Genomic DNA, 45,782 nt, shown 5'->3' with positions numbered 1-45,782 from the left:
TCGTGTCTCGTGGCACGCCCTCTGCTCCGCAGGACTGGCACCACGGATCCGCTTTAACGACACGGCACTTGATCACCGCCCGCTCAGGGCCCAGATGCTGCCCAACGGCTTCGAGGCCGAGCTCATCGAGACGGCAGAACGTGGTCAGATCAGGCGCAGCGAAGGTAGCGTGGAGCATCGTCGAGGTCTTTCAGATGGGCAGTGTAGGAACTTCCATCATCGGAAGGCCTCGACCTCTATCCAGCGACCGACGCGCCCACCCCAGCCGCTCCGATTACACCCTCAAATGCGAAGAGCCGGTATGTGCCGCTGAGACGGGTATCGATCCTTGGGCGGCAGTATGCGTTACGGGCCCCCAGGTCGATGGGTTCCAAGACAGCCTATTGTTGTGGCGAGATGCTTTGTCTCGTTCCCGGTTCTGCCATACATCGAGGTTTGTGCGATCAGCAGGTGAGTACTTTCCTGCTCTGCCGTGCCGCGGTAGCTCAGTCGGTGTTTGGGGTCGCGATTATCCGATGTCGAGTCCGTAGGTAGTCACCACCGGTTTGTGGTCTGACGGAGCGATGTCACCTTCGAAGAAATCGACTACTTCGGTGGTTAGAGCGCGGATTCGCCCTCGAAAGAAATGGAAGTCGATCACCCAAGGTGCGGTTGCCTGCGGCCAGGTGGGGATGGTCGGCCAGGTGGCCGCAGGAACCACCCCCAGGGCCGAGTATGAGTCTTGAAGGCCCGCTTCGTGGAGTACCCGCAGCACATGCCAGGACTCGTTAAGGTCACCCATGAACAGCACCGGCTCTTCGGGCCCGCCGAGTTCCGCCAACACGGCACCGGCGGCCGCCGACTGTGCGATACGCGGATTGACGTGCTCAGTAAGCTCCCGCTGGGTTCCGGGAAAGCAGAAGTGTGCGGTGCTGACCACCACTGTAGAACCGTCCTGAGCGGCCAGCCTTACCCAGAACAGTTTTCGGTCACGGTGGATCTCGTCTACCCCGATACCAATATCGATGGAACCGTGCTCCACTTCGGTGAACAGGGCTGAATCCCACCAGATTGAGCTCTCGTACGTCCATCCACGTTCGCTGTCCTCTACCCGCGAGTGCCCTGAAAGCACCTCGTCGATCACAGCTTTGGTGGCGGGGCGAAGCTCCTGCACGGCGTAGATATCGGGGCGCCGGGTGCGAAGGAGCGATCGCAGGGCGGGCTCGCGTTCAGGCCACCGTGTATCCGCCCAGATGTTGTGGGTCATGACAACGAAACGCATGGAATCAGGGTCCTTTCGGGGTCCGCTCCGCGTGCACCGCGTGCGAAGTCGGCGGGTTGGGAAATAGGGAAGGCCTGCCCGCGCTGAGGAAGCACGAGCGGAGCGGAGGTGCGCGGGAATAGGTGCGGATGGGCGCTATGGACCGCGACGACGGCGCCGGGGCGCACGGCCTCAGTCAGCCAGGCAAGATCGTCAGGGCTGGCATGTCCACCGGAATCAAGCCAGACGAAGTCCAGCCCCAGCGCCTGCACCCACGCCTGCAGTGAGGTCCACTCCGGTGCCCACGCGCCCAGCGGCTCACCGTTGGTGTGTATCAACAGGTCACCCTGCCGTGCTCCAACGGCCAGTGCTAGCCACCGATCAGGGACTTGCAGTTCCACGATGAAGTTGTTGCGGTTTTGGCGAAGGTCCTCCAGCGTCACACGTTCCACGTCTTCCGGAAGATGGACGCCTGTGTCACCGGTGGTGAGCACCGCCACGGTGTTGGTGCCGTCGGTGGGCAGGGGTTCCGTGATTCCGTGGCGGGCTGCCGCCTGCCACCCGGAGAGGGTTTCCGGACGCAGAACCAGGGTCCTGCCGGTTGCGGTGGCTGCATCGCGGAGGCCAGCCAGCCGGCGCAGATTGCGCGGGTAGGGCGTTACGAAAGCCAGCCCGTCCGTTGCGGCGAGAAGACGGTGCACCCGTTCCGTCAGTTCCGCTTCGGAGAGGGGGCGGACGGGGCTTGAGTCAGGACGCAGCGTGGTGCCTTCGGTAATCAGCAGATCCACCCCAGCTGCGCGCTCGGCGAACTCGGCCATGCGCTCGGGGGCATGGCCGTGGGCACGCCAGTCGCCGGTCCAGGCGACCCGGCGGCCGTCAGCTTCGAGAACAAATCCTGCTGCTCCGGGGATGTCGTGGTCCACCAGTATCACTTCAAGCTGAAGGTCGCCGATGCTGACGCGCTCTCCCTCCTGCACACTGCGCACCGTGGCGGGGGTTCCCGGCAGCGTCCCTGATTCCACCAGCCCGGCATGCAGGGCCGCGCCGTCAGCACTCATGAGAACCGGAATCTTGGGGTTGACGAACGGCAGCAGCCCACAGTGGTCGTTGTGGTTGTGACTGACGAAGATGCCCAGTTCCTCCAGCCCGTCCAGCACTGTGGCGTCATGGAGCAGGCGGCCTTCATGCGTCAGGGAACCGACTGCGGCGGCCACGCTTCCACCGGATGGTGCGAGCTGAGCCGGATCGTACAGTCCTTCCACCAGGGGTGCCATGCCCGCCCGCAGGTGGGCGGCTAGACGTTCGTCGACCGGTGCAGGAGAGGAACGTGAGAACAAGGAACCGGTCGGGTTCGGGGTGATACCGAAGTCGAAGAACAGCGCTGAGCCGCCCATCCGGACGGCGGCCTGTACACCGCCTATCGTGTTGGTTCCGTTGAAAAAAGTCAGTGTCGGTTCGGTATCAGGCTTCATCAGGAATCTCCCTCAGCGCAGCGGCGAAAGCGGCGAAATTGTCGTAGCGGGCGCTTGACCAGCGCCCATCGGAGTCGGTTCCCAGCGGATCAATGTGCACCGTCCTGCAGCCTTGACCGGCAGGGGGCAGCAGATCGTTCCACAGGTTGTCCCCCACGACCAGCACCTCCGCCGGATGAGTTCCCCATGCGCGCCGTGCCTGCACGATCAGCTGTGCACAGCCTTTGGGCTTGCGGGCATCGAAGCGAACTATCGCGAACGGTGGGCGTAGAGCCAAACGATCTACCAGCGGGCGCGCCAGTTGCTCAGGAGTGTTAGTGGCCAGGACAAGATGGCGGCCAGGCGCAAGCCTGTCGAGTACTTCGTCCAGGTGTTCCGACCGGATCAGCGACGTTGCGTGGTCATTGACAAACCGGCGGGCCGAGGCGAAGGCTTCGGCTTGTATCCGCTGGTCTGCTCCTCGGGAGGCCGCAAGGGTGCCGATGATCTGCCAACTGTCACCCAGGTATCGCAGTGGGCCATCGTGGCCCACTCGTCCCCGGAGATCGTCGGGGACGGGCACGGGATGTCCCTCCCAGTCCGTCGCGCTTTCCGACGTCCACTCCGGTGCGTGCACCACGATTCCGCGGTATGGTTCGGCGAAAAGCCCCGGTTTTAAAGCGGGGTGTTCACCAGCTGCGACCGCGGCGGCCTCAGTCCGCAATCCTTGGCCGCCGCCGTCGGGAATGATGTCTTCCAAAATTGACGCGTACCGGTCGGTGACCCGGGGGTCGTCGTGGAGTGTCCCATCAAGGTCGAACAAAACCATCTTGATGGCCCGGAGGTTCGCCAGAGGAGGCTGATTTCCTACGGATGGCAGCTGTATCTGTTCCTCGGTCTCTGTCGCCATCGGAGATCAGTTCTGCGGTGCAGATGCCAGGAGGGTGGTTGCCTCCGCGTCCATACGATCGGCGGCTTCCTGCGGAGTCAGGCGACCCAGGACCACTTCTTCAACCACGCCGGTGACCATGTCGTCGATTGCGTTGCCGGCCGCTGTGGGAGGCATGATCTGCGCGTTGACGAACACGTTCTCGAACGCGGCTGCTTTCTGTGGGTTCTCTTCGTAGTTCGTGGTGAGGAGTTCCGTTTCGAGCGCGCTTTCCACGGCGGGTGAGTACCCGGTGCGGGCTGCGTAGATGGCCTGGGCGTCGGTGCCTGCGAACCAGCGCATGAAGAGCCATGCGGCGAGTTCCTGCTCCGAATCGTCCGAGGCGAGGATTACGTGGTTTCCGCCGAAAAGCTGGGTCACAGGTTCTTCGCTTTCCTGCGGGGTGAGCGCCACTGTCCAGTCGAATCTGTCGCCGATTTGCTCGATCTTCGTGGAGGTACGCGCTGTGGTTCCGATCTCGCTGGCCGTTCGTTCGTTCGTGAATTCCTGCTCTGTGTCGGCTGCAGTGTATGCCAGCTCCTCCTCGTAGAGTCCTGCGAGCAGCTCTAGGGCTTCAATAGACACAGGTGACGCGAATTCTGTAGTTCCCGCTTCGGGATCATAGGGAGTGGTTCCCTTGGATCGCATGATGTTGTAGTAGATCCCATTTTTTCCGGTGCCTAGGGCGACGTAGGGCAGTCCCGTTTCTTCTTTCATTTGGCGCGCCTGCTCCATGAATTCGTCCCAGTCGGCCGGAGGCGCTTCGATTCCGGCTTTCTTGAACAGATCGGCGTTGTAGTACATACCCATGCTGGAGTTGCCGTGGGGCCAGGAGAGGGTGCTGCCGTTGTACGCATCGACCCGCTGGCGGGCCAGCACTCCATCGACCATGTCGTCAATTTCCTCCTCTGTAACCCCGTACTTCTCGCTTTCGAGGTACGGGTCGAGAGGGACGATCACGTCGTTGGCCAGATATTCCAGGGTGTCGTTCTCGTAGGCCATAGTGACGTCCGGGGATCCACCGCCGGCCAATGAGGCCCGGACTGCTTGGTTGAGCTCCTGGTAGGACCCCTTGAAAGATTCATTCACGACGATGCCCCATTCGTTGGTCGCGTTGAACTCCTCGACCATTTCCGTGATTGCTTCCCCGTAGATGGTGGCCTGAATATGCCAGAAGTCGATCTCGACGCCCTCAGGGAGGGTGGTCTCGTCGATACCAGCTGAAGTGGCCCCTGCGTTCTCAGAACCTGCTTGGGAACCTGAGCCAGCGGCACACGAGGTCACCAGTAGTGAGCTGATCAGAACGATGGATGGGAGGATGTTTCTCCGAGAGGAGTTTTTCGTTGTCATAGCGGCGGACCTCCGGTGCGGTTGATGGAGCAGTAGACGTGTGTTGCGATGGACGGTTGGAGCTTGGAGAGTGAAGTATTTAGCCCTTGACGCCGAAGGCGGTGAGGCCTTCAATGAATCGGCGCTGGACGAAGAGGAAGAAGATGATGCCGGGGATGGCCACGAGCGTGGTGGCGGCCATCAGCAGGTGATAGAGCGAACCTTCGTCCCCGGAAAAGCTCATGAGTCCAAGCTGAACGGGACGGATCGATTCCGATTGAGTGGCGATCAATGGCCACAGCAGTTCGTTCCAACGGGCGAGGAAGCCAAACAGCACCACCGTGAGCACCGCCGGCATCGTCATGGGAATGAGCACTCGCCAGAGGAAGGTCCAGTGCGATGCACCGTCCATCCGAACGGCATCCCAATAATCACGCGGAATGGCCATGAAGGCTTGACGCAGGAGGAAGATCGCGAATGCGCTTGCCACCCCGGGCAGGATCATACCGGCGTAGGTGTCATATAGGCCGGATCCTCCCGCCCCCAGGAGATCGTTGCCCCCGGTCAGCGGTATCTGCCGAATCAGCACATAATTCGGGACGATCTTTGCCTCGAAGGGGATCATCATGGTGGCTAGAACGATCACGAAGAGCAGGTTGTTGAACCGGAACTTCATCCGAGCGAACGCGTAGGCGGCGGTAAGTCCAGTGAAGAGCTGCAGAGAAGTACCAACCACCGCGACCAGAAGACTGTTGAGGAAATAGCGTGCGAAACCCGACGGCGGTGCGGTCCAGGCGTCAGCGTAATTTGACCATTGCGGGTCCGCAGGGAACAACGTTGGGGGTGAGAGGTTCACTTCCTGGAAGGTTTTTAGGGAACTCGACACCATCCAGAAGAACGGAAACAACATGATCGCCGCTCCAGCCGCGAGGAGGAGATAGAGGATCACCCGGCCCGCACGACGCCGCCACCTCCCAAGCTCATCGGACGATGGTGTGCTGGTCCTCGCGGCGGGCTTGGACGAATCTGTTGAATCGCGCTGGTCGCGTGCGATGGATTGAATTGCCACTGGGGCGCTCCGTCTTTTCGCTGAGGGGTGATCTGGTTCGTGGTACTTCCCGCTGGTTCAGTCGTTGTGCACGTCAGTCATAGTGCACGCGGCGCTCAGCGAACCGGAATTGCAGCAGCGTCACGCCCAGTAGCAGGACGAAAAGCAGCATGGAGAGCGCTGCTGCAAAGCCCACTGAACCGGGTCTCTCATAGAGGTGGCGGAAAATTAGCACCGGCAGGGTCAATGTCGTGTCCAGGGGCGACCCGGCGCCGGCTCCGTAGCCACCGCCACTGGTCAGCACAAAGATCTCGTTGAAGCTCTGGAAAGACCGGATCGTGGAAACGACGAGGAGGAAGAACAACGTGGGAGAAACCAAGGGAATTGTTATCCGGGTGGCCATCTGCCATGAATTCGCCCCATCCATTCGAGCCGCTTCCTTGACCTGCGTGTCGATGGTGGTCAGCCCGGCCAGTATGATGACGACAGCGAAGCCCAATGTGTTCCAGATACTGAAAACCATCACGCACGTCAATGCCACACTGGGCCCCGCGAGAAAGGCCGGCAACTGGTCGGACCATCCAATGCCTGCGATGCTGAATAATTTGGGCACTACCGGTTCCGGGTCGAGTAGCCATTGCTGCGCGGGTAATCCAAATGCCTTGAGAGTGGCGTTGGCGACGCCGACCTGCGGATTCAACAGCCATACAAAGGCCAGGCCAGCCGCGACAGTCGACGTGATATAGGGAATGAAGTATGCAGTACGTAGCGGCGCCAGGAACCTCACACGAGCGTTCAGCATGTTGGCGATCACAAATGCAATTGCGATGGTCGCCGGAACCGTTCCCAACACATAAAAAGCAGTTACAAGTAAGCTTTGGCCTACTTCACCGGGAGCGCCGCCGGGCTTGCTGCCCAACTCTTCGAAAATTCGTGTGTAGTTGTCAAAGCCGATGAACTCCTCGGCCTTGATCCCCCAACGCCAAAGACTTATCCAGGCGGAAAGGAAGATGGGATATATGTCGAAGAGTCCCAATAGAACCAGCGTCGGAGCCAGATAAAGTGCCGGAAGCCAGATGCGCTCCATCCGTCGGCGGCGAGCCCGAATTGAAAGGTCTACCGCCATGTCCGCTCCCTGCCTGTCTACTGGTGCCAGATCGACAATAGGGAGGCGCTCTAAACCGAAGAACAACGAAACATAGCTCTGCGGAGAACGAAGCATGAATCCCGGATACGAGAAACGAGTCGTATTCAGCTACTGCCACACAGGCACCGCCTTATAGCAAAATTTGTACGCCAGTCCGTTACTAGGTGTTTACGCACGAGGGTGAGAAGCCACTAGGCTGAGCGAGCACCCGAAGGCGCGAGAACCGGAGTGGCAGTATGTCCTGGTTCGAACGCCGGCAGCCGGGAAGGTCTCCCCAATACGGACCCCGGCTGTCGGCGGCCGTCTACCTCTAGGACGCGAGAGGGACAGCTGCTTCTTGCATCTGAAGTGTGCAGTTAGACAGCTGCGCAGTCGTCATCATTCCCTGGGAAGCGTGGAGATCCACTGCTGTGCGTAGAGGTTGGCGACCCCCTGCGCCGCCGTCGAACAGCTTGAGGGTGCGCCCGCGCTCTAAACCCCAGCGCCTAGGATGGACGGGTGAATGCCGCCGCGGAACTTGCCAGCTATTTCGACTCAGTGGGTATTACCGGAAAGGTGGCGACGCCGCGGCAGGACAACCTCCGGCACATGCAGTTGTTCCTGGATGGGAACGAACACCTCGAATTCGGAGTCCGGCTCACCCGGGAGTGGACCTTCGACGAGGTATTCGACCTGATGCATGAGCGCGTCGGCACCAGCGCGGACCGGACCCACCTCGAGGGCCAGGACACCATTTCCGCCGAGAAGTGCGTGGCCGCCCTCGACAGGTTCGCTGACCGGTTCGGGGAAGCCGTGCGCGTCGGCCACCGGATCCTCTTCGCCACCGGCCATCCCGCCGGCCTGCTGCCCATCCATGCTGCACTTGCCGCTGCCGCTGAACGTGGCGGCGCGACCGTCGTTTCCGTCACGGAAGGCCAGCCCTTCCGTGACGGGGATATCCGGCAGCTCTTCGGCGTCCTCGTCTGGCACCAGTATGGCGGCCTCGTCCACACCCACTACCCGGAACCGATGCGGCTGAGCCTCGAGCTCCTTGCCTCCCAGGGCGCCTTGCCGCCACAGCTGGTGGTGGCCGATCACGGTTGGGCAGGGCACGCGGCATCGGAGGGGATTCCCACCCTGGGTTTCGCCGACTGCAACGACCCTGGGCTGTTTGTCTCCGAGGCACAGGGTCAGCTGGAGGTGGCAGTGCCCCTTGATGACAACGTCTGTCCGGGCCTGTACGAGCCGATGACCCGCTACATTCTGGACCGCGCAGGATTGGCCTAGAACTTTTGCGCACCTCTGACTTTCCACGCTGGAAAGTCACCAGAGGTGCGCAAAAGTTCCCCTCTCCGCGGCGCTGGTAGATTGGATCTGAGCTTCCACCCGAGCCGCCCCAGTCCTGCCAGCACCCCGGAAGGATTAAGACGATGACGTCCATCCACGCCCCTGCGTCCGATCTCGACATTGCCCACGCCGCCCGGATCCGTCCCATTGAGGAGATCGCCGCATCCGCGGGCATCCCTGCGGATGCGCTGGAGCTGTACGGGCGGTACAAGGCGAAGATCGACACCTCGCGGCTGCCCCCCGTCCCCGGGAAGGCACCCGGAAAAGTGATCCTGGTCAGTGCCATGAGCCCCACTCCCGCAGGTGAGGGGAAATCCACCTGTACGGTGGGTCTGGCCGATTCCCTGGCGCGGGCCGGCCGGAACGTCATGGTTGCCCTGCGTGAACCCTCACTGGGACCGGTGATGGGCATGAAGGGCGGCGCCACCGGCGGCGGTTACTCGCAGGTGCTGCCGATGGAGGACATCAACCTCCACTTCACCGGCGACTTCCACGCGATCACCAGCGCCAACAACACCCTGATGGCCTTGGTGGACAACTCCATCTACCAGGGCAACCCCCTCAACATCGATCCCCGCAGGATCACATTCAAGCGGGTCCTCGACGTCAATGACCGCGCGCTGCGCGAAGTGGTGATCGGCCTTGGCGGGGCAACCCAGGGCGTGCCCCGCCAGGACGGGTTCGACATTACCGTGGCCTCCGAAGTAATGGCCGTCTTCTGCCTGGCAACCGACCTTGCCGACCTGCGCCGGCGGCTCGCCCTGATGACGGTTGGCTACACCTACGACCGGAAACCGGTCACCGTTGCGGACCTCGGCGTCGAAGGAGCACTGACGCTCCTGCTCAAGGACGCGGTCAAGCCCAACCTCGTCCAGACCATCGCGGGCACCCCGGCCCTGGTGCACGGTGGGCCGTTCGCGAACATTGCGCACGGCTGCAACTCGGTCATTGCCACGCAGACAGCGCGCAGTATCGCCGATCTTGTGGTGACGGAGGCCGGGTTCGGTGCGGACCTCGGCGCCGAAAAATTCATGAACATCAAGGCGAGGTCCGCGGATGTGGCACCCGACGCCGTCGTACTGGTTGCAACCATCCGCGCACTGAAGATGCACGGCGGGGTGGCCAAGGAGGACCTGCGCCGGCCCGACGTGGGGGCCCTGGAACGCGGAGCGGTCAACCTGCGGCGTCACGTTGCGAACGTCAAAAAGTTCGGCATCACCCCTGTGGTCGCGGTCAACAAATTCGCCACCGATACGGATGAGGAACTCGCCTGGCTGCTGCGCTGGTGCGCCGGTGAGGGCGTCAGCGCCGCGGTGGCCGACATCTGGGGCGAAGGAGGCGGCGGGCCCGGCGGTGATGAACTTGCCGCCACGGTGCTGGCCGCGCTGGATGAACCCCGGTCCTTCCGGCATCTCTACCCGCTGGAACTGTCTGTGGAGGAGAAGGTCCGAACCATTGCGCAGGAGATCTACGGAGCGTGTGACGTCGCGTTTTCCACTCCTGCACTTCGCCGGCTCGCCGAGATTCAGGCCAACGGGTGGGACGACCTGCCGGTATGCATGGCGAAGACCCAGTACTCCTTCTCGGACGATGCCACCCGGCTGGGAGCACCTGAGGGTTTCACCCTGCATGTGCGCGACCTGATTCCGAAGACCGGTGCGGGATTCATCGTCGCCCTCACCGGTGCGGTGATGACCATGCCGGGTCTGCCCAGGGAGCCCGGCGCCCTGCGCATGGACGTCGACGACGACGGCGGCGCGGTGGGGCTGTTTTGAACACCGTTGGTCAAGACCTGGGAAAGGACTGCTGAGTGAAAGCGCTCTACAAGCCCGGTGCGCAACCCGGTTTTGAATTGGTGGACCGGCCGGAGCCTGTGCCCGGCCTGGGCGAGGTGAAAATCCGGGTGCTCACCACCGGTATCTGCGGTACGGACCTGCATATTGAGTCGTGGGATGCGTGGGCGGCGGGAATCATCCAGGCGCCGCTGATTCCCGGACACGAGTTCTACGGCGAGGTGGTCGCGCTCGGTGACGGTGTGCATGAGGTCCGGGTGGGCGACCGGGTCTCCGGTGAGGGTCATATTGTGTGCGGGATCTGCCGGAACTGCCGGGCGGGGCGCCGCCAGATGTGCATTCGTACGGTCAGTGTCGGGGTGCAGCGGGACGGGGCGTTCGCCGAGTATGTGGTGATTCCGGAGATGAATGTGTGGGTCCACCATGATGGTGTGACACCGGAGCTGGGCGCGGTGTTTGATCCGTTCGGGAATGCGGTGCATACGGCGCTGAGCTTCCCGCTGGTGGGTGAGGATGTGCTGATCACCGGTGCGGGGCCGATCGGCTTGATGGCGATCGCGGTGGCCCGGCATGCGGGCGCCCGGAATATCGCAATCACGGATGTTTCGCAGCCCCGGCTCGAGCTGGCGCGTTCGATCGGGGTGGATCTGGCGGTGGATGTGAGCCGGATGCGGATCACGGAGGCGCAGCGGGAACTGCATATGGTGGAGGGCTTTGACATCGGGCTGGAGATGTCGGGGCATGCCCCGGCCTTGCCGGAAATGATCGACAACATGAACCATGGCGGGCGGATTGCGATGCTGGGCCTTCCGTCGTCGGACATCACGATCGACTGGGGGAAGGTGGTCACGCACATGCTCACCCTGAAGGGTGTGTATGGGCGGGAGATGTTTGAGACCTGGTACGCGATGAGCGCGATGCTGCAGTCCAACCACCGGCTGCGCGATGCGGTGGCGAGCGTGGTGACGGACGTGCTGCCGGCGTCGGAGTGGCAGGAAGGCTTCAACATTGCCCGGGACGGGCGCAGCGGCAAGGTAGTGCTGGACTGGTCGGCAATCTAGAGGAGGAACGGAATGTTTGTTGCAGTGCGGGACCAGCTTCAGTCGGAGTTGCAGGAGATACGGGATGCCGGTCTCTACAAGCACGAGCGCACGATCTCCTCGCCGCAGTCCAATTCCATCCGGGCGGCGCTGGGGGACGCAGAGGGCGCCCGGGTGCTGAATTTCTGTGCCAACAATTATCTGGGGTTGGCTGATCATCCGTCGATTATCGAGGCGGCGAAGGGTGCGTTGGATGAGCGCGGTTTCGGGATGGCGTCGGTGCGGTTCATCTGCGGCACCCAGGACCTGCACCTGGAGTTGGAGGAGCGGGTGTCGGAGTTTTTGGGGACGGAGGGCACGATCCTTTTTTCGTCGTGTTTCGACGCGAACGGCGGGGTGTTCGAATCGCTGTTGAATGCTGAGGACGCGGTCATTTCTGATGCGTTGAATCACGCCTCGATCATTGACGGGATCCGGTTGAGCAAGGCGCAGCGGTACCGTTACGCGAACCGGGACATGGCTGATCTTGAGGCGAAACTGCAGGAGGCCTCCGGTGCGCGCCGCCGTCTGGTGGTCACCGACGGGGTGTTCTCGATGGACGGGTATCTGGCGCCGCTGCGGGAGATCTGCGACCTGGCGGAGCGGTATGACGCGATGGTGATGGTCGATGATTCCCATGCGGTGGGGTTCATGGGGGGCACCGGCGCCGGTACCCCCGAGCACGCGGGGGTCTCGGACCGGGTCGATATTTATACGGGGACGTTCGGTAAGGCGTTGGGTGGCGCGTCGGGCGGGTATGTGTCGGGGCGGGCGGAGATTGTTGAGTTGCTGCGCCAGCGTGCCCGGCCGTACCTGTTCTCCAACTCACTCGCCCCCTCGATTGTGGCGGCGACGCTCACCGCGTTGGATTTGGTGCAGAACAGTGCCGATCTTCGTGCGCGGCTGGGGGAGAACGCGGCGTTGTTCCGGCGGCGGATGAGCGAGGAAGGCTTCGACCTCCTTGAGGGTGAGCATCCGATCATTCCGGTGATGTTCGGGGATGCGGCGCTGGCGGCGAGGGTGGCGGACCGCATGCTGGAACACGGTGTCTACGTGATCGCGTTCAGCTACCCCGTGGTCCCCAAGGGAGCGGCCAGGATCCGCGTGCAGCTCTCCGCCGCGCACAGCACGGACGACGTCGAAACCTGCGTGGCCGCCTTCATCGCCGCACGCGACGCGGAAGCCTAAAACGCTGCCCGTCCTGTCCCTTCTAACCGAGGGGCAGGACCAGTGTCCCGATGAGGGAAACAGCGAGAATCACCAGCGTGGAGAGAATGCCCAACAGAACGGGTCGCCTACCCACCCGGAGCAGGCTTCTCAGCTGCACACCCAGCCCCAGTGCGAACATCGCCGCGGACAGCAGCACGGTCTGCACCACTTGAGCTGCGGCCAGGGCATCCGCGGGAAGCACCTCCGCGGTACGCGCCAGCATCGCTCCCACGAACCCCACAATGAACAGCGGAACGACGGGCGGCATTGTGCCGCCGCTCCTCGGCCCGGTACGGCGCGCGTGCAGCGCGATTCCAGCGGCAATCGGAGCAAGAGTAAGCACGCGGGCGAGCTTCACCGTGACGGCTACGGCCAGAGCGGAGCTGCCCACCGCGTCACCGGCTGCCACCACCTGTGCCACTTCGTGAGTCGAGGCACCGATCCAGATACCGAGGGTGCGCTCGGGTAGTCCCAGGAGCCCCCCGAGGAACGGGACTGCCGGAATCATCAGGGTCCCGAAGAGGACCACCAACCCGATCGCGGTGGCAACCTCCGTCTTCCTGGCTCCGACGGCGCTCTCCACCGCTGCGACCGCCGCGGCCCCGCAGATGGAGAACCCGGAGGCAATGAGGAGGCGCTGGGCAAGGCCGATGCCGAGGAGTTTCCCGAGCCAGACAGTGGCACCGAACGTGACTCCAACCGACAGGAGGACAACAAGCAGCACGGCCGGCCCGAGATCAAGAACCGCCGAGAGCGAAAGTTGGAGGCCCAGCAGGACAATTCCTGCCCTGAGCAGGCGCCTTGAAGAGAAGGTGATACCGCCGACCAGGCCGGCCGATATGGGCCGGGTGTTTCCCCACACCGCGCCGAGCAGGATGGCAATCAGCAGCGGGCTGGTCCCCTGCAGCAGCCTGCTCAAACCCCAGGCGAGCCCCGCCCCGGCGAGGCAGACACCCAGCCCGGGAAGCGTAGCGCGAAGCGGGTGGGGAGGTGTGCCCGTCATCGGAGACCGGGACATCGTCGATTCGAAGCGCCATCCTCTGCGGACCGCCCACGCTTCTTCTTGCTCATGTCAACAATCTCTCATGCCCGCGACGCAGCGGCAGCCAACCGGCCCTGGAAACACGAAACGCTCCCGGTTGAACCGGAAGCGTTTCGTTTCTGCTGGAGCGTTTAGCGCTCAACCTCGCCGCGGATGAAGGCTTCCACCTTGTCGCGGGCGATGTCGTCGTTGTACTGCTCCGGCGGCGACTTCATGAAGTAGCTGGACGCGGAGAGGATTGGCCCACCGATGCCGCGGTCGGCAGCGATCTTGGCGGCGCGGATGGCGTCGATGATGACACCCGCGGAGTTCGGGGAGTCCCACACCTCAAGCTTGTACTCGAGTGAGACGGGGGCATCACCGAAGTTGCGGCCCTCGAGGCGGACAAAGGCCCACTTGCGGTCATCGAGCCAGGCCACGTAATCCGACGGGCCGATGTGGACGTCGTCAGCGTGCATCTCAGCCTCGACGTTGGAGGTGACGGCCTGGGTCTTGGAGATCTTCTTGGATTCAAGACGGTCACGCTCAAGCATGTTCTTGAAGTCCATGTTGCCGCCGACGTTCAACTGGTAGGTGCGGTCCAGCGTGACGCCGCGGTCTTCGAACAGCTTGGCCATGACGCGGTGCGTGATCGTTGCGCCGATCTGGCTCTTGATGTCATCTCCCACAATGGGGACGCCGGCTTCGGTGAACTTGTCAGCCCACTCCTTGGTGCCGGCAATGAAGACGGGAAGGGCGTTGACGAAGGCTACGCCCGCATCGATGGCGCACTGGGCGTAGAACTTTGCTGCCGCTTCGGAGCCGACGGGCAGGTAGCACACCATGACGTCGACCTGCGAGGCCTTGAGCTCGGCGACAACGTCAACGGGCTCGGCGTCGGACTCCACGATGGTCTCGCGGTAGTACTTGCCCAGACCGTCGAGGGTGTGGCCGCGCTGGACCTTTATGCCGGTAGGCGGCACGTCGGCGATCTTGATGGTGTTGTTCTCGCTGGCGCCTATGGCGTCGGAAAGGTCGAGGCCGACCTTCTTGCCGTCAACGTCAAAGGCGGTGACGAACTGCACATCGTTGACGTGGTACTTGCCGAATTCCACGTGCATCAGACCCGGGATGGTGGCGCTTGCGTCCGCATCCTTGTAGTACTGAACACCCTGCACCAGCGATGCAGCACAGTTTCCGACACCGACGATTGCTACCCGAATGGGGTTGTTTCCCACTGTTCTCCTCTTTACGCGCGTTATAAGACCGGTTGGACTGACGTCGTCGTTTTGTCTTTGGCCCCCGGCGAAATCCACAGCTCACACAGTCTACTTGTTTATGCCAACACACGCTGTTCCCGAGTCATTCCTGACGCCGCTAGGCTTTCGACCCATGGAGCATGAGGAGAGCCTGCGGCACCCCGCGAGTATCTCCGCGCCGTCCCGCAGGGATGCGCTGCTCAGGCAGCTCAGGGAAGTGGCCGGCGGCCCGCTGGGCCGGCATGCCGCGCCCGGTCTGATTCGGCCGGCGGTCTTCACAATCGAGCGGGTGCTGATCCTGCTGACGACGGCGGCGGCCCTCCTCGCGTTCCTGGTCAAGGTTCCGTGCCGGGAGGAAGGGTGGGTACGGCCGGCGCAGTTCTATCGCACCTGCTATTCCGACTGGACCGAAGCGTTCCAGTTCCAGGGCCTCGGGAGCGGCCTGCTGCCGTTTGCTGAGGGATCGACGTTCGATGGCCCGCTGTTGACCGGGGTGGTGGCGGGACTGGTCTCGCTGCTGGTGCCGGCGTCGTCGGACGGAATAGTCCGTACGGAGACGGTGGTTCAGTTTTTCGACCTCCACGCGGTGCTGATTGCCGCGGCGTGGATCGGCGTTGTCCTTGGAACCGCACGGCTTGCCAGCCGGCGGCCGTGGGACGCGGCAATAGTTGCAACAGCGCCCATCCTGATCCTCACTGCCACGTCGGGTTGGGCGCTGCTGTCCGTAGGCCTCAGCGTGGCCTCGGTGCTGGCGTTTGCCCGGCACCGCTACGTGATGGCGGGCGTGCTGCTGGGGTTCGGTGCCGGTTTCAGCATCCACGTGGTGCTGGTTTTGGCGGCGATGGCTTTGCTGGCAGCGCGTACGGGCCGGTGGCGGGCGGTTCTGCTCGCCGGCGGCTCGATGGGGGCGATCTGGTTCCTCATGGTTCTTCCGTTTGGTCCGGGGCAGGCCCTGGCGCTTCCCTGGCAGTACGACCCCGCGCGCCTGAACATTTCGTCCTCGCTCTGGGCGGGCTATGACCTCCTGGCTGAGCGGCTGGGCGTTCCGGCTCTTGCGTCAGAGACGGCGACGCTCCTGGCGGTCGGGGCCTTCAGCGTGCTTGGAGGGCTGATAGTGCTGCTGGTCCTGAAGGCTCCACGGCGGCCGCGGCTTCCCCAGGTGGTGTTTCTCCTGATGGGAGCGCTAGTTCTCGTTCTTCCCAACTACCGGCCCGAGTTCACATTGTGGCTGCTTCCCTTCCTGGCACTGTCCTATGTCGACTGGAGAATATTTGTTGTCTGGCAGCTTGTGGAAGTGCTGCACTGGTGGGCCTTCTGGATGTATGTTGCCCGGGAGGCGTCGTCGGGCGCAGTGGAGAACAACATCGACTCGCCCTACTTTGTGGCCGCGGTGTTTGGGCGTCTGCTGGTGACCGGATACCTCATGTACCGCGTGGCACATCACATAGTGGAGCCGGAATACGATCCGGTACGCCGCCTGCAGATCGATGATCCTGCCGGCGGCCCTTTCAACACGGCTCCTGATCGGACCGGACCCCCTCCGGTAGGCTGGAACGAGTCCCGTCCGGATCCGCATACTCCCGCACCGAAAGACCCTCAGTGACAGAATCCGTCTTCCGCAGCGAACGCCTTACCCCTGAGGCTTTCGAAGCGCTGACATCGGCTCATCCCGGCGTCGTGATCCCCCTCGAGCAGACCCCCCAGTGGGCCGCCTTCGAGCGGGGCCTGGGCCGGGAACCCTACGGTCTGTGGGCCTACTATGACGACGGCGGTGCGCCGGCGGTGCTGATGAGCCTGCTCCGGGTGCGGCGCAGGTTCCGTGAATCCCTGGTGTCGATCAACGGCCCGGTCTGGCTCACCGACCGTTCCCCGGAGGCAGAGCTTCGCCTGATGCGGACGGTCCAGCGGCAGTTCGCTGCCGATCCCGGCACAGACCCGCTTTACGTCCGCATGCAGGTCCAGCACCCGCAGCCCCCCGCGGACGGGCCCATTGAGCACGGCTGGTACGAGCGTGAGATCGTCGTCGATCTGACGCCCTCCGAGGATGCGATCTTCAAGTCCTTCAGGCCCAACGCCCGGAACAGCATCCGCCGTGCGGAACGCTCAGGGGTGGAAATCCGGACCATCGAGCGGGAGGACTGGGTGGACGTGTTCCGGAAGGAGCTCTACCCGATCCTTCAGGAAACAGCGGAGCGCGACGGCTTCTCGAGCTTCGGCGCCGATTACTACGAGAAGCTGCTCTCGACCCTGGGCGATTATCTTCGGCTCATGGTGGCCTACGTCGACAACCGGGCGGTGAGCTGGCTCATCACCACCGAGTACCGCGGCTATTCGGTCTACTACTTTGCAGGCAGCACCCACGATGCGCGGAAGACCTTCGCGCCGTACCTGCTGCTGTGGGAAGCGTTCAGGCAGTTGAAGGCGGCGGGAAACACTGCATGCGGCCTCACCGGCATCGTGAGCGAGAACTACCCCCAGCTCGTCAACGTGACGACCTTCAAACGCAACTTCTCGAAGAACGTCGTGGACATCCCCACGACCTACGACATTCCGCTTAACCCCGGCCGGTACCGCCTGGTCGCCGGACTGTTGTCCTTCCGGCGCACGGCGGCCGCGAAGGGCCGTGCGCTTCTGATGGGGGCGGCGTCGTCGCTTGCCAGGCTGCGGGCAGGCCGTTCCGGGGCCGGGAGCTAGTCATGGCGGACGTCGCGATAGTCGGGGCCGGGCCCAACGGGCTGGCGGCCGGCGTCGTGATGGCACGGGCTGGACTGAACGTTGAAGTCTTCGAGGCCGGGCGGACCATCGGCGGCGGAGCGCGCACCATGGAGCTGCTCGAGCCGGACCATTTCCACGATGTCTGCTCGGCGGTGCACCCGATGGCGCTGGCCTCCCCGTTCTTCCGGGAGTTTGGACTGGAGGAACGGGTCCGCTTTGAAGTGCCGGAGCTGTCCTACGCCAATCCGCTGGGTGGCGGCCGCGCGGGCCTCGCCTACCGCGACCTCGGGCGGACGGTTCAGGGGCTCGGAAAGGACGGGCAGGCCTGGCGACGCCTGATGCGGCCGCTGATCCAGCACATTGAGGGCGTGGTGGACACGGGACTGAACCAGTTCCTGCGCGTGCCGCGGCACCCGCTGGCGGCCGCACTCCTTGGCCTGGCAACTCTGGAGCAGGGCTCCGGGCTGTGGAACCTGCGCTTCTCGACGGAAGAAGCAGCCGCATTGTTCACCGGTGTTGCCGCGCATGCCGTGGGACGGTTGCCCTCGCCCGCAGCCGCGGGTGCCGGGCTGACGCTCGGTGCCCTCGCGCATGCCGGTGGGTGGCCCATCCCGCTCGGTGGATCACAGGCGCTCGTGGACGCGATGGCGGAGGACATCCGTGCCCACGGCGGAGTGATCCACACCGGGCAAACGGTCGATTCCGTAGGCGAGCTCAACGGCGCCCGGGCGGTCCTGCTCGACGTCTCCCCGAACGTTGCCGCGCGGATTGCAGGCGGGCGGCTGCCGCAGAAGTACCTCGCCACGCTGGACAAGTTCAGGTTCGGTGACGGCGCCTGCAAAGTGGACTTCATCCTGTCCGAGCCGGTGCCGTGGGCCAATGAGGAGGTGTGGTCCGCCGGCACGGTCCATGTGGGCGGTACCCGTGCGGAAACGGCGGCATCCGAAGCCGCCGTGGCGGCGGGACGGCACCCGGACAACCCCTACGTCCTGGTCTCCCAGCCGTCCGGGTTCGATCCCTCCCGCGCTCCCCACGGGCGCCACGTGCTCTGGACCTACTGCCACGTGCCCCACGGGTCCACCCGGGACATGACGGAAGCAATAGTGCGGCAGATCGAGCGCTTTGCGCCCGGCTTCCGTGACGTCGTCGTCCGTTCCCATGTGATGACGGCGGCTGACCTGGAACACTACAACGAGAACTATGTGGGCGGTGATTTCAGCGGCGGTGCGGTTACCATCCCGCAGCTGCTGGCACGTCCGTCGCTCGGACCCAATCCCTGGCGGATGCCGGCGAAGGGCCTCTACCTGTGCTCGGCGTCCACTCCGCCCGGGCCGGGAGTGCACGGCATGGGCGGTTATCACGCTGCGAAGCTGGCACTGAAGGATGTCTTCGGCCTTCCGATGCCCGGGCTGTCGCCTGCTGCCTAGGCCCTACCCTGCGGGCTGCTGCCCGCGGCGCTGCAGGAACAGAAGGCGTTCAGCGACCCACCCTCCCAGTTCATCGACCGTCTGCGGGCTCAGGCTGTGACCGCCCGCGTCGCGGCGCGCGTAAGTGGGAGCACCCGAGTCGCCGAGCAGATAGTCCCACGTGCGCTCGAGCAGTTCCGCCGGAATGACGGTGTCGGCATCCCCCTGTGCCACGAAAACCGGTACTCCCGCCAGCCGCGCGGGCGTGACCGGTACGCCGGCATCGAACGGCAGCGCGCCGTAGAGGATGGCGCCACCGGCAAAGCGTTCCGGTTCATCGAGCAGCAGACCGCCGGCAAAGGCGGCGCCTCCGCTGAAGCCGAGAAGCAGGACCGGGCGACCCGCGGGGGCAACCCCGGCCAACCATTCCCGGAACCAGTCCATCGTTTCCCGAAGAGATTCGGCGACGGGGCGCCCGATTCCCCGGTTCGCGAACCAGGCATAGCCGCCGCCCGCAGGGATCGGCGCACGCACCGCCGCATAGGAGGCACCGGACGGCAGGTGATCGGCGAGGCCGATAATCCCTGCCTCGTCAGCGCCGCGGCCGTGGAGCAGTACCACCAATGGCCGATCGGCGTCGCCGGCGCTGTGCCAGGCGACGATGGGGTCGGGAAAGGAGCTCACGCGTAATCCTCCCTGGATTCGGTGCGGTCTCCGGTCACCATGCGGCCTGCCGTCTGCACGCCCGACCACCGGCTGAGCTCGGAGTCGAGGTCAAGGCGGTCAACGGGCGCGGAGTTTTCATACTCGCCCCAGGCGTCCCTGGGCAGCATCCACATGATCTCGAATTCGTTGCCGTCCGGATCGGCGCCGTAGATGCTCTTGGTTGCTCCGTGGCTGGATTCGCCCGAGTAGGCGCCGGATTCCTGCAGGGTCGCCCGGGCCTCGGCGAGTTCCTCAATGGTGTCCACCTGCCAGGCGAGGTGATAGAGCCCGATACTGCCGGGCACCTTCGGCGCAGCGCCCGCTCCCACTCCAAACAGGCCGAGGTCGTGGTGGTTTCCGGAGCGGGGCAGCCGCATGAATGCGGCATTGGCGCGCGGTTCGCGTGCAGCGACCTCCATGCCCATGACGTCGGTGTAAAAGGCTTCGGCTTGCTCAAGATCGGCGACAAACAGCACAGCGTGGTTCAGGCGGACGGGTGAGACGGGCATGGGATCCTCCGAGTTAGTTGAACCTTTAACTAAAGAGTAGCCCACCACTAGTTGTAGATGCAACTTTTTCCTGAAGACAGCCCGCAGGAGCTCCAGGAGGGTGTCCAATCCATTTCAGGGACCCCATGCCGGAGAGTAAGGTTGGTTCCGACCACAACTGAATAGCCATCTTCTTATCAAACGCCGATGACCCGCCGCGGGAGAGTTCTGCCGTGGATTTCACACGGGCAGGCGCCGTAGGAGCAAATCCTCCCCGGGAATCTCTCAGGCCCAGCACCGCAGCGGACAGGCAACTCTGGAAAGCGGCACGCCCATCTGGGTTGTGCCCACCGACGGTGCAACGCGAACGGCGTGTTCGCCGAATCTCTCAGGTCCAATACAGAGCGGGGAGGAACCCGACCATAGTCCGCGCCCTTGGGGAGTGGACACTGAGCTACGGAGTTCCCATGACCTTTCCCACGGAAACTAACTTCTCCGACCGTCATATCGGTCCGCGCCCGGGCGATGCCGAGCACATGCTCAAGGTTCTCGGTTATCCCAGCCTGGACAAGCTCGTTGACGTGGCGGTGCCGGCGAGCATCCGCATCGCAGAAGGTCTGGATCTTCCCGACGCCCTGAGTGAGTCGGAAGCGCTCGCGGAGCTCCGCCGCATCGCGGCGAGGAACACGACCGCCGTGCAGATGATCGGCCAGGGCTACTACGACACCGTGACGCCGCCGGTCATCCGCCGCAACGTTCTCGAATCACCCGCCTGGTACACCGCGTACACCCCATACCAGCCGGAGATTTCCCAGGGCCGCCTTGAAGCACTGTTGAATTTCCAGACCATGGTCCAGGACCTCACGGCCCTCCCGATCGCCAACGCGTCCCTGCTCGATGAAGCATCCGCGGTAGCGGAAGCGGTTCTGTTGATGCGCCGCTCGGGCAGGAACAAGGGCGGCCGCACTGTGCTGGATGCGGACTGCCTGCCGCAGACCATCGCCGTGGTCAAGGGCCGGGCCGAGGCACTGGGGTTCGAGATTGAGGTTGCTGATCTCTCGAACGGGCTGCCCGAGGGCGACGTCAACGGTATTGTCCTGCAGCAGCCCGGCACCTCCGGTGCCCTGCGCGATCATGCGGACCTCATCGCCAAAGCGCACGACGCCGGTGCCCTGGTCACAGTGGCGGCTGACCTTCTTGCGCTGACACTGATCACCCCGCCCGGCGAACAGGGCGCGGATATTGCGGTCGGCTCGGCCCAGCGCTTCGGTGTTCCCCTGTTCTTCGGCGGGCCGCACGCCGCCTATATGGCCGTCCGCAAGGGACTGGAGCGTATGCTTCCGGGCCGCCTGGTCGGTGTGTCGAAGGACGCCGACGGCGCTCCCGCCTACCGCCTCGCACTGCAGACCCGCGAGCAGCACATTCGCCGGGAGAAGGCGACGTCCAACATCTGCACCGCCCAGGCGCTGCTGGCGATCGTGGCCAGCATGTACGGCGTTTACCACGGCCCGGATGGGCTGAAGGCCATCGCCGAGGGCGTCCATTCCAGGGCTGCGAGGCTTGCGGCCGCTCTCCCGGGCACGGTCCACGGGCAGTTCTTCGACACCCTCCTGGTGAAGGCGGAGGGCAAGGCGCAGGAGCTCGTCAGCGCGGCGGAAAAGCGCGGCATCAACCTTCGCCTGGCCGATTCAGACCATGTCGGCATCTCGTGCGACGAGACCACCACGGATGCCCACCTGGAGACCATCGCGGAGGTCTTCGGCGTTGAACTGCCGGGCGGGGGAGAAGCAACGATTCCCGCTGAACTGCAGCGGACGTCGTCGTACATGACCCACCCGGTCTTCGCGCTCCACCGCTCGGAAACGCAGATGCTGCGCTACCTGCGCGCGCTCTCCGACCGGGACCTGGCGCTGGACCGGACCATGATCCCGCTGGGCTCCTGCACCATGAAGCTCAATGCCACGGTTGAGATGGAGCCCATCTCCTGGCCGGAGTTCGCCACCATCCATCCGTTCGCGCCGGAGCACCAGACCGAGGGCTGGCGCCACCTGATCGACGATCTCGAGAACCGCCTCGCCGAGATCACCGGCTACGCCAAGGTCTCCATCCAGCCGAACGCCGGGTCGCAGGGCGAGCTCGCCGGACTCCTGGCAATCCGCAACTACCACCTCTCGCGCGGTGACGAGGCCCGTACCGTGTGCCTCATCCCGTCATCGGCGCACGGCACTAACGCCGCATCGGCGGTGCTCGCCGGGATGAAGGTGGTGGTGGTGAAGACCGCCCAGAACGGCAACATCGACCATGATGACCTGCAGGCGAAGATCGAGGCGAACCGGGAGACCCTGTCCGCGATCATGATCACCTACCCCTCCACCCACGGCGTCTTCGAGGAAGACGTGCGCTGGGTCTGCGACCAGGTGCACTCGGCCGGCGGCCAGGTGTACATCGACGGTGCCAACCTCAACGCGCTGGTCGGGCTCGCGAAGCCGGGCGAGTTCGGCGGCGACGTCTCCCACCTGAACCTCCACAAGACCTTCTGCATCCCGCACGGCGGCGGCGGCCCCGGCGTCGGACCGGTTGCGGTGGCAGAGCACCTCGTGCCGTTCCTGCCCGGGGACGCCAACGGCGTCCAGCGCGACGACCACGACGGCGTCTCCGGTGTTCCGATCTCAGCGTCCCGTTTCGGTTCGGCAGGCGTCCTCCCCATTTCCTGGGCCTACGTTGCGCTGATGGGCAGCGAGGGGCTGACGGCTGCCACCAAGTCGGCGCTCCTGGCCGCGAACTACGTGGCCGCCCGCCTGAACGAGCACTTCCCCGTGCTCTACTCGGGCGAGAACGGTCTGGTGGCCCACGAGTGCATCCTTGATCTCCGCGCACTCACGGCCAGGACCGGGGTCACCGCCGAGGACGTCGCCAAACGTCTCATCGACTACGGCTTCCACGCACCGACGCTGAGCTTCCCGGTTGCCGGCACGCTCATGGTCGAGCCGACGGAGTCCGAGGACCTTGCCGAGCTGGACCGCTTCATCGACGCGATGATCGCCATCCGCGGTGAGATCGACCGCGTGGGGTCCGGTGAATGGCAGCTTGAAGAGAGTCCGCTCCGGCAGGCCCCGCATACGGCACAGATGCTGATCAGCGACGACTGGTCCTCTGCGTATCCCCGGGAGCTGGCAGCCTTCCCGTTGCGCACGCTGCGCCATGACAAGTACTTCGCTCCGGTACGCCGCATCGACGGTGCACACGGAGACCGGAACCTTGTCTGCTCATGCCCTCCGATCGAGGAATTCGAAGACTAGGGAGAACCATGACCAAGCAGACCGCCCTCTATGCCCAGCACCAGGGACTTGGCGCAGCGTTCACCGACTTCGGCGGCTGGCAGATGCCGCTGAAGTACCGCAGTGAACTTGAGGAACACCACACAGTCCGCCGCGCCGCCGGGATCTTCGACCTCTCCCACATGGGCGAGGTGTTGGTCAGCGGCCCCCAGGCTGCGGAGTTCCTGAATTATGCGCTCGTCTCCAATCTCGCCGTCATCGCCGTCGGGAAAGCCAAGTATTCGCTCATCTGCACGCCGGAAGGCGGGGTGATCGATGACCTCATCACCTATCGTCTCGCCGAGGATGAGTTCCTGGTGGTCCCCAACGCATCGAACTCGGACGCCGTGGCCGCCGAACTGCGGGAGCGGGCCGTGAACTTCGACGTGCAGGTGGAGGACCAGTCCGAAGAGACCGCTCTCATCGCGGTTCAGGGCCCCAACGCCGAGGCGATCCTGCTCGGTATGGCCACCGGTTCGGACCAGGCGGCAATCACCTCGCTGAAGTACTACGCCGCGGTCCACGTGGAGCTCGCAGGCCTGCGGGTCCTCCTGGCCCGGACCGGGTACACCGGCGAGGACGGGTTCGAGCTCTTCATCGGAAGCGGTGACGCTGCACAGCTGTGGAATGCCGTGACGGAGGCCGGAGACGGGCACGGACTGGCGCCGTGCGGGCTGGCCGCCCGCGACTCGCTGCGGCTCGAGGCTGGCATGCCGCTGTACGGGCATGAGCTGGGTCTGGACATCAATCCTTTCGAGGCGGGTCTGGGCCCGGTGGTCAGCCTGAAGAAGTCCGACGACTTCGTGGGCCGATCGGTGCTTGAACCGCTCAAGGGGGAGACCCCGGCTCGGAAATTGGTGGGCCTCCGCGGCACCGGGCGGAGATCGGCCCGCGCCGGGTACGGCGTCGTCGCGGACGGACGCACCGTCGGAACCGTGACCTCCGGGCTCCCCAGCCCGACCCTCGGCTATCCCATTGCGCTGGCCTATGTGGAGACGGCTCTGGCGGAACCCGGTACGGAACTTGAGGTGGACCTGCGCGGGCGCCCCGAGGGCTTCACGGTGGTTGAACTGCCGTTCTACAGGCGGCCGGGCCGCTCATGACCATCAGCGCCTTCGACCTGTTCAAGATCGGAATCGGTCCCTCAAGTTCGCATACGGGTGGACCGATGACGGCGGCGTACCTGTATACGCGGCTGCTGGTCGAGCGGGACCTTCTTCCCCAGGTACACCGGGTGAAGGCCGAACTGTTCGGATCACTCGGCGTGACCGGCCACGGGCACGGGACGGTCAAGGCTGTAATTCTCGGACTGGAGGGGGAACAGCCCCACCTCACCGATCCGGAGCGGGCCGAACCGCGCGTGGAAGAAATCTCAACATCGAAGGTGCTTCGGCTGGCGGGCACGCACGAGATCGCGTTCGACCCCGAAAAGGACCTCATCCTGCACCGCAGGCAGCGCCTGGACTACCACACCAACGGTATGCGCCATTCGGCATATAACGCTGACGGCATGCTTCTCCTCGCCCGGGAGTACTATTCCGTCGGCGGTGGATTTGTGCTGGACGAGGACCAGATCGGCGTTGACCTGCCGACCGACAGCACGGTTGCGGTCAGCTACCCCTTCGAGTCCGGTGAGCAGCTGCTCGGGATCGCCGCCGCAACCGGAAAGTCCTTTTCGGAGATAGTTCTCGCCAATGAACTGGCCGCCCGATCCGAGCAGGAAGTCCGCGAGGGCCTGCTCGAAATCTGGGACGTCATGCAGGACACCATCCGCCGCGGCTCCACCAACAGCGGCGTCCTGCCGGGCGGCCTTCACGTGCGGCGCCGTGCCGCCAGGCAGCTTGAACTGCTCCGCAAGGAGGCGGATCCGGATGACCACCTCAGCACCATGGAATGGGTCACCCTGTTTGCGCTCGCCGTGAATGAGGAAAACGCCGCCGGCGGGCGGGTGGTCACCGCACCCACCAACGGCGCGGCCGGGATCATCCCGGCCGTCCTGAAGTACTACACGGACTTTGTTCCAGGAGCCGACGACGACGGCGTCATCCGCTTCCTGCTCGCCGCCACCGCTGTCGGTGCCCTCTTCAAGAAGAACGCATCCATCTCCGGGGCGGAAGTCGGCTGCCAGGGCGAGGTCGGTTCTGCCTGCGCAATGGCCGCTGCCGGGCTCGCCGAGGTGCTGGGCGGAACGCCTGAGCAGGTGGAGAACGCCGCCGAGATCGGCATCGAACACAACCTGGGACTGACATGCGATCCGGTCGGTGGACTGGTGCAGATCCCCTGCATCGAACGCAACGCAGTCGGTGCCATCAAGGCCATCACCGCAGCCCGCATGGCGGTCCGCGGCGACGGGCAGCACTTCGTCTCCCTCGACGCCGCCATCAAGACCATGCGTGAGACCGGTGCGGACATGATGGACAAGTACAAGGAAACCGCGCGCGGCGGTCTCGCGCTGAACGTGGTGGAGTGCTGAGTGGGACTCCCGGCCCGGGTTGAGATTGTCCCCGGCGGAGACATCGTTGCCCAGGTGCGGCGGCACCTCGCCCCGGGGGCAACGGTCACGATCACCTGCCTTCCCCACCACGGGCCGGAGGAGACGGTGCAGCTCGCGGGAGAACTCGCCGCCCTGGGCTACCGGGCGGTGCCCCACCTCGCCGCCCGAACCATCGCGTCCAGGCACCAGCTGGCGGAGTTCACGGCCCGGCTCGGCGATGCCGGGATGCGCGACCTCTTTGTGATCGCCGGCGATTCCCGCGAGGCCGCCGGACCGTACGCGTGGAGCCTGCCGCTGATGGAGGATCTGGCAGAAATCGGCGGATTCGAAGCCGGCTTCGCTGCCTATCCGGAGGGTCATCCCACCATTGCCGAGCCGGAACTGACCGAGCTGCTCCTCAAGAAACAGGAACTCGGCAGCTGGGCGGTCACGCAGATGTGCTTCTCGGGTGATGTTCTCACGGATTACGTGGGAAGGCTCAGGGCTGACGGCGTGACGGTCCCGGTCTGGGCGGGTGTTCCCGGCCGCGTCCGCCGCACGCGCCTCATCGCCCTCGCTGGACGCATCGGAGTCGGTCCGTCGCTGAAGTTCGCACAGCGCAGCGGTTCGCTGCTGCGCACGGTGCTCGCGCCGTCGTCGTACGATCCCTCTCCGTTGGTGCGCTCCGTGGAGAAGGCAGGCGGATTTGCCGGGCTGCACGTGTACAGCTTCAACGACTTCGGGTGAGGAAAGCCGCCGGTCAGTTTCCTTTCACGTTGACGATCTGGCGCAGGGTGTGGCGAACGCGCACCAGGTCCCGGGCATCCTCCATCACCACGTCGATGTCCTTGTACATCGTCGTCCCATCCTGCGTCACCTCAACCGGCACGGCAACCAGCGTTTTCCCAAGGCGCCGGGAGGATCATGAGCACTTCTTCCCGGTGGCGGCCGGGAAATCGTCCGCAGGAGAAAACATGAATATCGAACTGATAGCTGTCCTGGTGGTGGTCACGGTCGTTGTGCTGGTGGTCGGGGCCGTGGGGCTCAGCCGATTGCGCCGCCGGCGCCTGGCGTCCGGACCGACGGTGTTGTCAATCGAGGACCGGCGCATCCTTGCGGAGCTGAGGTTGACCCCGGCTAAGTGGCTGTCCTTGACCAACCAGCAGCGTGCCGGCCTCCGCGAGAAAGCGTTCCGCAGCATGGCGTGATCGCCTGAATGCTCCTCCGGCCCCCGTACATAGACCACTACAAATAGTAAGCCAGCTTGCTTTCCCGGAGCGATCTGTCTACGGTCTAGGGGCACGCCGGGATTAGAACCCCAAAGTCTAATCGAAGGAGTACAACCATGAACACGAAGCGCACTATCGCAACCGTAGCTGTTACCGGAGCCCTCGCATTCGGCGGAGCCGGTATGGCCCAGGCCGCACCCCTTGAGAGTGTCGGCGTGGTTGGCGGACAGAACGCAGGAGCGATCGGCGGGCTGGTAGCAGCCGCCGTGAATCTCGACCGCACCGTCGACGTGGACCAGATTCAGTTGGTCAACGTTGAAGGCGATGTCCTCAGTGATATCGACGTGGACGTGGAAAACAACAACGTGCTGAACGGTCTCACCGTCCAGGCATTGAATGAGAACGACATCGATGTACAGGATGTCGTCGACGTGAACATCGTCGACAACGTTCTGGTTGTTGTGGTGGACGCTCTCTAAACGGAGTGCTTCAGCAGGGCCGTCCCTCACGGGGCGGCCCTGCTTCAGTTAACGGTGAATTCCGCACGGGTGAAAGACTGGACCCGTGGCACACCTTGACGTTTCCAACATCGACTACTTCCTCTCCGACGGCCGGCAGTTGCTCAACGGCGTCACCTTCAAGGTGGGAGAGGGCCACAAGACTGCCCTGATCGGACCGAACGGCACCGGCAAGACCACCCTCCTGCGCATTGTTGCCGGGGACATCACCGCCGATGAGGGCGCTGTCACCCGTTCCGGCTCCATGGGCATCATGCGCCAGTTCGTGGGTCAGGTCCGCGACGACACCACCGTCCGCGACCTCCTGGTCTCCGCAGCTCCGCCCGCGCTCGCCGCGGCTGCCAAACGCATCGACGACGCCGAGCTCGCCATGATGGAGCACGACGACGAACCCACCCAGATGCGCTACGCCCAGGCGATTGCCGATTGGGGAGACGCCGGCGGGTATGAACATGAGACCATCTGGGACGAAGTAACGATGGCGGCGCTCGGGCTGCCGTATGAGCGCGCGCAATACCGAGCGGCGTCGTCATTGTCCGGCGGTGAACAGAAGCGGCTGGTGCTCGAGGCGCTGTTCGCCGGACCTGATGACCTCCTTCTCCTCGACGAGCCGGACAACTACCTCGACGTGCCCGGCAAGCGCTGGCTCGAGGCGAAGCTCAACGAGTCCGGCAAGTCAGTACTCTTCGTCAGCCACGACCGGGAACTGCTCAACAACGCAGCCACCCGCATCGTGACCCTGGAACCGGGCGCACTCGGAGCCTCCAGCTGGGTACACGGCGGCGGGTTCGGCACCTACCTGCAGGCTCGAAGTGACCGGAATGCGCGGTTCGAGGAACTGCGGCGGCGCTGGGACGAGGAGCACATCAAGCTCAAAGAGCTCGTGAACATGTACAAGAACAAGGCGGCGTTCCGCTCGGACATGGCGAACCGCTACCACGCTGCCCAGACGCGGCTGGCGAAATTCCTGGAGGCCGGGCCGCCGGAGGCGATCCCGATCGAGCAGAACGTCACCATGCGGCTCAAGGGCGGGCGCACCGCCAAGCGTGCCGTGGTGGCGCAGAAGCTTGAGCTCACCGGCCTGATGAAGCCGTTCAGTACCGAGATCTGGTTCGGGGATCGGGTAGGGGTGCTCGGCTCGAACGGATCCGGGAAGTCGCACTTCCTCCGGCTGCTTGCCGCAGGCGGCACGGACCCGGAGAAGGAGCATGAGCCGGTGTCAGAGGTGAGCATTGCGCCGGTGCCGCACACCGGCGTCGTCAAGCTCGGGGCGCGCATCCGGCCCGGGTTCTTTGCCCAGACTCACGTTCGCCCCGATCTGCTGGGCCGGAGCCTGCTCGACATCCTGCACCGCGGGGACGATCACCGGTCCGGTCTGGGGCGTGAAGCGGCGTCCGCCGTGCTGGACCGCTACGGCCTTGCCGGCCAGTCGGAGCAGCTCTACGATTCCCTGTCCGGTGGCCAGCAGGCACGCCTGCAGATCCTGCTGCTGGAACTCTCCGGCGCTACCCTGCTGCTCCTCGACGAGCCCACCGACAACCTCGACCTCCATTCCGCCGAGGCGCTGGAACGTGCAATCGACGCCTTCGAGGGCACGGTGCTCGCGGTGACCCATGACCGCTGGTTTGCGCGGAGCTTCGACCGGTTCCTGGTGTTCGGCGAGGACGGGAAAGTGTACGAGTCCGAGACTCCGGTGTGGGACGAGGGTCGGGTTCAGCGCTCCCGCTAGGGCCGTAACGTTCCTCACACTGCCCCCCGGCGGTGGACCCGCCGGGCCGGTCCGCATACGGTTTACAGGTGCAAACCAACCTCAATCCGGCCATGTGGGCAACCTTCGCAATTTTCGGGCTCAATGGACTGGTCTTCGCCAGTTGGGCGGCCCGCATCCCGTCGGCGTCGGACGTCCTGGGTTTGAGCGATGGGCAGACGGGCACGCTGCTCCTGGTGGCCGCCATCGGCTCGATGATTTCCCTGCCGCTGTCCGGCGGGGTCGCGGCCCGGATCGGCACCGCGAATGCCGTGCGGGTGGGCGGAATTCTCTCGACTATTGCCGCGTCAACCATAGCCAGTGGGCTGGTTGCCGAATCGGTGATCCTTACGGCGGCCGGCCTGTTTGTCTTCGGTCTCGGAATCGGACTGTGGGACGTGGCGCAGAACCTGGAAGGCGCCGACGTCGAACGCCGGCTCATGCGCACCATCATGCCCAAGTTCCACGCCGCCTTCAGCGGCGGCGCGTTCCTGGGCGCGGTAGCCGGCGCAGGTCTCGCGGCGACCGGGGTTGCCCTGTCCACGCACCTGTTCGGCGTCGCGGTTCTGGTACTGGCCATTTCGCTGTGGATTCCGCGCTACTTCCTGCCCGAGATTCCTCATGCGCACCAGCACGACGACGACGCCTCCCCCCGACGCAACGGCCTCGCCGCCTGGAAGGAGCCACGCACGCTCCTGATCGGGCTGGTGGTACTGGGAGCGGCGCTGACGGAGGGCGCAGCAAATGACTGGGTCGCGAAGGCAACCGTCGACGGGCTCGGTGCCAGCGAGGCTGTGGGCGCCCTGATGTTCGGTGTGTTCGTCGCCTCGATGACGCTCTTCCGTTTTGTGGGCGGCGGATTTATCGACCGGTTCGGACGGGTCCGCGTGCTGCAGGTGAGTCTCGCGTCGTCGCTGGTTGGCCTGCTGCTCTTTGTCCTTGCGCCCAACGTGCTGCTTGCCGGGGCCGGCGCGGTGCTGTGGGGGACCGGTGCTGCCCTCGGTTTCCCCATGGGCATGTCCGCCGCCGCCGATGAGCCGCGGTTCGCAGCCGCCCGCGTGTCGGTGGTTTCGACCATCGGATACATGGCGTTCCTCGCCGGCCCGCCACTGCTCGGATTCCTCGGCGATCAGGTGGGGATCCGCAACGCACTGCTCGCCGTCGGCGTGGCGGTCCTGGCATCCTTCCTCGTGGCGCCGGCCGCAGCAGAACGCCCGGCGAGCGAACCGGAAGGCTCGCGCATTCCGTCCTGACGCCGTCGTCGTCTGTTCAGAGTGGACAGGGAAAGGACGACGACGGGCGGACAGCCCGTGGAGCTGCCCGCCTCGTGGTTGGTGAAGTCAGTGCCGTCCGGAGCGTCCCGGATCCGCGTCGTCCCGGTGATCGGGGCCGTCCTGGTGGACGCCGTCGTTCCGGTGTTCGGGGCTGTCCGAGTGGACCCTGTCGTCCCGGTACTCCGCGTCGTTCCGGGTTTCCGTGTCGTCCCTGCGGTTGTGGTCCCGGTGCTCGCCGTCGTTCCCGCGGTTGTGGTCCCGGTGTGAGCGGTCGTCCGTGACCTCAGGGTCGATTTCGTCCGCCTGGCGGGCGCGCTCGTCGGTCTCGCGGCGCAGTCCCTGTGCATCGGCCTGGCGCTGTTCCGCTTCCTGGCGCTTCCGCTCGGCGTCCACTTCGGCCTGCTGGGCCTCAGCCGATGCGCGGGTTGCGTGTGCCTCGCGCTCGCGTGCCTCAAGATCCTTTGCGTGCGCTTCCTCCCGGATCTGGTTCGCGCGCTCGTGGTCCTCACGCCGCTTTTCCTGAACATGGGCCTGTTGGCGCTTGCGTCCCAGAAAAATAATCAAACCGATGATGAGCAGGACCACAATGATCCCGATGATGACCCAGGTCAACGTCGTTGCATCCATTGCCTCCACCTTCCTGAAGAGGGGCTCGCATGTCTCTGCATGGCGAGCGGCGCCCGAAATACGGGCGTCTCTAGTAACTCTCGACCTGCGCCTGAAGGTCGTCAAGGGCTGCCCTGCGCGCGGCGGGCTATTTGGGTCAACGGCGGAGAGATACTCCCTGAGGAGGACGCGGAAGGGCGGCGCGGTGACTAGGCTCGGATCTTGCCCAGTTCCTGTGGCATGGAGTGCCGGTGTCCTCCGAAGCGCCGTCGAGGTAGCGGACTGAACCTGTCCGCGATCCCCTTCATCCGAAATCCCCCCAAACCTAGGGTTTACCCATGACAATCATCCAGGCCGAAGGTCTGAAGAAGACGTACACCTCTAAAAGCGGCCCCGTGCATGCGCTCGCCGGCCTCAACCTGTCCGTGCCCCAGGGAACCGTGAAGGCCCTGCTCGGTCCCAACGGAGCGGGCAAGACGACGGCGGTCAAGGTGCTCACCACGCTCATCAGGCCCGATGAGGGTACGGCGCACATCGACGGGATCGACGTGCTCCGTAACCCCAAGGCGGCACGGCGCATCATCGGGGCGTCCGGCCAGTACGCGGCGGTCGATGAGAACCTGACCGGGTTCGAGAACCTCGAGATGGTCGGCAGGCTCTATCACCTCGGTGCCCGTACCGCGCGGAAACGGGCCCAGGAACTGATTGAACAGTTCGAGCTGACCGAGGCCGGTAACCGTCCCGTCAAGGGATTCTCCGGCGGTATGAGACGCCGCATCGACCTTGCCGGCGCACTGGTGATCAACCCCAAGATCCTGTTCCTCGACGAGCCCACCACCGGGTTGGACCCGCGCAGCCGGCTGGCCCTGTGGGAAATCATTACGCAACTGGTGAATGACGGCACCACGCTGCTTCTCACCACGCAGTACCTGGAGGAGGCCGATCACCTCTCCGATGACATTGCGGTGATCGACGGCGGAAAGGTCATCGCCGAGGGCACGTCCGATCAGCTGAAGGCGCAGATCGGCGGCCACCGGGTAGTCGTCACGCTGGTGAACGAGGCCGACGCCGGAGCGGCGCGAGAGATCCTTGCACGCCATGGTGACGGTACTCCCGCCGTGAACGACCGCACCGTGGAGGTGTCCGTCGTCGAGGGCCCACGCGCACTGCAGTACGTGCTCTCGGACCTCGGCGAGGCGGGCATCGAGCTGCATGACGCCGGGATGCGCAGGCCCACCCTGGATGATGTCTTCCTCAAGCTCACCGGCCACAAAGCCGAAGACGAGACCAGCACCGACAGCACTGAAATGGAGACAGCGAAATGACCGCGGTCACTCAACCCGCCTTCGAGAGCGTGGGTTCACCGCTCGCCCAGTTCGTTTCGGACGGCTGGATCGCCACCCGCCGCAACCTGATCAAGATCAAACGCGTGCCGGAGATCCTGGTCTTCACCATCCTTCAACCCATCATGTTTGTCCTCCTGTTCAGCCAGGTGTACGCCGGCGCCATGAACGTGCCTGACTACGTGAACTTCCTGATGGCCGGCATCTTTGCGCAGACGGTCATCTTCGGCTCAACGTTCTCCGGAGCCGCCATGGCACAGGACCTCAAGGACGGGATCATCGACCGCTTCCGTACGCTGCCCATGAGTCCGGCGGCGGTGCTGATCGGACGCACCAACGGCGACCTCGTCATCAACAGCATCTCCATGCTGATCATGATGGGAACCGGCTGGGTGGTCGGGTGGCGCGTAACGACGTCGTTCTGGGGTTTTCTCGGCGGAGTCGGTGTCCTCCTACTGTTCTCCTACTCGTTCAGCTGGGTGATGGCCCTGCTCGGAATGAGCGTGCGCAGCCCGGAGGTCATCAACAACGCGTCCTTCATGATCCTGTTCCCGCTGACCTTCATCTCGAACGCCTTTGTCCCGATCCATAACACCAACCCGGAATTCCCCGAGCCAACCGCCTGGACGCTGCAGAACCCGATCGTCACCGTGATCATCGGGATCGTGGTGATGCTGGTGATTTTCGTGCCGCTCGCGGTCAGGAAGTTTGCGTCCGTCAGTTCCCGTTGACCGGTTGTTCCCACGGATCTACCCTTAATTCACCAACTGGTGAATTAGCGGGAGGCGGTCATGACCGCACAGCGGGCCGCGGAACCGGACGCGGTGGAAGTATCCGGCCTCATGATCAACCGCGGACGGCACCGGGTCCTCACGGACCTCAGCTTCACCCTTCCCTCCGGGCGGATCACCGGCCTCCTGGGGCCGTCAGGAAGCGGAAAAACCACTCTCATGCGCGCCATAGTGGGCGCGCAGAGGATCGGTGGCGGGTCCGTCGTCGTACTGGGCAGGGCGGCGGGCCACCCCTCGCTGCGCCGCCGGGTGGGATACATGACGCAGGATCCGAGCGTTTACCCGGACCTGACCGTCGAAGCGAACGTCCGCTACTTCGGTGCAATGGCCGGCGCCGGCAGAAGGGATGCGCAGGCGGCCGTTGACGCCGTCGGGCTTTCTGACCTGCGGCGGCGCAAGGCGCGCGACCTCTCCGGAGGGCAGTTCAGCCGCGTCTCCCTCGCCTGCGCCCTCGTGGCGCGGCCGGTGCTGCTGGTGCTCGATGAACCGACCGTGGGCCTGGACCCGGTGCTCCGGGTGGACCTCTGGAACCGCTTCGCGGCACTCGCAGCCGAGGGAACCACGCTGATCATCTCCAGCCACGTAATGGAGGAGGCGGGCAGATGCGATTCCCTGCTTCTTCTTCGCGAAGGCCGCCTGCTCGCGCAGCTTACCCCGCAGGAACTACGACGGCGCGGCGCCACTGATGACCTGGAACTCGCCTTCCTGCGCCTCATCCAGGCTCAGAACGCCGGGGTGGCGTCATGAACCCGGCCATGCTGGTGGCCACCTGCGGGAGGGTTCTGCGCCAGCTCCGAAGCGACCCGCGCAGCATCGCCCTGATCCTGGTAGTTCCGGCGCTGCTGCTGGCCGTTGTCTACTTCCTGTACGAGAACGAGACGCTGCCGCCCGGAGCCCCAAGGACGTTCGACCGGGTGGGGCTCATGATGCTGGCCATCTTCCCGTTCGTGGTGATGTTCCTGGTCACCTCGATCACCATGCTCCGCGAACGGACCTCGGGCACCCTTGAGCGTCTGCTGACCACACCGATCCACAAGGCTGACCTGCTGTTCGGATACGCACTGGCCTTCTCACTCATGGCGGCGCTACAGGCCTGCGTGGCCACGGCGATCGCCTACTGGACCTTTGACCTCGCCATTGAGGGCAGCCCGGGGCTGGTGGTGATGGTCGCGGTCGTCAATGCGGTCCTCGGGGTTGCCCTGGGCCTGCTGTGCTCGGCCTTTGCGCGTACCGAGTTCCAGGCTGTGCAGTTCATGCCGGTGGTGGTGGTCCCGCAGATCCTGCTCTGTGGACTCTTTGTGGCGCGGGACGACATGAACGAGATCCTCGAGGCCGTGTCCGGTGTTCTGCCGCTGACGTATTCGGTCGATGCACTGTTCGAGATCGCGGGGAACTCCGAACCTACGGCCCAGCTCTGGTCGGACATCGCGGTGATCGGCGCGGTCATTGTCGCGGTGCTGCTGCTGGCCTCACTGACTCTCCGGCGCCGGACCTCGTGAGCAGGGCACTGCGCGGCCGGAGGGCCGGCTCCGGGGACACCCGCGCCCACATTATTGCGACAGCGCGTGGAATGTTCGCCGAGCACGGTTTCGACGGCGCCAGCCTCCGGGGGATCGCCCGCGCCGCCGGTGTGGATCCGGCACTCATTCACCACTATTTCGACAGCAAGGACGAGCTGTTCGCCGCCTGCATAGAACTGCCGGCCGATCCCGCGACGGTGCTCGCCGGCGTCGTGCGCTGTCCCGTTCCGGAACGGGGTGAGGAGCTGGTGCGGACCCTGCTGGCACTGTGGGAGTCACCTGCGCAGCCGGCGCTGTTGGCGCTGCTGCGGGGAGCTGTGGGGTCGCGGACCCAGGCGGCCCTCATGCGCGAGGTCCTCGGCCGGCGGATTTTTGCGCTTATCACCACGGGGATGACCGAGGAGGACGCGCGGCTCCGGGCCTCGCTCGCCGCCAGCCAGGTCATGGGCATGGTGATGGCCCGGTACGTTCTGCGGCTTGAGCCGCTTGCTTCGGCGAACCGGGAGGAGGTTGTCCGGCTGGTTGCGCCGACTGTCCAGCGTTACCTGGACGGCCCGCTCTAACGGGGGGCGACAATGGATGCATGCTCCGCCGCGCCGCCGTCGTTTCCTTCCTACTGTTCCTGACAGCATGTACGGCGGTGCCCGGTCCTTCCCCGTCCTCTTCTTCCTCTTCGACGGCGGCCGCGCCTTCTCCGGTGCGCTCTGGGTCTCCCGCCCCTGCCGTGCCCACACCTTCCTCGGCGCCGTCGCCCTCTGCTGCGGCCTCGCCTTCTCCGCCCTCAGAGGCCCTTGTCCTGGCCACGGACGCGGTGGGGGACAGCTTGCTGGTCATCGACCCCGCTGCTGCGGGGAACCCTGTGGAGGACAGCATCCCGGTCGGGGCGGCGCCCTGGGACGTGTATGTCGTGGACGGCCGGGCCTTCGTCTCCACGGCGGAAGGTGTGGCGGTGGTGGACCTGGACGACCGCCGTCGTACCGCCCTGATTCCGTATGCCAACCCGGCGGGCGGAATCGGGTACGGCGAGTACCGGGCGGGCGGCACCGGGATCGTTGCCAGCGCCGACGGGGCCACCGTCTACGTCGCCGTGCTTCGGGCTGACGGCACGTCGGTCCTGGAGAAAATGGACGTTGCCGGGGGCCGGACGGTCGGAACCGTCGAGGTGGGGCTGCGGCCCTTCGACCTGCTGTTGTCCGCTGACGGCTCCGAGGTCTACACGATCGACCATGATTCCTTCTCGGTCCACGTGGTCAACCCCGCGACCCTCGCGGCCCGGCGGATCGAAGTGGCACCTTTCGGCACCCAGGGCGGCCTCGCCTCCTGGGAGAAGCCGCATTACGGTGCAGTGGACGACGCCGGTAACCTCCTGCTGCCCTATCAGGGACTGGCGCTCGCCGTCGTCGACCCTGTTCGGGGGACTGTGACTGTGGAGGAGATGACGGCGAACTCGCACCAGCACGGAACGGTGGTCGCCGGGGACGCTCTGCTGGTGGTGGGAACCGGAGCCTTCGGGAATGCCACCGGATCTCCGAACCTGACGGTCCGCGACCTGGGGTCAGGCGCGGAGGAGGTGGTGCCGCTGAACCGGCTGCATGAGAACGTGATCCCGTGGATTCACCCGGAGACGGGCAGGCTGTACGCCCTGCTCTCGGGCGGCTACACGCGGGACGGATTCTGGCCCGGCATCACCGTGGTGGATCTGGAGACCTTCGAGCAGCACGAACTGGAAGTCCCCGGCCGGCCGCAGTCGCTCGCCGCCACCTAGATCGGAAGGGGAGGTCATCCTTTCGACGGACCCTGGAGTGCACGAAGATCATCCCGCGGGTCGGCGCCGCGCAGCCCGGAACTCCGTAGGGTGGAAGTACTCCGCATCCCCTTTCCCCAAGGACGCCCCCCATGATTGAGGCAGTAGACCTGTCCAAACGCTATGGCGCCAAAACCGCCGTAGACGGAATCTCATTCACCGTGAAACCGGGCCGCGTCACCGGCTTCCTGGGACCCAACGGTGCGGGCAAGTCCACCACCATGCGCATGATCGTCGGCCTCGACAATCCCTCCGGCGGTGACGTGCGGGTCAACGGCAAGCATTACGCCCAGCATTCGGCCCCCCTGCGCGAGGTGGGAGCCCTTCTCGACGCGAAGGCTGTCCACACCAAACGCTCCGCGTACAACCACCTGCGCGCGATGGCCGCCACGCACGGCATCCCCAACAGCCGTGTGAGGGAAGTCATCGAGATGACGGGCCTCGGGCCGGTTGCGAAGAAGCGGGTCGGCGGTTTCTCCCTGGGCATGGGACAGCGGCTCGGCATCGCCTGCGCGCTGCTCGGTGATCCGCACACCGTCATCCTCGACGAGCCGGTCAACGGCCTCGATCCCGAAGGTGTCCAGTGGGTACGGCACCTGGCCAAGGGTCTGGCGGCTGAGGGCCGCACGGTGTTCCTCTCCTCACACCTGATGTCCGAGATGGCGCTCACCGCCGACCACCTCATCGTCATCGGGCGGGGGCGCATCATTGCCGACGCCCCCATCAGCGAGATCCTCGACGGACACGGCCAGTCCCGCACCCGCGTACGCACCGACAACCCGGCAGAGCTGGTGCGGGCGCTCGCGGCCGACGGCGTCACCAGCCAGCAGCTCGAGCCGGAACTCCTCGAGATCACGGGGGCGGATTCCCGCCGGATCGCCGAGGCGGCGCTCGCCGGACGCATCCTCGTCTACGAACTGACGCCGCTGCAGGCCTCGCTCGAGGACGCGTATATGCAGCTCACCACCGATGAGGTCGAGTACCACTCCCATACTCTTCCGCAGTCACCCGCCGGAACCGGCGCCGAGGAAGGCAGGTAGCCATGGCCCACACAGCCACCGCACCCAACCCGGAACACACAGCAGCCCGCCGCGGTGCAGCCTCCGGCCCCGGCGTGAACTTCCTGCGGGTCCTGAAGTCCGAATGGATCAAGGTCACCACCATTCCCTCCACAGTGATCATGCTGACCAGCACCGTGGTGATCATGGTGGGCCTGGCAGCGCTGTTCGCGTGGCAGACCACGGTGCTGCTCGACCTGCAGTCGAACCCCGAGATGGCTGCCCAGGTGCAGGGCGCCCCGGACGCAACGTCACTGGTTGCCACCATTCCGGGTTCCGGGCTGGTGTTCGGGCAGCTGCTGATCGGATCGCTCGCTGTGGTGCTGATCGCCTCGGAATGGGGAACCGGCATGATCCGGTCCACCATGGTTGCGGTCCCCAAACGCATCCCGGCGCTGCTGGCCAAGCAACTGGTGTTCGCGCTGATCGCCTTTGTGCTGGGGGCGGGTTCCGCGTTTGCCGGGTACTTTGTCGCCCAGCCGATTCTCGCGCCGTCCGAGCTCGCGTTCGGGCTGGACACCGACGGCGTCCTCCTGCACATCATCAACACCGGATCCGTCCTGGCCCTGGTGGCCGTCCTGGCGATGTCCATCGGCACGCTGCTGCGGAACACCGCCGGGGGTGTTGTCACGACCATCGGCCTCCTGTTTGTGGTCCCCATCCTTGTGGCGACGCTGCTCGCCGGCATTGCCGACTGGATTCCCGACGCCGCGCGCTTCCTCCCCAGCAGCGCCGGCGAACAGATGGTGGCAATCACCATCGCCGACGGCGCCCTCACACAGGGGCAGGGCGCGCTGGTGCTCACCGGCTGGGCGCTCGCCCTGCTGGTCGTATCGCTCATTGTCACCCGGAAACGGGACGTGTAACCGGATGCACCGGCACACGCCATAAGCTCACTCCATGAGTGAAAAAGCCTCAGTGAAGGAGACGGCGGAGCGAACGGCCGCCGTCTCCTTCACCGAGATCAACGCACGGCGGCTCGGCCCCGTCCGCGGATATTTCCGGTCCCATCCACACATGATGGACACCGTCGTCGTCCTGCTGTTCCTCGTGGCGAGCCTGCCCAATGTCCTCCTGCCCGTCGAGGAGGCCGCCGGCTGGCAGGGCCTGGTTCCCATCGGTATCGCCGCGCTCATCCTGTTCTTCCGGCGCCGCCGTCCACTGATCGTCCTCGCGCTGCTCTGCGTCACCGAACCGGCTGCGCTCATGATCACCGACGCGCGTTCGACGGTGGGCATTGCGATCTGGTTCGCCCTGTACGCGGTGGCCGTCGCCTTCCCGCTGCGGACCGCAATCATCGCGTTCGGCGCCGCGGTTGCCACGTCGGTGGTTCCGCTGGCCTTCATTCCCGACGCCCTGCCGGTCGAGGAGCCCTACCTGATCTGGGTCATCATGGGTTTCGCGGTCATGTGGTACGTGGTGGCCGTCGGGTTCGGCGCCACTGTCCGCCGCGAAAGACTGCACGAAAACGAGCTCCGCGAGTGGGCGGAGCGCAACGCCGAACTCGCCTCCGCCAATGAACGGAACCGCATTGCCCGCGAAATGCACGACGTCGTTGCCCACTCCCTGTCCGTGATGATCGCCCTCTCGGACGGCGCCGCAGTTGTGGTGAAGCGGGACCAGGACCGCGCACGGGAGGTGCTTGCGGAGCTATCCGCAACCGGACGGACAGCCCTCGCGGACATGCGTCGGGTTCTGGGCGTCCTGCGTGAAGGGCCTGATGCCGCCCCGCTCGCACCGCTTCCGGCCGGCGGATCCCTGACTGGCCTGCTCGAGGGATTCCGTGCCGCCGGCCTCCCTATCCGACTGCAGGTAAGCGGCCCCGGCCTGCCCGATGACGCCGCCTTCCAGGTGACCGTCTACCGGATTGTCCAGGAGTCACTGACCAACGTGCTGCGCTACGCCAAGGCCGTCACCGCAGTCGACGTGCGGATCGCCAGGACCGGGAACACCGTCACGGTCCGGGTGTCCGACGACGGCCGGGGAGCCATGGACCCCGTCCCGTCGGTCGGCTCCGGCCAGGGGATCGCCGGCATGCGGGAGCGTGCCGCCATCTACGGCGGTACGGTGAACTGCGGCCCGGGCGCGGCCGGCGGCTGGACGGTCGCGGCAGAACTGCACACCCCCGCCGAGAACCTTCAGGAGAAAACCGCGTGAGCCAACCGATCAGAGTCCTCCTGGTGGATGACCAGCCCCTGCTGCGGATGGGGTTCCGCCTCATCCTCGAGGGCGAGGAGGACATGCGGATCGTCGGGGAAGCCTCCGACGGCGCGGAAGCGGTGCGCCTGACCGAACGGCTGGAGCCCGACGTCGTCCTCATGGATGTGCGCATGCCGGTGCTGGATGGGATCGAGGCCACGCGGCGTATCACCGGATCCGGCGCCTGTGCCCGGATCATCATCCTCACGACCTTCGACCTCGATGAGTACGCGTTCGCAGGCCTCCGGGCCGGCGCCTCGGCGTTCCTGCTCAAGGACGTCGGGCCCAACGAGCTGGTCCACGCCGTCCGCGTGGTGGCCAGCGGGGACGCGGTGGTCGCGCCCCGGGTCACGCAGCGCCTGCTCGAGGAATACGTCCGCTCCCAACCCGACACGCCGAAACCTCCCCGCGACCCGCTGCTGCAGGACCTGACACCGAGGGAGCTCGAAGTGCTGGGCGCAATCGCCGAGGGGCTGTCGAACGCCGAGCTGGCACGCCGGTTCTTCCTGTCCGAGGCGACGGTGAAAACCCACGTGCGCCGGATTCTCACCAAGCTGCATCTGCGGGACAGGGTTCAGGCCGTGGTGTATGCCTACGAGACAGGCCTGGTCACCCCGAGCCAGGGCCTCGATTTCTAGACCGTGCCCGGCGGCTAGTCTTGCATCATGACTGCCGCTCACGCCCAGATCGCCGACCTCGGCGCCTACGTCAGTGCCTCGCCGTCGAGCTTCCATGCCGCCCACCAGGGAGGGGTGCGCCTGGAGGCCGCCGGGTTCACCCGGCTGCACGAGGCTGACGCCTGGGACGGCGGACCTGGCCGCTTCTACGTGATCCGCGACGGCGCCCTGATCGCGTGGATCACGCCGCCGTCCGCAACGGAAACCACGGTCTTCCACATCCTCGGCGCCCACACCGACTCGCCGTCCTTCAAACTCAAGCCCAAACCCACCATCGGCCGCCACGGCTGGCTGCAGGCCGGCGTCGAGATCTACGGCGGGCCCCTGCTGAACTCCTGGCTGGACCGTGAGCTGGCGCTCGCCGGCCGGGTGGTCACCCACGACGGCGCCGAGCACCTGGTCCATACCGGGCCGCTGCTGCGCTTCCCCCAGCTGGCCATCCACCTTGACCGGTCGGTGAATGACGGGCTGAAGCTCGACAAGCAGCAGCACATGAATCCGGTCTGGGGCCTCGGCGATCCGGCCCGGGCGGACCTCCTGCAGATCCTTGCCGTGGACGCTGACCTGGAGGCGCGGGACATCGGCGGTTTCGACGTCGTCGTTGCCGACACCCAGCAGCCCCGCGTCTTCGGTGCGGACGGGGAATTCTTCGCGTCGGGGCGGCTGGACAACCTCTCCTCAGTGCACGCCGGCCTCACGGCCCTCATTCAGGCAACCAGGAACGACGCCGGGAGCGCACCCATTGCTGTGCTGGCCGCCTTTGATCACGAGGAAGTCGGCAGCGGCTCGCGTTCGGGTGCCAGCGGACCGTTCCTCGAGGACATGCTGCACCGGATTTCCGCGGGCCTCGGAGCCGGTGAGGAGCAGCGGCGGCGGGCCTTCGCGTCGTCGTTCTGTGTTTCCGCGGATGCCGGTCACGCCGTCCATCCCAACTATGCGGAGCGTCACGACCCTGCCAACCACCCTGTTCTCGGCGGCGGTCCGCTGCTGAAAATCAACGCGAACCAGCGGTACACCACCGATGCTCCGGGTGCCGCCTACTGGGCGCGCCTGTGCAGGGACGCTGGTGCGCCGTACCAGGAGTTCGTGTCCAACAATGTGATGCCTTGCGGATCCACCATCGGTCCGCTCACCGCGACAAGGCTGGGAATCCGCACCATTGACGTCGGCGTTCCGCTGTTGTCCATGCACTCCGCACGGGAATTGTGCGGTGTGGAGGACCCCTACCAGCTCACCCGGGTGGCGCGCCGGTTCTTCTCCGTCCCTCAGGACCCGGTTTCCTAGGCCCGGAGGGTTGTCCACAGCCGGTTCGGAGACCCGTTTCCGGTCCGGTAGTATTGATGAGTCCGTGCCGGACGTGGCACCGCTGGAAGTAAGGCGGTGGCAGCCGCACGGGACAACGCAAAAGAACCTCCTGTTGCGGAAGGACCGCGACCGTTTAGCCCAGAGGAGGTGGGTTCACAAATGCGTGCATATGAACTGATGGTAATCATCGACCCCGATGTCGAGGAACGTACCGTTGAGCCAACCCTTGAGAAGTTCCTGAACGTTGTACGCAACGGTGAAGGCACTGTTGACAAGGTAGACATCTGGGGACGTCGCCGGTTGGCCTACGAAATCAAGAAGAAGTCCGAGGGCATTTACGCCGTCGTCAATTTCACCGCCACCCCGGATGTTGCTGCTGAACTTGACCGCCAGCTTGGTCTGAACGAGACCATCATGCGCACCAAGATCATCCGCCCCGAGGAGCAGAAGGTTTCCGCCGAGTAGTTTCGGCTTTCAACCAGGTCCACTCCGGTGGGCCCGTGACCGTAGGAGGCACCATGGCAGGCGAGACCACAATCACGGTCGTCGGTAATCTCACCAGCGACCCGGAACTTCGTTTCACCCCGTCAGGCTCTGCAGTGGCTAATTTCACCATTGCTTCGACGCCGCGGACCTTCGACCGTCAGTCCAACGAGTGGAAGGACGGCGAAACGCTGTTCCTCCGGGCGTCGGTCTGGCGTGAAGCGGCTGAGAACGTCGCGGAAACCCTCACCAAGGGAACCCGCGTTGTTGCACAGGGCCGCCTCAAGTCACGCTCGTATGACACCAAGGAAGGCGAGAAGCGCACCGTCATGGAGCTGGAGGTGGACGAAATTGGTCCATCCCTGCGCTACGCATCCGCCAAGGTAAGCCGCACCCAGCGCTCCGGCGGTGGCGGCTTCGGCGGCGGTGCCGGCAGCGGCTCCAACCAGGGTTGGGGCGGCGGCGGCCAGCAGAGCCAGCAGCCTGCCCAGCAGGATCCATGGGGTGCACCGGCCGGCGGAAACTCGTCGGGTTGGGGCAACGGTCCGGATTCGTCCGAACCCCCCTTCTAGGCCTTCTAGGAAGCGCCGCCGCATATGGAGGCGCTTTCACCAGATAATTCCCATCCCGCAGAACCGTTCTGCGGGCTCCACCAGACATAAGGAGCACCACGATGGCTAAGGCTGAACTTCGTAAGCCCAAACCAAAGTCCAACCCCTTGAAGGCCGCTGACGTCACCGTCATCGACTACAAGGACGTAGCACTGCTGCGTAAGTTCATTTCCGACCGCGGAAAGATCCGTGCGCGCCGTGTAACCGGTGTGACCGTGCAGGAACAGCGCAAGATCGCTCTGGCAATCAAGAACGCCCGCGAAGTTGCACTCCTGCCTTACTCCGGCGCAGGCCGCGGCTAAGGAAAGGAACACACACCATGGCAAAGCTTATTCTTACCCAGGAAGTCACCGGTCTGGGCACCGCAGGCGATGTAGTCGAGGTAAAGAACGGTTACGCACGTAACTACCTTCTGCCCCGCGGCTTCGCTCTCACCTGGACCAAGGGTGGCGAGAAGCAGGTGGAGTCCATCAAGGCTGCACGTGCCGCTCGCGAGCACGCATCCCTTGAGGACGCCCAGCGTCAGGCTGCAGCCCTGCAGGCCAAGCCGGTCAAGCTGACCGTCAAGGCCGGCGATTCAGGCCGCCTCTTCGGAACCGTAAAGGCCGACGACGTCGCAAAGGCTGTCGAGGCTGCCGGACTCGGTTCCATCGACAAGCGCAAGGTTGAACTGCCGGCACACATCAAGTCTGTCGGCAGCTACCAGGCCAACGTCCGTCTGCACGAGGACGTTGCCGCTGTCATCGACCTGGACGTCGTCGCCAGCTAGCGACGAGGGGTCCCCGGACGAGCGAAGCGAGTTCGGGGTAGTCGCGACGCGCTAGTTTTCGGTTCGGCGTAAAGGCCCTCACTCTTTAGGGAGTGGGGGCCTTTGCTTTGCCCGGCCCGGGGTAGGACTCAGCGACGTCCGGAAGGATGACCGGGTGCACGACGGTGTTGGCGTACCCGCACTGGAATGTCCTTCGAGTGGAGTATTCCCTCCTCTGTATGTCCCTGGCAGTTACATCGACGTCAGAGCATAGAGGCTCGTCGGCGCCCAAAATTCGGTGTGAGCCACACCATAATTATTTGATCGTCCGTTGTGGATAGTCGGTGCATAAACACTCTGCGGTACGGGCAATTTCCGCTTCTGTCAACACGCAAGCTGGGGATGAATGTTGGCGTAAAAATCTTTTCTTCCACAGGCTGCGCGAGGTGTTTGTGCAGGTCAGGACCGGGTTGCAAAGAATGTCGGATGTAAATCCACGCAGTTATCCCCAGTGTCCCCACACAACACGCCGGACAATTACCCACTTATTCACACCCCCTGTGGATAACTCAGTTGGCAGGTGGGCTGCCGGGCACTACCGTTGCGGGGTATCCCATACCGCAGAGACTGTCGGTGGCGGCTGGTACCTATGGTTATTCAGCTCGGATTCACCGTCCGCCTACGGGCGCCCGGTGTAGGGATTCGGGGAAGTTTCGGGAAGAAAGGCCGCACCAGTGTCTTTGGCTCATGCGGATTCATCAGAAGACACGCGTTCACCCGGATTCTCCCGGACCCCTCCCCAGGACCTCGTAGCTGAGCAATCCGTCCTTGGCGGAATGATGCTCTCGAAGGACGCCATCGCAGACTGCGTGGAAGTGCTGCGCGGAGTGGACTTCTACCGTCCGGCGCACGAGAGCATCTACGAATCGATCATCGACCTGTATGGCCGCGGCGAGCCCGCGGATGCCGTTACGGTCTCGGATGAGCTCACCAAGCGCGGGGAAATCTCCCGCATCGGCGGGCCCGCCTACCTGCACACGCTGATCCAGTCCGTGCCCACCGCCGCGAACGCGGGTTTCTACGCTGAGATTGTCCGGGAGCGCGCTGTCCTTCGCCGCCTGGTGGATGCCGGCACCAAGATTGTGCAGCTCGGATACTCCAATGACGGCGAGGTTGATGACATCGTCAACGCCGCCCAGGCTGAGGTCTACGCGGTCGCGGAACGGCGCACCGCAGAAGACTACGTCCCGTTGAAGGACATCATCGAGGGCACCGTCGATGAGATCGAATCGGCCGGACATCGCGGCGAAGGAATGACGGGAGTCCCCACGGGCTTCTATGAGTTCGATGAGCTCACACAGGGTCTGCATGGCGGGCAGATGATCGTCATTGCGGCCAGGCCGGCTATGGGCAAGGCGTTGGCTCTCGACACACCGCTCCCCACGCCCACAGGTTGGACCACCATGGAGGAAGTGTCCGTGGGCGATGAGGTGATTGCAGCTGACGGCAGCCCGACGACGGTTGTCGCTGCTACTGAAGTGATGCCTGATCGGCCATGCTTCCGGGTCACCTTTGACGACGGCTCAACCATCGTTGCCGATGCCGAACATCAGTGGCTGACCCATACGCGGGCGTCCCGCAAAGCTGCGCAGGAGATGATCGGTCGTGATGGACCGCAAAGTCTGCAACGCAGTGCCCCTGCAGTCCGGACAACGGCGGAAATTGCTGAGACCCTCCGGTGCAACACCGGCGATAAGCGGCTGAACCACTCGGTGCGCAATACCCGGCCGTTGGACCTGCCCGAGGCCAAACTTCCCATCGAGCCATACACCCTTGGTGCGTGGCTTGGTGACGGAGCGTCGGCCGCAGCGAGAATCACCACCGCTGACGAGGAGGTTCTGCTCCGCATAGGAGGGGAAGGTTACGCCACCACGC

Annotated in this window: 43 protein-coding genes, 1 pseudogene and 2 riboswitches (1 of these 46 only partly in view); of the genes and pseudogenes, 31 read left to right on the top strand and 13 right to left on the bottom strand. The window is 64.8% G+C overall.

Going from position 1 to position 45,782, the window contains the following annotated elements; translation table 11 throughout:
* From BLS52_RS18340 to BLS52_RS13530, 7 genes and pseudogenes are all read right to left on the bottom strand, one after another.
* A pseudogene (locus tag BLS52_RS18340) lies at positions 1-178 on the bottom strand (ISL3 family transposase); the annotation flags it as partial.
* A gap of 330 nt (positions 179-508) precedes the next feature.
* Positions 509-1,261, bottom strand: a complete 753-nt coding sequence (locus BLS52_RS13555; RefSeq protein WP_090587431.1) for an endonuclease/exonuclease/phosphatase family protein — start codon at positions 1,259-1,261, stop codon at positions 509-511.
* Positions 1,243-2,712, bottom strand: coding sequence for an MBL fold metallo-hydrolase (locus tag BLS52_RS13550; protein WP_090587429.1), 1,470 nt, complete (start codon positions 2,710-2,712; stop codon positions 1,243-1,245). Before BLS52_RS13550 ends, BLS52_RS13555 begins: the two co-directional genes overlap by 19 nt.
* Entirely contained in the window at positions 2,702-3,601 is a 900-nt protein-coding gene (locus BLS52_RS13545; RefSeq protein WP_090587428.1) for an HAD family hydrolase, read from the bottom strand. The genes BLS52_RS13550 and BLS52_RS13545 overlap by 11 nt, the downstream gene beginning before the upstream one ends.
* 6 nt (positions 3,602-3,607) lie before the next feature.
* The gene (locus BLS52_RS13540) at positions 3,608-4,969 is read right to left on the bottom strand and encodes an ABC transporter substrate-binding protein (RefSeq protein WP_090587426.1); all 1,362 of its coding nucleotides are present in this window, start codon (positions 4,967-4,969) and stop codon (positions 3,608-3,610) included.
* A gap of 79 nt (positions 4,970-5,048) precedes the next feature.
* Positions 5,049-6,017: a carbohydrate ABC transporter permease gene (locus BLS52_RS13535; RefSeq protein ID WP_139186268.1), complete on the bottom strand. Its 969-nt coding sequence runs from the start codon at positions 6,015-6,017 to the stop codon at positions 5,049-5,051.
* Between the two features lie 73 nt (positions 6,018-6,090).
* Positions 6,091-7,122, bottom strand: a complete 1,032-nt coding sequence (locus BLS52_RS13530) for a carbohydrate ABC transporter permease (protein ID WP_175460173.1) — start codon at positions 7,120-7,122, stop codon at positions 6,091-6,093.
* Positions 7,123-7,641: 519 nt separating this feature from the next.
* Between BLS52_RS13530 and BLS52_RS13525 the strand changes: the two genes are divergently transcribed.
* The 4 genes from BLS52_RS13525 (at position 7,642) to BLS52_RS13510 (ending at position 12,529) form a co-directional block, all read left to right on the top strand.
* Positions 7,642-8,409 (top strand): phosphatase, encoded by a 768-nt coding sequence (locus tag BLS52_RS13525; RefSeq protein ID WP_090587422.1) that lies wholly within the window; start codon positions 7,642-7,644, stop codon positions 8,407-8,409.
* A gap of 143 nt (positions 8,410-8,552) precedes the next feature.
* Positions 8,553-10,244 carry a formate--tetrahydrofolate ligase gene (locus tag BLS52_RS13520; RefSeq protein WP_090587420.1) on the top strand — a complete coding sequence of 564 codons (1,692 nt, stop codon included), beginning with the start codon at positions 8,553-8,555 and terminating at the stop codon, positions 10,242-10,244.
* Positions 10,245-10,279: 35 nt separating this feature from the next.
* Positions 10,280-11,323, top strand: a complete 1,044-nt coding sequence (tdh, locus tag BLS52_RS13515) for an L-threonine 3-dehydrogenase (RefSeq protein WP_090587419.1) — start codon at positions 10,280-10,282, stop codon at positions 11,321-11,323.
* A gap of 12 nt (positions 11,324-11,335) precedes the next feature.
* Positions 11,336-12,529: a glycine C-acetyltransferase gene (locus BLS52_RS13510; RefSeq protein WP_090587418.1), complete on the top strand. Its 1,194-nt coding sequence runs from the start codon at positions 11,336-11,338 to the stop codon at positions 12,527-12,529.
* Positions 12,530-12,551: 22 nt separating this feature from the next.
* On the opposite strand, the gene BLS52_RS13505 is transcribed toward BLS52_RS13510, so the two are convergent.
* Together BLS52_RS13505 and BLS52_RS13500 are read right to left on the bottom strand one after the other, a co-directional pair.
* Positions 12,552-13,553: a YeiH family protein gene (locus BLS52_RS13505; protein WP_245702868.1), complete on the bottom strand. Its 1,002-nt coding sequence runs from the start codon at positions 13,551-13,553 to the stop codon at positions 12,552-12,554.
* Positions 13,554-13,723: 170 nt separating this feature from the next.
* Positions 13,724-14,809, bottom strand: a complete 1,086-nt coding sequence (locus BLS52_RS13500) for an inositol-3-phosphate synthase (RefSeq protein ID WP_026543894.1) — start codon at positions 14,807-14,809, stop codon at positions 13,724-13,726.
* Positions 14,810-14,963: 154 nt separating this feature from the next.
* On the opposite strand from BLS52_RS13500, the gene BLS52_RS13495 reads away from it, so the two are divergent.
* The 3 genes from BLS52_RS13495 to BLS52_RS13485 are packed head-to-tail and all read left to right on the top strand — an operon-like array spanning position 14,964 to position 18,972.
* A complete protein-coding gene (locus BLS52_RS13495) occupies positions 14,964-16,433 on the top strand; it encodes a hypothetical protein (protein WP_090587414.1) in 1,470 nt (489 codons plus the stop codon).
* A complete protein-coding gene (locus tag BLS52_RS13490) occupies positions 16,430-17,524 on the top strand; it encodes a lipid II:glycine glycyltransferase FemX (protein ID WP_090587413.1) in 1,095 nt (364 codons plus the stop codon). Before BLS52_RS13495 ends, BLS52_RS13490 begins: the two co-directional genes overlap by 4 nt.
* Before the next feature lie 2 nt (positions 17,525-17,526).
* Positions 17,527-18,972 (top strand): phytoene desaturase family protein, encoded by a 1,446-nt coding sequence (locus tag BLS52_RS13485; RefSeq protein WP_090587411.1) that lies wholly within the window; start codon positions 17,527-17,529, stop codon positions 18,970-18,972.
* A 3-nt stretch (positions 18,973-18,975) separates the two neighbouring features.
* Here BLS52_RS13485 and BLS52_RS13480 read toward each other — a convergent pair whose 3' ends face one another.
* Together BLS52_RS13480 and BLS52_RS13475 are read right to left on the bottom strand one after the other, a co-directional pair.
* Positions 18,976-19,635, bottom strand: a complete 660-nt coding sequence (locus BLS52_RS13480) for an alpha/beta hydrolase (protein WP_090587409.1) — start codon at positions 19,633-19,635, stop codon at positions 18,976-18,978.
* The gene (locus BLS52_RS13475) at positions 19,632-20,165 is read right to left on the bottom strand and encodes a VOC family protein (RefSeq protein ID WP_090587407.1); all 534 of its coding nucleotides are present in this window, start codon (positions 20,163-20,165) and stop codon (positions 19,632-19,634) included. The genes BLS52_RS13480 and BLS52_RS13475 overlap by 4 nt, the downstream gene beginning before the upstream one ends.
* A gap of 187 nt (positions 20,166-20,352) precedes the next feature.
* Positions 20,353-20,454, top strand: a riboswitch (glycine riboswitch).
* Positions 20,455-20,557: riboswitch (glycine riboswitch) on the top strand. It begins immediately after the preceding riboswitch.
* 54 nt (positions 20,558-20,611) lie between these two features.
* On the opposite strand from BLS52_RS13475, the gene gcvP reads away from it, so the two are divergent.
* The 4 genes from gcvP to BLS52_RS13455 are packed head-to-tail and all read left to right on the top strand — an operon-like array spanning position 20,612 to position 26,681.
* Positions 20,612-23,443, top strand: a complete 2,832-nt coding sequence (gene gcvP / locus BLS52_RS13470; RefSeq protein ID WP_090587406.1) for an aminomethyl-transferring glycine dehydrogenase — start codon at positions 20,612-20,614, stop codon at positions 23,441-23,443.
* Between the two features lie 8 nt (positions 23,444-23,451).
* Positions 23,452-24,564 carry a glycine cleavage system aminomethyltransferase GcvT gene (gene gcvT, locus BLS52_RS13465; protein ID WP_090587404.1) on the top strand — a complete coding sequence of 371 codons (1,113 nt, stop codon included), beginning with the start codon at positions 23,452-23,454 and terminating at the stop codon, positions 24,562-24,564.
* A complete protein-coding gene (locus BLS52_RS13460) occupies positions 24,561-25,934 on the top strand; it encodes an L-serine ammonia-lyase (protein WP_090587403.1) in 1,374 nt (457 codons plus the stop codon). Before gcvT ends, BLS52_RS13460 begins: the two co-directional genes overlap by 4 nt.
* Positions 25,935-26,681, top strand: coding sequence for a methylenetetrahydrofolate reductase (locus BLS52_RS13455; protein WP_090587401.1), 747 nt, complete (start codon positions 25,935-25,937; stop codon positions 26,679-26,681). It abuts the gene before it with no gap.
* Positions 26,682-26,694: 13 nt separating this feature from the next.
* On the opposite strand, the gene BLS52_RS18335 is transcribed toward BLS52_RS13455, so the two are convergent.
* The gene (locus tag BLS52_RS18335; RefSeq protein ID WP_342707458.1) at positions 26,695-26,823 is read right to left on the bottom strand and encodes a hypothetical protein; all 129 of its coding nucleotides are present in this window, start codon (positions 26,821-26,823) and stop codon (positions 26,695-26,697) included.
* Positions 26,824-26,908: 85 nt separating this feature from the next.
* On the opposite strand from BLS52_RS18335, the gene BLS52_RS13450 reads away from it, so the two are divergent.
* The 4 genes from BLS52_RS13450 to BLS52_RS13435 all read left to right on the top strand — a co-directional run bounded on the left by BLS52_RS13450 (position 26,909) and on the right by BLS52_RS13435 (position 30,681).
* Positions 26,909-27,142 carry a hypothetical protein gene (locus BLS52_RS13450; RefSeq protein ID WP_090587400.1) on the top strand — a complete coding sequence of 78 codons (234 nt, stop codon included), beginning with the start codon at positions 26,909-26,911 and terminating at the stop codon, positions 27,140-27,142.
* Positions 27,143-27,279: 137 nt separating this feature from the next.
* Complete coding sequence (locus BLS52_RS13445) at positions 27,280-27,642, top strand: hypothetical protein (RefSeq protein WP_090587398.1); 363 nt, start codon at positions 27,280-27,282, stop codon at positions 27,640-27,642.
* A gap of 85 nt (positions 27,643-27,727) precedes the next feature.
* Complete coding sequence (locus BLS52_RS13440) at positions 27,728-29,410, top strand: ATP-binding cassette domain-containing protein (RefSeq protein WP_090587397.1); 1,683 nt, start codon at positions 27,728-27,730, stop codon at positions 29,408-29,410.
* A 92-nt stretch (positions 29,411-29,502) separates the two neighbouring features.
* Positions 29,503-30,681 (top strand): MFS transporter, encoded by a 1,179-nt coding sequence (locus BLS52_RS13435; RefSeq protein WP_090587439.1) that lies wholly within the window; start codon positions 29,503-29,505, stop codon positions 30,679-30,681.
* An 87-nt stretch (positions 30,682-30,768) separates the two neighbouring features.
* Here the strand turns inward: BLS52_RS13435 and BLS52_RS18555 are convergent, their stop codons facing one another.
* On the bottom strand, positions 30,769-31,329 hold the full coding sequence (locus tag BLS52_RS18555; RefSeq protein ID WP_090587395.1) for a hypothetical protein: 561 nt from the start codon (positions 31,327-31,329) through the stop codon (positions 30,769-30,771).
* A gap of 317 nt (positions 31,330-31,646) precedes the next feature.
* Here BLS52_RS18555 and BLS52_RS13425 point away from each other — a divergent pair, with 317 nt between their 5' ends.
* The 16 genes from BLS52_RS13425 to dnaB form a co-directional block, all read left to right on the top strand.
* A complete protein-coding gene (locus BLS52_RS13425; protein WP_090587394.1) occupies positions 31,647-32,633 on the top strand; it encodes an ATP-binding cassette domain-containing protein in 987 nt (328 codons plus the stop codon).
* Positions 32,630-33,382 (top strand): ABC transporter permease, encoded by a 753-nt coding sequence (locus BLS52_RS13420; protein WP_090587392.1) that lies wholly within the window; start codon positions 32,630-32,632, stop codon positions 33,380-33,382. The genes BLS52_RS13425 and BLS52_RS13420 overlap by 4 nt, the downstream gene beginning before the upstream one ends.
* 60 nt (positions 33,383-33,442) lie before the next feature.
* The gene (locus BLS52_RS13415; protein ID WP_090587391.1) at positions 33,443-34,189 is read left to right on the top strand and encodes an ABC transporter ATP-binding protein; all 747 of its coding nucleotides are present in this window, start codon (positions 33,443-33,445) and stop codon (positions 34,187-34,189) included.
* 8 nt (positions 34,190-34,197) lie between these two features.
* A complete protein-coding gene (locus BLS52_RS13410; protein ID WP_090587389.1) occupies positions 34,198-34,941 on the top strand; it encodes an ABC transporter permease in 744 nt (247 codons plus the stop codon).
* The gene (locus BLS52_RS13405; RefSeq protein ID WP_245702867.1) at positions 34,938-35,525 is read left to right on the top strand and encodes a TetR/AcrR family transcriptional regulator; all 588 of its coding nucleotides are present in this window, start codon (positions 34,938-34,940) and stop codon (positions 35,523-35,525) included. Before BLS52_RS13410 ends, BLS52_RS13405 begins: the two co-directional genes overlap by 4 nt.
* Before the next feature lie 161 nt (positions 35,526-35,686).
* Positions 35,687-36,727 carry a YncE family protein gene (locus BLS52_RS13400; RefSeq protein WP_217636760.1) on the top strand — a complete coding sequence of 347 codons (1,041 nt, stop codon included), beginning with the start codon at positions 35,687-35,689 and terminating at the stop codon, positions 36,725-36,727.
* Between the two features lie 131 nt (positions 36,728-36,858).
* On the top strand, positions 36,859-37,806 hold the full coding sequence (locus BLS52_RS13395; protein WP_090587386.1) for an ABC transporter ATP-binding protein: 948 nt from the start codon (positions 36,859-36,861) through the stop codon (positions 37,804-37,806).
* 2 nt (positions 37,807-37,808) lie between these two features.
* The gene (locus BLS52_RS13390; protein WP_090587384.1) at positions 37,809-38,690 is read left to right on the top strand and encodes an ABC transporter permease; all 882 of its coding nucleotides are present in this window, start codon (positions 37,809-37,811) and stop codon (positions 38,688-38,690) included.
* A gap of 34 nt (positions 38,691-38,724) precedes the next feature.
* Positions 38,725-39,981 (top strand): sensor histidine kinase, encoded by a 1,257-nt coding sequence (locus BLS52_RS13385; protein WP_090587383.1) that lies wholly within the window; start codon positions 38,725-38,727, stop codon positions 39,979-39,981.
* A complete protein-coding gene (locus tag BLS52_RS13380; RefSeq protein ID WP_090587381.1) occupies positions 39,978-40,661 on the top strand; it encodes a response regulator in 684 nt (227 codons plus the stop codon). Before BLS52_RS13385 ends, BLS52_RS13380 begins: the two co-directional genes overlap by 4 nt.
* Positions 40,662-40,688: 27 nt before the next feature.
* Positions 40,689-41,984 carry a M18 family aminopeptidase gene (locus tag BLS52_RS13375; protein WP_090587380.1) on the top strand — a complete coding sequence of 432 codons (1,296 nt, stop codon included), beginning with the start codon at positions 40,689-40,691 and terminating at the stop codon, positions 41,982-41,984.
* Positions 41,985-42,164: 180 nt separating this feature from the next.
* Positions 42,165-42,470 carry a 30S ribosomal protein S6 gene (gene rpsF / locus BLS52_RS13370; protein ID WP_090587378.1) on the top strand — a complete coding sequence of 102 codons (306 nt, stop codon included), beginning with the start codon at positions 42,165-42,167 and terminating at the stop codon, positions 42,468-42,470.
* A 53-nt stretch (positions 42,471-42,523) separates the two neighbouring features.
* Positions 42,524-43,060 (top strand): single-stranded DNA-binding protein, encoded by a 537-nt coding sequence (locus BLS52_RS13365; protein WP_090587376.1) that lies wholly within the window; start codon positions 42,524-42,526, stop codon positions 43,058-43,060.
* Between the two features lie 101 nt (positions 43,061-43,161).
* Positions 43,162-43,401: a 30S ribosomal protein S18 gene (gene rpsR / locus BLS52_RS13360; RefSeq protein ID WP_026543915.1), complete on the top strand. Its 240-nt coding sequence runs from the start codon at positions 43,162-43,164 to the stop codon at positions 43,399-43,401.
* 17 nt (positions 43,402-43,418) lie between these two features.
* Entirely contained in the window at positions 43,419-43,868 is a 450-nt protein-coding gene (gene rplI / locus BLS52_RS13355; protein ID WP_090587375.1) for a 50S ribosomal protein L9, read from the top strand.
* Positions 43,869-44,581: 713 nt separating this feature from the next.
* Positions 44,582-45,782: the beginning of a replicative DNA helicase gene (dnaB, locus tag BLS52_RS13350; protein WP_090587372.1), read on the top strand. Its footprint extends 2,459 nt past the window's final position; the window shows 1,201 of its 3,660 coding nt (coding positions 1-1,201); its start codon is at positions 44,582-44,584; the stop codon falls past the right edge of the window.

The organism is Arthrobacter subterraneus (assembly GCF_900099735.1).
GTDB lineage: Bacteria > Actinomycetota > Actinomycetes > Actinomycetales > Micrococcaceae > Arthrobacter_D > Arthrobacter_D subterraneus.
The sequence above is the reverse complement of the archived record's forward strand: the minus strand, read 5'-3'. Positions and strand labels throughout refer to the sequence as shown.

Excerpts from the sequence above, each read along its gene's own strand:
- BLS52_RS13555 (WP_090587431.1), bottom strand. The coding sequence starts at position 1,261 with ATGCGTTTCGTTGTCATGACCCACAACATCTGGGCGGATACACGGTGG.
- BLS52_RS13550 (WP_090587429.1), bottom strand. The coding sequence starts at position 2,712 with ATGAAGCCTGATACCGAACCGACACTGACTTTTTTCAACGGAACCAAC.
- BLS52_RS13545 (WP_090587428.1), bottom strand. The coding sequence starts at position 3,601 with ATGGCGACAGAGACCGAGGAACAGATACAGCTGCCATCCGTAGGAAAT.
- BLS52_RS13540 (WP_090587426.1), bottom strand. The coding sequence starts at position 4,969 with ATGACAACGAAAAACTCCTCTCGGAGAAACATCCTCCCATCCATCGTT.
- BLS52_RS13530 (WP_175460173.1), bottom strand. The coding sequence starts at position 7,122 with ATGGCGGTAGACCTTTCAATTCGGGCTCGCCGCCGACGGATGGAGCGC.
- BLS52_RS13520 (WP_090587420.1), top strand. The coding sequence starts at position 8,553 with ATGACGTCCATCCACGCCCCTGCGTCCGATCTCGACATTGCCCACGCC.
- BLS52_RS13510 (WP_090587418.1), top strand. The coding sequence starts at position 11,336 with ATGTTTGTTGCAGTGCGGGACCAGCTTCAGTCGGAGTTGCAGGAGATA.
- BLS52_RS13505 (WP_245702868.1), bottom strand. The coding sequence starts at position 13,553 with ATGACGGGCACACCTCCCCACCCGCTTCGCGCTACGCTTCCCGGGCTG.
- BLS52_RS13495 (WP_090587414.1), top strand. The coding sequence starts at position 14,964 with ATGGAGCATGAGGAGAGCCTGCGGCACCCCGCGAGTATCTCCGCGCCG.
- BLS52_RS13485 (WP_090587411.1), top strand. The coding sequence starts at position 17,527 with ATGGCGGACGTCGCGATAGTCGGGGCCGGGCCCAACGGGCTGGCGGCC.
- BLS52_RS13475 (WP_090587407.1), bottom strand. The coding sequence starts at position 20,165 with ATGCCCGTCTCACCCGTCCGCCTGAACCACGCTGTGCTGTTTGTCGCC.
- gcvP (WP_090587406.1), top strand. The coding sequence starts at position 20,612 with ATGACCTTTCCCACGGAAACTAACTTCTCCGACCGTCATATCGGTCCG.
- gcvT (WP_090587404.1), top strand. The coding sequence starts at position 23,452 with ATGACCAAGCAGACCGCCCTCTATGCCCAGCACCAGGGACTTGGCGCA.
- BLS52_RS13460 (WP_090587403.1), top strand. The coding sequence starts at position 24,561 with ATGACCATCAGCGCCTTCGACCTGTTCAAGATCGGAATCGGTCCCTCA.
- BLS52_RS13450 (WP_090587400.1), top strand. The coding sequence starts at position 26,909 with ATGAATATCGAACTGATAGCTGTCCTGGTGGTGGTCACGGTCGTTGTG.
- BLS52_RS13445 (WP_090587398.1), top strand. The coding sequence starts at position 27,280 with ATGAACACGAAGCGCACTATCGCAACCGTAGCTGTTACCGGAGCCCTC.
- BLS52_RS13435 (WP_090587439.1), top strand. The coding sequence starts at position 29,503 with ATGTGGGCAACCTTCGCAATTTTCGGGCTCAATGGACTGGTCTTCGCC.
- BLS52_RS18555 (WP_090587395.1), bottom strand. The coding sequence starts at position 31,329 with ATGGATGCAACGACGTTGACCTGGGTCATCATCGGGATCATTGTGGTC.
- BLS52_RS13425 (WP_090587394.1), top strand. The coding sequence starts at position 31,647 with ATGACAATCATCCAGGCCGAAGGTCTGAAGAAGACGTACACCTCTAAA.
- BLS52_RS13420 (WP_090587392.1), top strand. The coding sequence starts at position 32,630 with ATGACCGCGGTCACTCAACCCGCCTTCGAGAGCGTGGGTTCACCGCTC.
- BLS52_RS13415 (WP_090587391.1), top strand. The coding sequence starts at position 33,443 with ATGACCGCACAGCGGGCCGCGGAACCGGACGCGGTGGAAGTATCCGGC.
- BLS52_RS13410 (WP_090587389.1), top strand. The coding sequence starts at position 34,198 with ATGCTGGTGGCCACCTGCGGGAGGGTTCTGCGCCAGCTCCGAAGCGAC.
- BLS52_RS13395 (WP_090587386.1), top strand. The coding sequence starts at position 36,859 with ATGATTGAGGCAGTAGACCTGTCCAAACGCTATGGCGCCAAAACCGCC.
- BLS52_RS13390 (WP_090587384.1), top strand. The coding sequence starts at position 37,809 with ATGGCCCACACAGCCACCGCACCCAACCCGGAACACACAGCAGCCCGC.
- BLS52_RS13385 (WP_090587383.1), top strand. The coding sequence starts at position 38,725 with ATGAGTGAAAAAGCCTCAGTGAAGGAGACGGCGGAGCGAACGGCCGCC.
- BLS52_RS13375 (WP_090587380.1), top strand. The coding sequence starts at position 40,689 with ATGACTGCCGCTCACGCCCAGATCGCCGACCTCGGCGCCTACGTCAGT.
- rpsF (WP_090587378.1), top strand. The coding sequence starts at position 42,165 with ATGCGTGCATATGAACTGATGGTAATCATCGACCCCGATGTCGAGGAA.
- BLS52_RS13365 (WP_090587376.1), top strand. The coding sequence starts at position 42,524 with ATGGCAGGCGAGACCACAATCACGGTCGTCGGTAATCTCACCAGCGAC.
- rpsR (WP_026543915.1), top strand. The coding sequence starts at position 43,162 with ATGGCTAAGGCTGAACTTCGTAAGCCCAAACCAAAGTCCAACCCCTTG.
- rplI (WP_090587375.1), top strand. The coding sequence starts at position 43,419 with ATGGCAAAGCTTATTCTTACCCAGGAAGTCACCGGTCTGGGCACCGCA.